Here is a 57,671-nt window from a genome sequence, read left to right as displayed (position 1 = left end):
TTTATATTTATTACCTGCGCTTGCGGTCACATTGCTACTTGTAGGGCATGGAATGTGGTCAGCGGTAGCTCAAAGTTTTCAAACAATAGATGGGGAATGGACTATTGCAACATACACGGAACTTTTTAGTAATCATGCTTTTTTTCATTCCCTTAAATTAACGTTTCGAGTTGCTGTCCTGTCCACTTTACTATCGTTAGTGATAGGATTAATAATGACTAGAATGTTATATGAGTTATTTAAAGATTCATCACTGAAGCTACTTGTATGGATACCGATGTTAATTCCGCATTTTGTTGCAGGTTATTTAGTATTTTTGTTTTTCTCGCAAAGTGGACTGTTCTCTTCTCTACTTTATCAAATGGGAGCATTAGAGAGTCGAGGTGATTTTCCAGTTCTTGTTCAAGAGAAATTTGGGTTGGGGATCATTTTAACATATGTCTGGAAGGAAGTTCCTTTTGTAATTCTCATGCTGTTGCCTGTTTATTATGAGATCGATCATCGCTATTCTGAAGTCGTTCGAACGCTAGGTGGAAGTAAGTGGGATGTTTTTAAAACAGTTGAACTACCCTGGATACTGCCGATTCTCATCGAAACAGCAGTAATTTTATTAGCATTTGTCGCTTCTGCGTTTGAAATCCCATATTTATTAGGTGTCACACGACCAGAAATGTTACCAGTTAGAGCATACGAATGGTTTTATGATGGGGATTGGAGCAAGCGACCACTTGCATTTTCTGCTATGCTCCTTCCAGGTGTGCTCGCCCTTCTTCTTGCGACCTTTTCAATCGGAGCTGTGCAAAAACATAGGCTTAGAATGATAAAGGGGAGAAACAGATGAGGTTATTTTTGAAGCGTTTAGGGAAAAGAGAGTTAGCAACTAGTTTCGTGTTTGTTTTGTTTATTATTTTATTCATCCTACCTTTTGTAACAATAGGAATGAAAAGCGTCTCCGAAGGGTGGGGGTGGCCTGCGTTATTTCCAAACGAACTAAGTTTGGATGCGTGGCGTAGCATAATGAAAGATCCTTCATTAATCGAATCAATTGTTACAACGTTCAAGATTGCTCTTCTAGTTGTAATATTAAATATTTTGCTCGCAATACCAGCGGCCAGGGCTCTTTCTCACTATACGTTTAAAGGAAAATCCATTATTGAGGGACTATTGCTATCCCCTATTTTAATACCTGGCATTTTACTCGCAATGGGGCTTCAATTTACGATGATACAATTTGGCTTAGCAGATAAGATGATAGGGGTTGTCATTGTTCATTTGATTCCTACGCTACCTTATGCCATTCGTGTCATGAGGGCAGGCTATGAGAGAATGGGAAGTAGTCTAAATGAGCAGGCTGCTGTACTAGGAGCCGGTCCGTTGACGCGCTTTTTGACAGTAGCCCTACCTTTATTACTTCCAAGTATTCGAAGCTTAATGTTATTAACTTTTGTTATATCTCTAGGACAGTATGCGCTTACAGCTATTATTGGGGGAGGTACAGTGATCACTCTCCCATTATTATATTACCCCTATTTTTCAAGTTCGAATGAAGCAGTTATTGCAGGATTTTCAATACTTTTTGCTTTGCTTCCCCTTCTATTTATTGGCCTGGTGGAAGTTATGTTGAGGCTGGTTATTCGAGCTGTTAATCGCGTTTGAAAGGAAGATTGTTTTGAACCAGCTATTGCAATGCAGAAACCTTCATAAGAAATTTTCAAATACATCCATCTTGCAGAACCTTTCGTTTCATTTAGAAGAAGGTGAGCATTTTACAGTAGTAGGACCATCAGGATGCGGTAAGAGTACACTCCTCAGGTGTATTGCTGGTTTGGAAGCACTAAATGAAGGAGACATTTACTTAAGAGAAAAATCAATTGTAAGGCTGAAACCAGAAGATCGTTCAGTCGTTTTGATGTTTCAGGATTCATTATTATTTCCTCATTTAACAGTACTAGAAAACGTAACTTATGGTTTGAAAAGAAAAAAAGTATCAAAAAACGAACGCGTGAGGCAAGCTGAACAAATGTTAAATAAAGTAAAACTATCTAAATGGAAAGATACCTTTCCTCATGAATTATCAGGTGGTCAAAAGCAGAGAGTATCACTTGCAAGAGCGCTTGTGCTGAAACCAGATCTTCTTTTATTAGATGAGCCGTTTAGCTCGCTTGATGCTGCACTACGAGAATCACTTCGTAGTGAGGTGAAGGATTTATTAAGAGAAGAAGGGATTACTTCCCTGTTTATTACTCACGACCGTGACGAAGCTATCGAAATGGGTGATAGGCTTGCTGTTATGTATGAGGGGAGATTCACCCAAATCGGTCATCCTTATGATGTTGTCACGAATCCTTCATCTATGGAGAGCGCTAAAATTATTGGAGAAGGATTAGCTCTAGAAGAAGGCTTTATTCCGCTTAGTAAATTAAAGGCCATTTCTGTGCAAGATAATGAAAGTAACCAGGATTGTATCTTTGTTTCAGGAAAGGTAAGCGCGGTTACAGTAAAAAACAACATAGAATGCTATCGTATATCCTGGGAACAGGGAAGTATTCTTGTCATGTCAGACAGTCGTTTAGTTGCGGGCCAAGAAGTTCTATTAAGTGCTAAGAGGGAAGATATGAAAGAATATTCCAAAGATCAATGGGGTCTTGCCCGATGACTGTTAAAACACTTCTAAAAGGATTATCGTTGACGGCACTTATCATTGTTATTTACTTACTTAATCAATATGTATTTGATTTTAGACCCTCTCACATTCGTGGTTGGATTTCATCATTCGGCTTTTATGCCCCGCTCATTTTCTTGCTTATTTGTATTGGCAGACCCTTTGTGCTTTTTCCCACATCGATCATTTCGATCAGTGGTGGCTTAGTATTTGGGCCTCTACTTGGTACAGTTCTAGCCGTGGTAGGTGGTTCAACAGGAGCTCTTCTTTTCTTTTCATTAGCAAGAAAATTAGGAATGAACATCCTACCAAAATCATGGAAGCGGAGGGGAGAAAACCTTGAGAAACGATTATCAGAAAAGGGTTTTCTTTATGTACTCTTGTTACGTCTCGTTCCTTTTCTTCATTTTGATTTAGTTAGCTATGTTTGTGGGGTTTCTAATGTGAATCGGAGGAAATACTATTTAGCAACGCTGCTGGGGATGTTACCAGGTGCCATTGCATTGAATTTTCTGGGGGCAAGTTTTTTATCAAATAATTTATCGTCGGTCATTATTGCTGCTGCCGTATTACTACTATTACTTATCGTAAGTCTATATATTCGCAGAAAAGCATTCGGACCTTCTGTTGAAGAAGAACTGAAATAAGGACGGTGCTGTCGTGCTTGACACTCATGCAAGGAAATATGTTCAGCCTCTAATGGATCGCACCTCAGAATCGCTGCTTCGATTAGGTCTTACGGCTAATCAAGTAACGGTTGTTTCATTCATTATTGGCATTTCATCGGGGATATTTATTTATTTTGATTATTACGTTTGGGCGGTTATCGTTTTATGGGCTTCTGGTTTTCTTGATGCTGTTGATGGAACAATGGCACGTAAAACAAAGCCATCTGCTTTTGGCACCGTATTAGATGTGAGTTTTGATCGTGTTGTGGAAATTAGTGTCATATTGGGGCTTGCTTTTCGGTTTCCTGAAGCAATGTGGGCCCTGTTATTATTAAGTACTTCCATCATTTTTGCCATGACGATCTTCCTTACAGTAGGTGCTGTGTCAGAGAAAAAAGGCATCAAATCATTCTATTATCAAGCGGGAGCTGCGGAGAGAACAGAAGGTTTTCTTCTCTTTACAGCAATGATTTTGTTTCACAACTTTTTAGTTATCTTGACACTAGCGTTTGTAGCAATTGAACTATTCACTGCTTTTCAAAGACTAGCAGAAGCCAAAAGGATATTAGGATAGAGGAGATGGGACGAATGATAGAATATGATCTAATTGTAATAGGCGGGGGTTCTGGTGGACTGACTGCTGCATCTGGTGCAGCCAATATGGGAGCCAATGTGGCCTTAATCGATGATCAGCCAGGTTTAGGTGGTGACTGTCTTCATTATGGGTGTGTCCCATCAAAGGCTTTTATTACAGCTGCTAAAGAAGTTCATGCTGTCTACAAGGGGGCAAAAGAATTTGGCCTTACGGTGAGCGGCGAAGTGCTCTTTAGTCGTGCTATAGATCGCGTGAAAGAAGCGATTAGTGAAATTCAAGAAATTGATAGTGATGAGCGCTTTGAGAAATTAGGGGTAGATATTTATCGAGGCAAAGGTTCATTTAAAGATAGTCATACAGTCCACATTGATGGCAAGAACCCAATCAAAGGGAAACGTATTGTAATTTCCACAGGATCAAGCCCGAAAGTTCCCCCAATTGACGGAGTGGAACATGTTTCTTATATTACGAATGAATCAATTTTCAATTTAGACCATTTGCCCGAAAGCATCGTTTTTATAGGTGGCGGTCCTGTTGGACTTGAGCTTGCTCAATCTCTCTCAAGATTCGGCTCAAATGTAACTATATTAGAAACCTCTGAAACCATTTTGAAAAAAGAAGATCATGATATTATTCCAATTGCTACGAAGGAATTGGAGAAAGAACTTTCATTTATTTTTAAAGCAGAAGTAAAAGAGATTAAAGAGGAAAACGGTTATAAAGTTGTGGCGTATATAGAGAATGGCGAAGAGAAAACTATCCAATCAGAAATGATTATGTTTTCAACGGGTAGAAAGCCTAATACAGATAAATTGAATTTAGAAGCGGCCTTAGTAGATGAGGACAATGGATTTATTACAGTTAATGCATCATTACAATCTAGCCAATCCCACATCTATGCAATTGGTGACGTAAATGGTGCCTTTCCTTTTACACATGGAGCTGGTATGGAAGGGAAACTTATTGTACAAAACGCGGTGTTTGGATTGAAGAGAAAAGTAAACTATGAGAACGTTCCATGGGTTACGTATATAGATCCTGAGGTCTTTCATCTTGGAATGACTGAGAAAGAAGCGAAAGAGAAACATGGCGATCAAATTCGCGTTTTCAAGGTTGGTATGGAAGATGTCGATCGATTTATAGCTGAGCGCAAAAAAAATGGACTTTTAAAGGTCATTACAGACATGAAAGGGCATATTCTAGGTGCTCATGCTGTTGGTGAAGATGCTGGAAGCTGGATGCAAGAAATTGTTTTTGCGAAAGAACATGGTCATAAAATCGGAGACATTTCTACAGTTATTCACCCATACCCAACGAAAGGGGCTATCCTAAATCAAGCCGCTGATTTATTCTGGAGAGAAAAATTATTTGATGGTTGGCTTCCCAAGGTGTCAGAAAAATACATTAAATGGGTGCGATAAAGAATTAAAGGAGGAGAAGGTTGAAGAAACTGTTGTTAATTGGAGCGGGACATGCTCACCTTCACATAATGAAGAAACTTCAGGAAGAAAAAGGAGAGCATGAGGTGACACTCATTTCTCCATCGGAGTATCAATATTATTCTGGAATGTTCTCAGGCTATCTTGAAGGGCTATATAACAAAGAAGATATGCGAATACATATTCCAACATTAGCAAAAGCGGCAGGCATTCATTTTACGGAGGGTGCAGCGTTATCTATAGATGCTAAAGCAAAAGTTGTGTTAACGGAAAAGGGTGACATTCTCTCATATGATGTTCTTTCCGTAGATATCGGTTCATTAACAGCCGGAATTGACGTACCTGGCGCTAGAAAGCATGCTCTCCGCATAAAACCTAATTATCGTTTCGAGGAAGTCGCGAAGGCAATGCAGTCGGCAGAAACCCCTGTCGTTGTAGGGGGCGGCGCAGCGGGTGTTGAAATGGCTTTAGCTCTCACTGCAAAAAGAAAACTTGAGGATAAAAAACCGGTGGCATTAATTTCTCATTCACCATTGTTAGAAAATACTTCTGCTAAAGCGCAGGAAAAAATCAAGCAAATTATGCAAGATAAAAGCTTGCCACTTTATTTGCAAGAAAAAGTGGCAAATATAACATCAAGTCAGATTATCACAACAACTGGTAATCAAATTGCTTATGATGAAGTGCTATGGTTAACTGGACCAAAAGCTCCAGGTATATTTCGAACTTCTCAATTACCAGTTGATGAAGCGGGTTATTTACTTGTAGAAGATACACTACAAGTGAAGGAGTATCCGGCCATTTTTGCGGCAGGAGATTGTGCTTCTATCCGCCAGTATCCAGATCTACCTAAGGCCGGTGTAGTAGCCGTGCGACAATCAGAGATCCTCTGGGCGAACATAAAGGGGTTTCTGAAAGAGGCGAATGGTCGGCGTTTCCAACCTAAAAATACTTACTTATCGATTCTTTCTACTGGTCAGAAACAGGGATTACTGTTATATGGGAGAATAGTACTTCATCATCCACTCTCTTGGAAATTAAAAAATAGAATAGATCAAAAGTTTATGACCACATACAAGACGCATGTTTGAGTAACGCCCCACTTAGAGGTGTATTACAATAGGCCTTTAAGGGGTTCTCTTCATAAAAAAACTCTCTTTCTTTAAGAAAGAGAGTTTTTTTTGAAAAAGGATGTTAATGAACGTTGCTGATTTTTGGCTCATGTACGCTCTCTGATTAAATTGCACTCGAATGAGCCAAAAATCGAGAATCAAAAGTAGAAGCTAATATAGATTGTTGATAAAAAATATTGGTGTAATCTTCATTAATTCATACAAAAAGACCGCGACTTTATGAGTGGACATGTGAAAACCCTGTCGGATATTTGTGCTGAAAAGAGAGGGGTTGACAGAACGATTGCTAGCGAAATATGACAAATTAGAGTGACTTCTAAATTTTTTTGGCATGTCGATAAAGGACTATTTGAACAAACTCCTCCTTTATGCTGACATCAAAAAGATATAAAAGCGAATTTTAGGGACTTTGTCATAAGTGTATTACTTGAGTAAGAGTCGCTGCTTCTATAGTCCTTAACCGCTAAAGGCTATTAAAAAACGATATCACTCATCAAAATACTTCATAAGTAGGACAATCATCATTATTTTATATTAAAAGTACTTTGAGAGAATCGAATCATTTTCTGAAAATTTTGTCATTTTCGTTTGGGTTGTGACAAATCCTGGTATAGCATATTAAGTGAACCCGGCAATACAAAAGGAGGGCAGAGTGTAAACACAAAACTAATAATTAGGGAGGAAGAAATTTGAGAAAACGAAGCAAACGTAAAATCGTAGCTCTTTTTGCTTGTTTTATTCTCCTCATCACGAGCTTCATACAACCAGCGATGCAAGCGAACGCGAAAAGTGATTCTTCTGTATCCATGAATGATGAAGTGAAACGCGTTGATCAGAAGGTATCGAAAGCATTCGAGAAGAACGAAAAAGTAACGTTCTTGATTAAATTTGCAGAACAAGCTGATACGACAAAAGCCGCGAAAGAAGCTGAAGAAAAGGCTAAGAAAAACAACTTAACTTCCTTTCAAGCTGAAATCACTAAGCGATCAGCTGTTGTTAATGCATTAAGAGCTACGTCTATTGAAACACAACACTCTGTGTCCACATACTTAGAACAACAAGAGAAAAAAGGTAATGCAGAAGACATAAAATCATTTTACATCGTAAACGGTATGGCAGTAACAGCAACAAAAAAAGTGATGAACCAACTAGCATCATTTCCTGAAGTGGATAAAATACTTCCTAACGAGATCAGGCAGATTCAGCCAATTCCAGATAAAACGAAAACTAAGGCTAAAACGACTTCAGATACAAACTCAATTGAGTGGAATATTGATCGAGTAGGTGCTCCTGAAGTATGGGATATGGGAATTGATGGGGCAGGGACGGTGATCGCTAACATTGATACCGGTGTTCAATGGGATCATCCCGCTCTTATGGAACAGTATCGAGGATATAGTTCTGAAGGAGTAGATCATGAATTTAACTGGTTTGACGCTGTAAGCGGAGAAGCCGCCCCATATGATGATCTCGCACATGGGACCCATACAATGGGAACAATGGTTGGCGCTGAACCGGATGGTTCGAACGAGATTGGTGTCGCTCCTGGGGCAAAATGGATAGCGGTAAAAGCTTTTAGCGAAGACGGTGGAACAGATATCGATCTTCTTGAAGCAGGAGAATGGATTATTGCTCCTAAGGATGCAGAAGGCAATCCACACCCTGAGAAGGCTCCTGATGTGGTAAACAATTCTTGGGGAGGCGGACCTGGGCTTGACGAATGGTATCGCCCAATGGTTCAAAATTGGCGAAATGCAGATATATTCCCAGAATTTTCCGCTGGTAATACAACACTATTTAATCCCGGAGGACCGGAGTCAATCGCAACACCAGCAAATTATCCTGAGTCATTTGCTACAGGAGCTACAGATATCAATAATGCTCTTGGGAGTTTCTCTCTACAGGGACCATCCCCATATGATGAAATAAAACCTGACGTTTCAGCTCCTGGAGTTAATATCCGTTCTGCGGTACCAGGGAGTAGCTATGAAGGAGGGTGGAATGGTACGTCGATGGCTGGACCACACGTATCAGCGATTGCTGCTCTCCTTCGTCAAGCAGATCCATCGTTGACGGTTGATGATATAGAAGACATCTTTTTAAACACCGTCACACCACTTACAGACGATGAATTCCCAGATTCTCCGAATAATGGTTACGGTTATGGATTAGTGAATGCATTTGATGCCGTTTCTTCTGTTATGAGTGGGCTCGGTACATTAGAAGGTGATGTGATGAAAGAAGGAAGCGATGAAGAAGAGCCCACATATCAACACGATGCTCCTGCAGAGGCCTATGCTCAGATGGACCTTCCTCTTACCGTCACAGCGACAGATAATGCGAGCGTAACAAGTGTAGAGCTTGAATATGCTCATAACGGAGGGTGGACGTCAACTGAAGCAACAAGAGTTGATGGGAACTATCTTTCTGGATCCTATCAAGCTATTATTCCAGGTGACGCCGTCAGTGAACCTTCCGTTAGTTACAGGTTTAAAATCGAAGACTATGGCGGGCATGTTGTCACAACGGACGAATATCAGGTAGAAATTATCCCTGGTATCTCAACAGGTTACGAAACGGACTTTGAATCAGAGCCAGCTGGATGGATGAGCTGGGGAGAAAATAATTCATGGGAGTGGGGGACGCCAACGGTTGGTCCTGAAGCTTACTCTGGAGAAAAGGTTTATGGAACCAATCTTGATGGAGCATATGACAACAGTGCTAACATGACGCTGATGATGCCTCCTATCGATTTACCAGAAGGTGAAGCTTATCTTCAATTCAATCAATGGTATGAACTTGAAAGAAACTATGATTATGGTCATCTCTTCGTTTCAACCGATCAGGAAAATTGGGAAGCTCTTGCGGAGTATAATAATCTTTCTAATGAATGGGTGAGTGAAGAGGTTGATCTATCTGCCTATGAAAATCAGCGGATTTATTTAGCTTTTCACGTCGAGACGGATGGCAGCGTGATGAAGCAGGGCTGGTATATTGACGATGTAAGTTTATCAGCAGAGCCGATGGAAGTCGCCGCTAAGAAAGAGAGCGCGAAAGTTTCTATTCAGCCTGATGGAAAATCTGCTAGTGCCAAAGCGAAAGAAAAAGTCAATCCTGACAAGTTAAAACCTACACCGCTTGTTGTAAATCCAGTTCAAGAGAAATCATCACCGACGCCTCAAGCTCTTCCGCTTCAAGCAGAAGTTTCTATTCTTGAGACAGGGCGCTCTGCAACAACGAACTTGGAAGATGGTAGCTATTCCATGACTCATGCAGCAGGGGACTACACAGCTATTGCAGAAGCATATGGATACCAGTCAGAGACTCAGGAAGTGACGATCGTAGATGATGAAGTGACAGAAGCTGACTTCACATTAGAAGCGATACAAGAGGGAGAAATTGAAGGAACAGTCACGAATAGTGAAACAAGAGAGCCAATCCAAGATGCAACTGTTTTATTAGTAGAAGATGCTGCTATAGCACCTGTTCATACTGATGAAGAAGGACATTATTCAGTAACAGGTTATGAAGGGGAGTATACGTTAAAAGTTCTTGCGGCCGGTTATTATAGCGAAACATTTAACGTCACTGTGGAAGCGAACGAGACCGTTGTACAGAATGCTGATCTTTCCCCATTCATCGGATATGAAGGGGAAATCGGGTATGACGATGGTACTGCTGAGAACGCAAGAGCGTTCTATGATGCTGGGAACGGTTGGGCTGTGAAAATGTCGCTAGCAGAAGGTCAAGAACGTGCGCTTGTGACTGGAGGGTTATTTAGATTCTGGAATACGGAATGGCCAAATCCAGGCGGCACAAATTTCAAAGTCGAAATTCATGATGCATCAGGCCCGGATGGAGCACCAGGTAAGAAACTCGCTGGTCCAATTGACGCGACTGCTCTTCGAAATGGCGAATGGACGATGGTTGATCTGTCTGATCAAGGAGTAATCGTAGAAGGTGATTTTTATCTCACTTATATTCAAGCGGATGCCAATCCAAATGCTCCGGGTCTTGCAACAGATGAAGACGGGGAATATGTCGACCGAAGCTTTCAATATGTTAGCGGCGCATGGTCAAAAGCTCCTGAAGAAGAAGGGAACTATATGATCCGTGCAGTCGTTGATTATGAATTAACAGCACCAATGATTACATCTCCAAAAGACGGTTCGTATACAAACAAGAATAGCATTGAAGTTGACGGTGAAACGGCACCAATGACAGACGTTCATGTTATGAAAAATGGCGACGAAGAAGCTGTCACAACTTCTAATGAAGAAGGTAATTTTACAACAGAAATCCAATTGAGCGAGGGTGAAAATCAGTTAACAGCTCGTGCATCGACTGATCGTGGAATGACGGGAGAATCTGATGCTGTTATGGTCACTCTAGATCAAACGAAACCGGAATTAACGATCACATCTCCTAAAGATGACTGGAAAACAAATAAAGGATCAGTAACAGTTAAAGGTGACGTTCATGATGAAAACCTTGCTTGGGTAAAGGTTAACGGAACGAAAGCGAAAGTAGAAGATGGTGCATTTTCACATCGGATGCTGCTCGAGCAAGGTGAGAACATTATAAAAGTAGTGGCGAAAGACAAAGCAGGAAATAAAACGAAAAAGTCGATCAAAGTTTATTCCCAGCAAGAAGAATTGGTCATTAATCAATTAAAGCCAGATCAAAATAAAGATCTTCAGGCGGGAGAATCAGTGAAAATTGAATTCGATAGCGCTCCAGGAATAAAGGCTACTTTCTCAATTCGTATGCCGCTAGTGAATCCAACAATGATGCCTTCAAGTATGACTGAATTTCCAATGATGGAAGTATCAGAAGGGCATTATGTCGGTTACTGGACAGCTACTTCGAATGTGGTGGCTGAAGGTGCTGAGATCGAAGTGAAAGTGAAAGATTCTTTTGGCAACGAGACACGAAAAACAGCGGAAGGATTACTAAATATCAATACGAAAGAATAGTTTAAACCATCGAAAAAGCAGGCAGTCTAAAATAGACAGCCTGCTTTTTTGATTTGTCTGGTATTGTATCAAATTTCATCTTAAGCAATGTATAAGCATATGATCGGCGGTGGTTTTTCTTATTATTTCTGATAAAATAAAATTCAAATTAATTGTCAAATGTGGATTTGCAAATTCAAATGTGCAAAGATATTGTAAAGACGTTTATAATGGAGAAGAAGCAAATTGCTGAAAAGGAAATGATGATATGGCTTTACGATATGCTCTTCTTGGATTACTCACAAAGAAACCATCAACCGGATATGAGCTAACACAACAATTTAGAGAAACGATGATCCATTTTTGGTCTGCGCATCATACACAAATTTATCGTGAACTTGGAAAGATGGAGAAAGAGAAGCTAGTAAGCTTTGAAATTGTTCCGCAGTTAGATCTTCCAGATAAAAAGATCTATTCTATTGAAGATAAAGGGTACCGTCTTCTCATTGAATGGCTTGCTCATCATACTGTAGACCCACCAAAAATGAAAAACGAACAATTGATGCGTGTTTCTTTATTTCATCTTATTCCAAAAGAAGAAGCGATCCAATTCCTAAAAGAGAGTAAAGAGCATCACCAAATGGTGCTTGATCATATGAACAGCTGGAAAGAAGAAAATGCAGTTGATCATAGAATAGAGAAAGATCGTCTGGGGGAATACCTTACGCTTGAATACGGTAGGCGTCAGATGAAAACCTGGATTGAGTGGTGTGACTGGGCTATTGAGTTTATAGACGTTATTATAGAAGATAGTGGAGAGGAGAGATAACATGAGAGTGACTTTCACAGATCAAGCGATCGAGAAATTAGAACGTGATTCTGAGGGTTATATGAAGTTACATTATGACATCGAAGATTGCGGGTGTGTAGTGAACGGTGTTACGCAATTAGTAAATGATTTCGCTCAGGGTGATTTTAATATGACGCTTGAGTCAAATTTCAGACCTGTATTGATTCAGAAACAATATAAAGTGTTTTTTGATAAAGAAATGAAAATTGATTTTCTTCCGAAACACCAGTGTTTTATGCTTAAAAGTGATAGTGAAATCATTAACCCGAGAATGCGATATATAAACAAAGGATAACGATTAGGGGGATTTACTAGAGTGACGTTTTTGATGTATTTTGTTATTTTTTTCGTAGTATTTATGGTCGTAAAGGGAGTTTTAAATTTATTTAAAGGTCAAAAGATGGATCGAATTACGGTTATCGGTGGACTAGTTCTAGCTCTAATCTATAGTATTATTTTAACTATAGTAAAAGGATAAAATAAGCACACGTCTGTGTGCTTATTTTATTTAGTTTACTATAATATTTATATGTCTATTTTATGGAAGCTTCCTTTTCTTTATTATATAACGTTCGATAAGGTGTTAGGATGGATCTTGATAGGTGAGGCTCAATCTCATCAATAGCTCTCATTAGTTTTTCAAGATCAATACCTGTTTTGATACCCATTCTCTCCAACATATAGACAACACTTTCTGTTGCAACGTTGCCTGTCGCTCCTTTGGCGAAAGGGCAGCCGCCAAGTCCGCCAGCTGACGTATCAAATCTTGAAATTCCAGCTTGGAGACATGCATAGATGTTAGCAAGTGCCATACCCCTTGTATCGTGGAAATGAGCTGTTAACAATGTTGACGGTAATTCTTTTACAAGTTGGCTAAAAAGGTTGTGTGATTCATCAGGAGTGGCCATTCCAATAGTATCTGCTACGCTCAATTCATCTACGCCTGCAACAACAAATTGCCGGCAAACGTCAACTGCATCATTTACTTTTATTTTTCCTTCATATGGACAATAGAAAGCAGTAGAAATGCATGCACGAACGAAATAACCTTCTGCTTTTAATTCTTTGACTAAAGGAATTAGCTCATTGAATAGATCCTTTGTCTCTTTATTGCTATTCTTTTGATTAAAGGAGTTACTTACACCAGCAAAAAGTGCGATCGCTTTCACGTTCGTTTCTTTAATTCTCTCGACCCCTTTACGGTTAGGGGCTAAGACGAAGTTTCTTGTATCGTCAAGGCAAGTACTTACTATTTCACTAGCATCTTTCATTTGGGGAACCCATTTAGGTGATACGAATGAGGTAATCTCCATTTCTTTCATTCCGGCTGTTTTTAAGGCTTTGATGAAACGGATTTTATCATTTGTTTTGATCTGATTTAGTTCATTTTGAAGGCCATCTCTTGGACCAACTTCAATGATTGTTGCATGTTGTGGTAGCAAAACATTCATCACCTTTCTTTGTAAGCGCTATCTTTAATTAAAACAAAGGATTGGAAGTCTTGCAAGATAATCGTTTGAATAATGGAAATTCTCGCTTGGAGGAAGGAGTTTTTTGAATTAAGTAAGAATTATGTAGAAGAGAGTCATAGATACATAAGGAGGAAATCGAAATGAGTCGAGATGTTGTAATTGTAAGCGCTATCAGAACGCCGGTAGGTTCATTTAATGGTTCACTAAAATCTATCTCTGCTACAGAACTTGGGGCGATGGTCATTAAAGGAGCGGTCGAAAAGGCTGGCTTATCGATAGATCAGGTGGAAGAAGTCATTATGGGAAACGTTCTTCAAGCGGGTCTTGGACAAAATCCTGCTCGTCAGGCAGCTATCAAAGCGGGAATTCCGGTTTCAACTCCAGCGATGACAATAAATAAAGTATGTGGTTCAGGATTGAAAACAGTTCATCTTGGAGCTCAATCTATTATGCTTGGCGATCAAGATATTGTCGTCGCCGGTGGGATGGAGAACATGAGTCAGGCCCCTTATTTATTAAACGGAGCGCGAGAAGGCTTGCGAATGGGTGACCAAAAGATGGTGGATACCATGATTCAAGATGGATTATGGTGCGCATTTAACGATTATCATATGGGTGTTACTGCTGAGAACCTGTGCGATCATTATCAGCTAACAAGAGAAGAAATGGATGAATTTGCTGCATGGAGTCAACAAAAAGCACAGGCTGCAATTGAAGAGGGGCGTTTTAAAGAAGAGATTCTCCCGGTTTCTATTCCGCAGCGAAAAGGTGATCCTCTTTTATTTGATACCGATGAATACGTTAAACCAGGAACGACGGCTAATAAACTTGCCAAGTTACGCCCAGCTTTTAAGAAAAACGGTGGGGTTACAGCAGGAAACGCTTCTGGTATTAACGATGGCGCAGCCGCTGTTGTTTTAATGAGTAAAGAAAAGGCTGATGAACTTGGAATAGAATACCTTGCTGTTATTCGCTCGAATGCAAGTGGAGGTGTAGATCCAAGCGTTATGGGGTTAGGTCCTGTTCCTGCTACGAAGAAAGCACTTGAACGTGCTGGACTTTCAATGAATCAAATGAATCTAGTGGAAGCAAATGAGGCTTTTGCTGCTCAATCTCTTGCCGTTGGAAGAGACCTTGATTTTAATGAAGAAATCTTGAACGTGAACGGTGGGGCGATCGCTCTTGGTCATCCGATTGGCGCAAGTGGTACTCGAATCTTAGTAACCCTACTACATGAAATGAAACGTAGAAATGAGCGGTTTGGTCTGGCTACGCTTTGCATTGGTGGAGGACAGGGCGTAGCAACAATCGTTGAACGAACTTAAAAAAGATATGGAGGTTTAAATAAATGAAGCCAGTACTTGATACGTTTGAAGAAGCCGTACAAGACATTAAAGATGGAGCAACGATTCTAGTTGGTGGGTTTGGCCTTGTCGGTATACCAGAAAATTTAATACTTGCATTAAAAGAGAAAGGAACAAAGGACTTAACAGTCATATCGAACAACTGTGGAGTTGATGACTGGGGCCTGGGATTGCTCCTAAAAAACAGACAAATAAAAAAAATGGTAGGTTCCTATGTTGGAGAAAATAAAGAATTTGAAAGACAGGTGTTATCCGGTGAATTAGAAGTTGAGCTCATTCCTCAAGGAACGCTAGCAGAGAGAATAAGGGCAGGCGGTGCCGGCATTCCAGCGTTCTATACTCCAGCTGGCGTGGGAACACCGATAGCGGAAGGGAAAGAAGTCAGAGTATTCAATGGTAAAGAGTACTTGCTTGAAGAAGCCATTCAGGCAGATTTCTCATTTGTTCGTGCGTGGAAAGGGGACATAATGGGGAACTTGGTCTATAACAAAACGGCACGTAATTTTAATCCTATGATTGCTGCAGCAGGTAAAGTGACCATAGCTGAGGTAGAGGAATTAGTAGGTGTAGGAGAGTTATCCCCTGATCAAATTCATACTCCAAGCATTTATATTCAAAAGGTTATTGTGGGTGAGCAGGAAAAGAAGATTGAGCGATTAACAACGCGATAGGAGGATCATAATGGTGAAAGTAGATAAAGCAGCAGTTCGTGAAAAGATTGCAAGACGTGCTGAAAAAGAAATTCTGGATGGTTATTATGTGAATCTAGGAATTGGAATGCCTACGATGGTAGCTAACTATATACCAGAAGGCAAAAAAATAGTGCTTCAATCGGAAAATGGCCTTCTTGGAATCGGACCTTATCCAACTGAAGGTGAAGTTGATCCTGATCTTATTAACGCCGGGAAAGAAACAGTTACAGCGATGCAAGGAGCATCCTATTTTGATAGTGCAGAGTCTTTTGCGATGATTCGTGGAGGACATATTGATGTTGCGATACTAGGCGGAATGGAAGTCTCAAAAGATGGTGACCTCGCTAATTGGATGATACCTGGAAAGATGATTAAAGGTATGGGTGGGGCCATGGATCTTGTGCATGGAGCGAAAAGGATTGTTGTCATTATGGATCACGTGAACAAAAACGGAGATCCGAAAATTTTAAATGCTTGTACCCTCCCCCTAACAGGTCAAGGCGTTGTTAATCGAATCATTACGGATCGGGCTGTTTTTGACATAACCGATGAAGGGCTTGTGTTAAAAGAAGTTGCCATTGGCTATAGCATTGAGCAGATTCAAGCTTCAACAGAACCGGACATTATTATTAGCAATCCAATATTAGATGCCTTTTAATTTATGAAAATAGAAGGAAAGAGCGCAGTCAGTAGACTGCGCTCTTTTTTTAATTACCGATGCTTATCGTACACATTCATTTTTGAAACGTCACGTATTTTCTGAACTTCATCAGGTGTTAAGTCTGGAGCATTTTGTGCTGTAATATTTGCGAGAAGTTGTTCACTGCGACTAGCTCCAGGAATTACTGTAGCTACAGCGGGATGAGCAAGAGCATATTTTAGTGACGTTTGAGTTAAATTGCGCTTATCCCCTTTTATTTCAGAAAGTTGCTTAACAGTTTCAAGAACGTCGAATTTAGAATGGTCGAGAAATCCGTCTTCTTTTACTTTTTCCTCATATCGATCAGTTAACATGCCTTTAGCAAGCGGTCCTCTAGCAATGACACTGATGTTGTTTTCATGCAAATAATCTAGAATTTCTTCTTCGGGTCTACGATCAAGAATGCTGTATTGCATCATAACTGATGCGATAGAAGATTTTTTTACAAACTCTCGGATGACATTTGGGCGTATACTTGAAATACCATATTCGATAATTAATCCTTCTTGTTTTAATTCTTCAAAAGCTTCAATGGTTTCATCGAATGGATCCTCGATTGTACCACCGTGAAGCTGAAAGAGATCAATGTGATCTGTTTTCAATCGTTTTAAGCTAGCTTTTAGTGCTGATTTAATATGTTTTTTTGATGGATCCCAGTACCAGCCTTCTTTTCCTTCTTCCCAGTGGTTCCCTGCTTTCGTAGCAAGTACGACTGAATTCCGTCGATCACGTAGGGCTTCTCCTACTATTTCTTCATTTAGACCGAAGTCATACAAATCAGCTGTATCAATAAATGTAACACCGTTATCAATAGCCTTATGAATAAGCGAAATACCTTTCTCTCGATCAGTGCCAAGTGACATAGTACCTAATCCAATTTCGCTAACGTTCAGTTTTGAGCTTCCGAGTTGATTGGTTTTCATTGCATTCCATACCTCCCATTTTTAACCTGTATTAAGTGTATCGTGATAGGAGGATTCATGCCAATCATATGCTGATTTCGATGTCTTGTTACCTGATAACACACCTGCTATAGTAAACATAATGGGAGGCGGTATAATGGCAACAGAAGCGCTTTTAATTATTGATATGAGCAATGATTTTGTTCATGATGAGGGAGGACTTACTTCTGGCAAGAAGGGACAAGAGATTGTTCCTAGTATTATTTCACTTGCCACAACGTTTATTGAGGAAGGCAAGGAAGTTGTGATTTGTATGGATGAGCATGAAGAAGAGGATGATCACTTTAATATCTGGCCCGTACATAATGTAAGAGGAACGTGGGGACAGAAGTTATATGGTGAATTACAGCAGTGGTATGAATCCAATAAGGAGCTTCCGAATGTCACGTTTGTTCCCAAGCCAGAATATGATGCATTTTATGGAACGAATCTGGAAGAAATACTTAAATCACGTCGTGTGGAAACTGTTCATCTTGCAGGAGTATGTACAGATATTTGCGATTTTCTAACTGCTTATGGTGCTTATGCAAGAGGATTTAGAACAGTTGCGCATTCATCCTGTATGGCAACGTTTACCGAGCATCATAACGTATTCCTTGAGCAAATGAATAATATTTTCAAAACGGAGATTCGTTAAACAAGAAACGCTGCCATTAATGGCAGCGTTTCTTGTTGTTTTCTTATTGTATTAACCTTAGGTGTGCTTTAGTTCGAACAGCAGGAGCCTGAATCCATTCTTCAATCGTTTCATAATGATTCATATAATGTCTAATCATTAATTGAATCTGCTTTGGTTTTCCTACCATTGTGACACCGTTTGGCTGAATATAGACTTTCATAAACAGAACCTCCTAAATAGTTCGATACATTAATGGTTTTAGTCTTTTCCCTATTATCTGTCTCATGTGATAGACTTTATGTATCGATTTGAATTTTTAGAACCAGGAGATGATGAACGAATGGACCATTTATATGAAAAGACCTTGCATTCAGAAACGATTTACGAAGGTCGAATTATAGACTTACGGGTGGAAGATGTTGAGTTACCAAATGGGAAACAAAGTAAGCGTGAATTAATTGATCATCCTGGTGCTGTTGCGGTTATTGCAGAGACGCCCGATCATAAAATTTTAGCCGTAAGACAATATCGTAAAGCCCTTGATAAAGCTATCGTGGAAATCCCAGCTGGGAAACTTGAACCAGGGGAGAAACCTGAAATTACAGCAGTTCGTGAATTAGAAGAAGAGACAGGATATACGTGTGACTCACTTGAAAAAGTGATCTCATTTTACACATCACCTGGTTTCGCAAATGAACTTGTTCATTTATACGTAGCAAAGGGATTAGAGAAAAAAGGAGAACAATCGGCTGATGAAGATGAGTTTCTTGATGTTCTTCATTTAACAATAGAAGAAATGGAAAAGATGATAGAAAGCCAGGAAATTCATGATGCTAAAACCGCTTATGCTCTCATGTATTTACAATTGAAATTGAAGTGATCCCATGAAACCATATTATGCAGATTTTCATATTCATATCGGGAGAACTAGAACGAACAAACCTGTTAAGATAACTGGTTCAAAAACGTTAACATTATCTCATATCCTTAATGAAGCTAGTGCAAGAAAAGGGCTTGATATGGTTGGCGTGATCGATTGTCACGTTCCTGAAGTTATGAAAGAGATAGAAGATTATTTGGAGAAGGGTGAATGTTATGAATTGAGTGAGGGTGGAATTCGGTTTGAATCTCTCACTCTCATTTTAGGTACAGAAATCGAAATCTATGATGAGAATTGTCAGGGTCCTATTCATGTACTAGTTTATTTGCCTGATTTAACAAAAATGAAACATTTTTCAGATTGGCTAAGAGCTAGAATGACAAATATTACTCTAAGTTCTCAACGCATATATGAAAGAGCGGAGGTCATTCAAGAAAAGGCAAAAGAGCTTGATGGTTTATTTATACCTGCCCATATATTCACACCATTTAAGAGCCTATTTGGAAAGGGAGTCCATCAGTCAATAAGCGAAGTTTTTGACCTAAACAATATTGATGGAATTGAATTAGGTCTTTCTTCTAACACACAGATGGCAGACCAAATTGAAGAACTTCATCGTTACCCATTTTTGACGAATTCAGACGCACATTCCACACAAAAAATAGCTCGAGAATATCAATGCTTATATTTAAAACAACCCACATTTCTTGAGTGGAAAAAGGCATTACAAGGCAAATATGACCGAAAAATTGCAGCGAATTTTGGATTGGACCCCAAATTAGGTAAATATTATGAGGCGATATGCTCTAAATGTAATTCTCCAGTTAGTCAGTTGGTTTGCGATTCATGCGGAAGTAAGAAGATTGTAAAAGGGGTGGCGAATCGAATTCAAGAATTGAGTTCAGCGTCGAAGTGCCCTGTTCGTCCCCCATATGTACATCACGTTCCTCTAGACTTTCTACCAGGGGTTGGGCCAAAAACTTTCGAGCGTCTATTAGATTCTTTTAGTACGGAGATGAATATTCTTCACCGGGTGACTGAGAGTGATCTGACCGGCGTTGTAGGAGAGTCACTCGCTCATATGATCGTCCTTTCAAGGAGTGGGCAGCTTACGTTAGAACAAGGTGGGGGTGGAACATACGGTAAAGTTGTAAACCAAAAGAGATAATCTATCGATCAGTCATACGTTCAAAATCCATTTCATAGACTTTACCAAAGGTCGTATGAAGGAGGAAATCGTATGAATCGTAGCCGACATCTGAAGCAAATGATATCAACTCATCTATCAGATCATTTATCTCTCTACACATTTATTGCCGTATTGTTCCTCATGGGCATTGTATTCGGAGCCGTTATAGTCAATAGTCTAAGCTTCACTCAAAAAGAAGATCTTGCTGTATACTTGGGGCGTTTTTTTGGACAGGTATCAGATGGACAGTTCGCAACATCATCTGAAATGTTTCATCAAAGCTTAACTCATTATGCCAAATATATTGGTTTGATGTGGCTTCTAGGACTTACGATAATTGGTCTTCCAATTGTACTAATTATGCTCTTTCTAAAAGGGATAGTTGTTGGTTTTACAGTAGGTTTTCTTGTGAATCAAATGAGCTGGAAAGGCTTCTTATTGGCATTTGTTTCAGTCTTTCCACAGAATATTATAGCTGTGCCCGCGATGGTAATCGTTGCAACGGCTTCTCTAACTTTTTCGATTCGACTGATGAGGCAATTATTTATGAAACGCAGAATAGAACCGATTCTTCCTCCATTCTTAAGGTTTTCAGGGCTAGTTATATGTGCGCTAAGTTTTCTCTGTCTAGCAGCATGGTTTGAAGCTTATTTATCACCAGGATTGATAAAGGCCGTAGTGGAAATGAAGTAAATTATATTCATTATCAAATTAAAATCATTACAACATTAGGTTGATAATGATTTTAATTTGACACCGATTTCCCTACTGCTTATAATGAAAATGGCATCGATCGAGGGAGGGAAATGGGACATGGAAAGCAGAATCGATCGAATTAAGAAACATCTTCATTCTCAAAGCTATAAGTTAACACCCCAGCGAGAAGCAACCGTGCGTGTACTTCTTGAGAACGAAGAAGACCATTTAAGCGCTGAAGATGTGTATCTTTTAGTAAAAGAAAAATCTCCTGAAATTGGATTAGCAACTGTATATCGAACGCTTGAGTTATTAGCTGAATTGAAAATCGTTGATAAAATTAATTTTGGTGACGGTGTTTCAAGGTTTGACCTCAGGCAAGAAGGCGCTGCTCATTTTCACCATCACTTGGTTTGTATTGAGTGTGGCGCAGTAGATGAAATACAAGATGATTTACTTGGTGATGTAGAAAAGGTAGTTGAGAATGATTGGAACTTTAAAATTAAAGATCATCGCCTTACATTTCATGGGATCTGTCACCGTTGTCAAGGACAGGAAGATAAAGAACAGCCGGAGCAAGCCGTTAATCATTCATAATTGTAATAGAAGACATTTAAGAACCTGTATCTCCTAACGATGTATAAAATTCTCTATCCCTGGCATATCTTTTACTAGAGATGGAGGTGCGTTAGTTTGAGAAGGGGTTTATTGCTTGTTTTAGATACAATGAAAGTTTTCTTACTGTTCACAGGTTGTACATTACTGTTTTACTTTGGCATTCTCTGGGTAAATCAAGAGTACCAGAATTATCATCGGTATGATGTGCCACAAGGAAAAGCAGTGAAAGTCGTTCAAATGGAATCGGGTATTCAACACACTTTCCTTGAAAGGCTCAATTTGTTTTACCAGACAGGTGAATAAGGAGCGTTTACAATGGAAGATCAGGTACAGGATTTTTTGCACTATTTGATAGTTGAGCGGAGCCTGTCCAAAAATACTCTCGATGCATACAGGCGAGATCTCGCTCAATATCTAAAACATATAAAAGAAAATGAGAACATTTCCACTTTGGATGAAGTGCGACGTGTGCATATTGTTAATTATCTCTATACGCTAAGAGACAGTGGAAAAGCATCTACTACAATTGCTCGAAACATTGCTTCTATTCGTGCCTTTCATCAATTTTTACTTAGAGAAAAGGCAGTGGATCAAGATCCCTCTGTACATATTGAAACACCAAAAACAGAGCGGAAACTACCTAAGATTTTGTCAACAACTGAAGTAGAGCAACTGCTAGAGGCACCTGATTATTCGACTCCTTTTGGTAAACGCGATCGCGCAATGCTAGAAGTATTGTATGCAACAGGTTTACGTGTGAGTGAACTCATTGATTTGAAAATGGAAGATGTTCATTTAACTATGGGTTTCATTCGAACGATTGGTAAGGGGAATAAAGAACGAATTGTGCCTCTAGGTAAGATGGCAAGAGATGCCTTAACCATTTATTTGGATGAAGGTAGAGGGCAATTAATGAAAAAGAATAAAAACGAAATGCTTTTCTTGAATCATCGTGGTGAAAGCCTATCGAGACAAGGTTTCTGGAAAATTCTTAAAAAGCTTGCATTGAAAGCTAACATTGTAAAACCTCTTACTCCACATACACTTAGACATTCATTTGCAACCCATTTACTTGAAAATGGAGCGGACCTTAGAGCAGTACAGGAGCTACTCGGACATGCAGATATTTCAACAACACAGATCTATACACATGTAACTAAAGCGAGATTGAAGGATATTTATTCAACTTACCATCCAAGGGCCTAATAGGAGGCTTTCTCCAGAAAGAGATCTGGTCATTGGCCAGATTTTTTCTTTTTTCTGCTTTCGTAAACGCATTCATGCGTGAGTTTTTTTGTTTTTGAGGGGAATAGTAACAATAGATAGACATTGAATGAGGAGGATCATAATGACAAAACGATTTAAGAGAGTATTTTTGGTTGTAATGGACTCGGTGGGCATTGGTGAGGCTCCGGATGCTGATCAATTTGACGACCTGGGCGCAGATACTCTAGGTCATATCGCAGATCATATGAATGGTTTGAAGATGCCGAATATGGAGAAGCTGGGTCTTGGCAACATTCGCGAACTTAATGGGATTAGTAAAGCAGTTAAACCAATGGCTCATTATACAAAAATGATGGAAGCTTCGAATGGGAAAGACACGATGACTGGACATTGGGAAATTATGGGCCTTCATATAGAGCAGCCTTTTAGAACCTTCCCTAATGGATTTCCTGACGATCTCATCTCCGAGCTTGAAAGTAGAACAGGAAGAAAAATCATTGGAAATAAACCTGCTTCAGGGACAGAAATTCTTGTAGAACTTGGTGAGGAGCATATGAAAACCGGCGCACTTATTGTCTATACTTCTGCAGATTCTGTTCTTCAAATTGCAGCCCATGAAGATGTTGTTCCATTGGATGAGCTTTATCACATTTGTGAGATTGCAAGAGAAATGACAAAAGCAGAAGAATATATGGTTGGTCGAGTAATTGCAAGACCTTTTGAAGGTAAAGCTGGTAATTTTAAACGTACTTCTAATCGTCACGATTATGCGCTAAAACCTTTTGGTCATACAGTTATGAATGAATTAAAGGATAATGAGAAAGACGTTATTGCAATCGGAAAGATTTCAGATATTTATGACGAAGAAGGTGTAACAAAGTCTCTTCGTACGAAATCAAATATGGACGGCATGGATAAGTTGCTTGAAACTCAACAAATGCAATTTGAAGGAATCAGCTTCCTAAACCTCGTCGACTTTGATGCATTATATGGGCATAGAAGAGACCCGCAAGGTTATGGTGAAGCGCTAGAAGAGTATGACGAGAGATTAACAGAAGTTCTCGATCGAATGGAAGAAGATGATTTGTTATTGATCACAGCTGATCATGGGAATGATCCAATTCACCATGGAACAGATCATACACGTGAATATGTTCCATTACTTGCCTACCATAAAGGGATAAAAGAAGCAGTAGATCTCGGTATTCGTGACACATTTGCTGATATTGGAGCAACAATTGCGGATAATTTTGATGTAACGTTACCAAAACACGGGACAAGCTTTCTTAAAAAGCTTTAAGAATCAAGAGGAGGAACGAAAATGACAATTAAACAAGAAATTCAAGATGCATCATCCTATATACAAAGTCAAGTTGGAAAGTTTCGTCCAGAAATCGGGCTGATCTTAGGTTCTGGTCTTGGTGTACTGGCTGAAGAAATTGAAAACCCAATTCAAATCCCCTATAGTGACATTCCGAATTTTCCCGTCTCAACAGTAGAAGGGCACGCTGGACAATTTGTATTCGGAACGTTAAATGGAAAAGCAGTAGCAGCCATGCAGGGGCGTTTTCACTTTTATGAAGGTTATTCAATGGATAAAGTAACATTCCCCGTTCGAGTGATGAAAGAACTTGGGATTCTAAAAGTCATTGTAACGAATGCTGCAGGTGGTATAAATGAAGAGTTCCAACCTGGAGATTTAATGGTTATTGCTGATCACATTAATAACTTTGGAACAAATCCATTAATTGGACCAAATAGCAATGAGTTTGGACCACGTTTCCCGGATATGTCTACCGCTTATTCAATGGATCTTCAACATTTAGCACAAGATACGGCAACAGAACTTGGAATGAAACTACAATCTGGAGTATATGTCGGAAATACCGGACCAACTTATGAAACCCCAGCAGAGGTTCGCATGCTGCGTACATTGGGTGGCGATGCAGTAGGTATGTCAACTGTACCAGAAGTTATCATTGCAAGACATGCGGGCATGGATGTACTTGGTATATCTTGTATTTCAAATATGGCTGCCGGAATTCTGGATCAACCACTTCACCATGACGAAGTGATTGAAACAACAGAGAAGGTAAAGGCAAACTTCCTTCTTTTGGTTAAAACAATTGTAAGTAAAATGGGTTAATGTAGAAGGGAGAGCTATTCGAATGAGAATGGTTGATGTTATTCAAAAAAAACGTAATGGAAATGAATTAACAAAAGAAGAAATTAATTTCTTTATTGAAGGATATACAAAGGGGGACATCCCTGATTATCAGGCGTCAGCTTTAATGATGGCGATTTATTTTAATGGGATGAAGTCAAATGAAACGGCTATGCTTACCCAAGCAATGGTAGAGTCTGGAGAAACAATCGATCTATCTGCTATAAAGGGTCGTAAAGTGGACAAGCATTCAACTGGAGGAGTAGGTGATAAGACAACCTTTATCGTTGGTCCATTGGTTGCTTCTGTAGGTGTACCAGTTGCAAAAATGTCTGGTCGAGGTTTAGGTCATACCGGTGGAACTTTAGATAAGCTGGAGTCCATTAAAGGTTTCCACATTGAGATGACCAAAGAAGAATTTGTAAATAATGTGAACACACATAAACTTTCTGTAGCTGGTCAGACAGGGAACCTCGCTCCTGCAGATAAAAAATTATACGCGCTTCGTGATGTAACAGCTACTGTGGATTCCATTCCGCTGATCGCCGGATCAATCATGAGTAAAAAGCTTGCTTCTGGAGCAGATGGTATTGTTCTTGATGTCAAAACCGGATCCGGTGCTTTCATGAAGAAGCTTGAAGACTCAGAAGCTCTTGCTAAAGAAATGGTTAACATCGGAAACAACCTTGGACGAAACACTGTGGCAGTTATTAGTGATATGAGTCAGCCGCTTGGTTTTGAAGTAGGAAATGCAAATGAAGTTCGAGAAGCTTGTCAGGTTCTTCAAGGAGAAAATATCGAGGATCTACGCCTACTTTCTCTAGAACTTGCTTCACATATGACAGTGATAGCTGGTGCTTTCGATGACTTTGAGACGGCGTATAAAACACTTGAAGAGAATCTTCAAAATGGAAAAGCGTTTGAATCATTTAGAACGCTCGTTCAAGCTCAAGGTGGGGATGTATCCGTCATTGATGATCTTTCTAAACTTCCACAGGCAAAGCATGATATTGAAGTTTCGGCACAGCAAGATGGGTATGTAACAGAAATTGATGCTGAATCTGTTGGTGTTGCTGCTATGTATCTTGGTGCAGGAAGAGCGACAAAAGACGATCAAATTAATCACGGCGTTGGGATTACTCTGAAGAAAAAAGTCGGCGATAAAGTGGAGAAAGGCGAAGCGCTAGTTGTTCTTCACAGTGATGAAGAAGACGTTCAGAACTCAATCGATAAAATTAATGAAGCGTACACTCTTTCTAAACAAGCTGCTGAAAAGCCACAGCTGATTTATAAGGTTATTAACTAATTAATATAAGGTAGTATCTTGAGAAGTCTCTTTTGGGGGGCTTCTTTTTTTGTGTTTAGCTAAGTTAGCTTATCCTGTTGGTTCTCGATTTTTAGTTTATTCGAGTGACATCATCATCTCAGAGCGTAATTAAGGCAATAATCTACTATTTCATTAACATGCTATAAATCCGTGAAAAGATTTAAGGAGAGTGAATGCGATTATCAATAGAGGATATAGAATTCGTATATTTTTCCAAGATGTTGGAAATCCTTGTAATACTAAGAATGGAGGGATCACCAATGAAAGTTGTTGCAACAGCGCTCGCCTTCTTGCTGGGAGTAACTCTTATTGTTCCTTCTTTTGCGCATGCAGAAGAAGCAAAGCTAAAAATCGCAGAGAATTCTTCTTCCGCTATTTTGATTGAGCGAGATACAGGTGAAGTATTGTTTGAAAAAGATAGTGATAAAAAGCTTCCTCCTGCAAGTATGACTAAAATCATGACAATGATCTTAATTATGGAAGCGATTGAAAGTGGAAAAGTAAGCCTCGATCAGAAAATTAGAGCAAGTGAATATGCTGCTTCGATGGGTGGTTCGCAGATTTTTCTTGAGGCAGGGGAAGAAATGACAGTTAACGATATGTTAAAAGGTATCGCGATTGCTTCCGGTAATGATGCTTCGGTAGCAATGGCTGAAGCGATCGCTGGTTCGGAAGAAGAATTTGTTAATTCGATGAATGCAAAGGCAAAATCAATGGGGCTTCAAAACACTCATTTTGTAAACCCTACTGGATTACCTGCGGAGGGTCATTATTCCACTGCAAATGATATGGCCCTTATGGCTAAAGAGCTTCTTAAATATGAATTGATTACAAAATATACTGGATTATACGAAGACTACCTAAGGCAGGATACAGATAAGAAATTTTGGCTCGTTAACACTAATAAGCTTGTTAAATTTTATCCTGGTGTAGATGGATTGAAGACAGGATTTACAAGTGAAGCAAAGTATTGTCTTACGGCAACGGCGAAAAGAGATGACATGCGAGTGGTGGCTGTTGTAATGGGGGCTCCATCTCCAAAAGTACGTAATGCGGATATTACAAAACTGTTTGATTATGCATTTTCTCAATATAAAACACATAAATTATTTGATCGAAACAACATCGTGAAAGAAGTGAAGGTAAATAAAGGAGATCAACCTACCATGTCTGTTGTAACATCTGAGCGAGTTTCCGTTCTTCTTAAGAAAGGGCAAGAAAACGGTGAAATTACAACAAGCATCAAAGTCAATAAGAATATAGAAACACCTGTTAAGAAAGGGGAAGAGGTAGGTGAGTTGTCTGTGAAAATAGATGGTCACGTGACAGCTACTTCTCCTGTTATTGCAGACAAAGACATTCAAAAAGCTTCCTGGTGGCAGCTGATGAAACGGACAGCTGCGCAGTTCGCCAAAGCACCTACTCAAACTGTCAAGTGATCACCTCTTTCATCGAAATCTCACTAGTTTTGTCATGAAGAAGGAATTAACCCTGTAAAGAGAGAAAAAACTCACAAGCAAACATGAGGAGGAATGTGACGTGAGTCTTTCGATCAATCTTGAAGTGCGCCATCCCGTTCTTTTGATTCGTCTTGATGGAGAGTTGGATCATCATACATCAGAAGAACTAAGAGACAGGGTAGATTCGATTATTGAAGAGCGTAAAATTGAACATATTGTGCTAAGTCTAGACGGTCTTTCATTCATGGATAGTTCAGGTCTCGGTGTTATTCTAGGGCGGTACAATAAAGTGAAGAGTTTTGGAGGAGAAATGGTCGTATGTTCAATCTCTCCACCTGTTAAGAGATTGTTTGAAATGTCAGGTCTCTTTAAAATTGTGAGGCTTGAGGCTGATGAGCAGCATGCCCTCGCTACTTTGGGGGTGGCATAATGAGAAATCGTATGGATATCGAGTTCTCTGCGCTCAGTCAAAATGAATCATTTGCTCGTGTGACTGTAGCAGCTTTTATTGCGCAGCTCGACCCTACTGTTGATGAACTTACTGAAATCAAGACAGTTGTATCAGAAGCTGTTACAAATGCCATTATTCATGGTTATGAGCAAAATTCTGAAGAGAAGGTTTACATTTCAGTCGAGTTAAATGACGACACGGTCAATTTAACAATTCGTGACCACGGAATCGGAATTCTTGACCTTGAGGAAGCAAGACAACCTTTGTTTACAACAAAGCCTGAATTAGAGCGATCAGGGATGGGCTTTACAATTATGGAGAATTTTATGGATGAGGTCAAAGTGGAGTCTGCAAGTGGCCAGGGTACGACCATTCACTTAATGAAGTATCTATCAAAAAATAAAGCGCTATGTAATTAAGGGGACCTGCATATGGACGTGGAGGTTAGAAAAGGGAAGCAGTCGCAACTGAAGCCTGATGAAGTGAAGGAATTGATTAAACAAAGCCAGAATGGGGACCAGGGAGCAAGAGACCTTATTGTTCAAAAGAATATGCGTCTCGTTTGGTCCGTTGTGCAACGATTTCTAAATCGAGGGTATGAAGCGGATGACCTGTTCCAGATCGGTTGTATTGGTTTGTTAAAATCCGTGGATAAGTTCGATCTAAGTTACGATGTGAAATTCTCCACCTATGCGGTACCAATGATTATTGGGGAAATTCAGCGCTTCATTAGAGATGATGGAACAGTGAAAGTGAGTCGATCCCTTAAAGAAACTGGAAATAAAGTTAGGAAAGCGAAGGATGAGTTATCGAAAACGCTCGGCAGAACGCCTACAATTAATGAAATTGCAGAACGAATAGAAGTTACGCCGGAAGAAGTTGTAATGGCACAAGAAGCTGTAAGGGCACCAACTTCTATTCATGAAACGGTTTATGAAAATGATGGAGATCCCATTACTTTACTCGACCAAATTGCCGATCATACAGATAGTGCTTGGTTTGATAAATTAGCCCTTAAGGAAGCATTGCAGTATCTTGATAATCGTGAGAGATTAATCGTTTATTTAAGGTATTATAAAGATCAAACTCAGTCTGAAGTGGCAGAAAGACTTGGGATTTCTCAAGTTCAAGTATCGAGACTGGAAAAGAAAATATTAAAACAAATTAAAGAACAGATGAGCAAATAGCTCATTCTGTTCTTTTTTTGTGTGCAATGGCTTTTTTTACCTGAATAAAAATCGAGCTATCACTAAGATTAATAAATGGACGATATAAAAAGGTCCCACACTTCTAGGGAATTAATGGTACTTAGGTTGCTAAAGAATGAGAGTCATTTAGTAGAAACATACTATAACCAATATGCCCCTTGAATAAGGAGGTGGAGGATCATGGATAGTCAGATAATATATCTTCGACTTAGGCAAAAAAAGAAAGTGCCGCCTAATAAGAAGCTATTGATTGGTGATATTGCTCAGCTCATAGGAGAAGATTCTTGCTGTAGTAAGGTGGAGAATATCCACATTTACCATGTAACGAAAGAAGATAAGAACTTAGTCGTAATTGATGTTATGAAAGTCATTATGTCAATCCATAGCGAAATGGAAAATATTGAGATTCAAGTGGTTGGTCCTACACAAACAATTGTAGAAGTTCAATATCCAAAGAAGAAATTAGCACCCGTTTATTTTGTTCTTATCTGGTTTTTATTATTTATTGGTGCGGCCCTCGCAATTATGAATTTTCATGAAGACGTCAGTATGAGAGAGGTTCATCAGCAAATATATAAAATTGTGACTGGAATCGACAATCCCAAACCACTGCTTCTACAAGTACCATACTCATTTGGACTTGGAATTGGGATGGTCCTTTTCTTTAATCATCTTTTCAAAAAGCGGTTTAATGAAGAACCGAGCCCACTTGAAGTGGAAATGTTTAATTATCAACAGGACCTTGATCAATACGTCATCGTTCATGAGAACGAAGAAAACGGAAATTCGAAGCCATGAATGTTCAATTTGTCTTAGTGATGTTAATCGGATTTGCTGAAGGGATTGCGGTTGGGGCTGGATTTGTTGCATTTCTTTCAGTTCTTGGCATTATCCCTAGACTCACTCAATTGTCCAAAACGTTACACCTCATTCGTTTTTATGAATGGGGGATCATTGTAGGTGCTGTAGTGGCAAGTTGGTTATCGTTAAGAAATCCAACTCTTGGCCTGCCCAAATTTGTAGTGATCCCAATTGGACTTGGTGCAGGTATATTTATTGGGATGTTAGCAGCAGCATTAACAGAAGTACTTAATGTCTTGCCAATATTAACGAAACGGATTGGGTTTATAGATAGAATTTTGGTTTTACTAATGGCTATAGTACTTGGTAAAGTATTCGGATCATTGTTTCATTGGACAATTTTTGTGGATGGAGGGATCAAGTAATGAAAAAATCATTAAACGATAAGGAAAAGTATAGTCAGAACATTAAAGAGTATCAGCCAAAGCCGCCGTATTTTTTCAACTGTATAAAGGCGTTTGTTGTAGGTGGATTTATTTGTATGTTCGGGCAAGGTGTTCAGAATTTCTATATCAATGTTTTTGATTTTTCTAAAGAAAATGCTGGAAACCCGACTGTTGCCACTCTCATTTTGATCGCAGCTATATTAACGGCTTTCGGTTGGTATGACAAGCTTGGTCAATTTGCGGGGGCAGGTTCAGCTGTACCAGTTACAGGTTTCGCTAATTCGATTACAAGTGCTGCTCTCGAGCATAAAAGCGAAGGGATTGTACTTGGCATAGCAACCAATATGTTTAAACTTGCTGGATCAGTCATAGTGTTTGGCGTCGTTGCGGCTTACATTGTAGGAATGGTCAGAATGATTTTTAAAGCCCTGGTATAAGGAGAGAACCTGTATGAAATCAGGAAAGCAAACATGGAGTTTTTCAAATGTATATTTACAATCAGTAGGTACAGCAACAGGCCCAAAGGAAGCAGAAGGTCCATTTGGGAATTCGTTTGATGTGACCTATAATAACCTTCATTGTGATCAGGCAAACTGGGAGCTTGCTGAAAGAAAATTATTAGAAGATGCAGTAATGAGTTGTTTGAAGAAAAAAGAATTAGCTCCTGATCAAGTTGATGTTTTTGTAGCAGGTGATCTATTAAATCAAATCGTAAGCGCAACTTATACAGCAAGGTCTAATCATATTCCTTTTCTAGGTGTTTTTGGAGCATGCTCCACATCGATGGAATCCCTAGCCATTGCTTCTTCTCTAGTTGATGGTGGTTTTGCAGAGAGGGTTATTGCTGGAGTTAGTAGCCATAATGCAACTGCTGAAAGACAGTTCCGATATCCAACAGAATATGGAGGTCAGAAACCCGGTACTGCGACATCAACTGTAACTGGTGCTGGAGCTGCCTTAGTTAGTCAGGAGTTATCGGACATTCAAATCTCTGCGGCAACGATTGGAAGAGTAGTTGACTGGGGAATCAAAGATCCGTTTGATATGGGGAGTGCGATGGCGCCAGCGGCAGCAGATACATTGGCCACACATTTTGAGGACCTGAATGTAAAGCCTTCAGATTATGACTTAATTGTTACTGGAGATTTATCTGCAGTTGGTTCTCCGATTGTTCGTGATTTATTGCTTGAGAAAGGGTTTGACATTACTAATAATCATAATGATTGTGGGTTAATGATCTATCGTCCAGACCAGAAAGAAGTATTCGCAGGTGGAAGTGGCTGTGCCTGTTCGGCGGTTGTTACGTATGGTCATCTCATAGAGCTTCTAAAACAAGGAAAGTATTCAAAAATTCTTGTTACAGCTACAGGATGCTTGCATAGCCCCGTTATGGTGCAGCAGAAAGAAAGTATGCCTGCTATCGCTCATGCAGTGGTTTTTGAGCGAGTTGGAGGTGAGGAATAGTGGAATACTTCATTGCTTTTGCAGTAGGAGGAGCCATTTGTGTTGTAGGTCAGTTATTGCTCGATATTTTTAGATTAACACCAGCTCATGTCATGTCATCTTTTGTTGTGGCTGGAGCGATTCTTGATGGTTTTGGTATATACGATCGACTGATTGAATTCGCAGGAGCTGGTGCGACAGTGCCAATTACGAGCTTCGGACATTCCTTGCTACATGGGGCGATGCAGCAAGGAGAGGAACATGGATTTATAGGCATTGCAATGGGGATATTTCAGTTAACTTCAGCTGGAATTTCATCAGCTATTGTTTTCGGATTTATCATAGCCATTATATTCAAACCAAAGGGGTGAATGAATTGAACAAGCGGCGGGTTATTTTCGTTACTGATGGAGATCTTTACGCGCAAAAAGCAATTGAAAAAGTGGCTTCGGATATTGGCGGGAGATGCATTAGCCAATCAGCAGGAAATCCTACCCCGCTTGCTGGTTATGAAATTATTTCCCTAATTAAAGAAGCTCCACACGATCCAATCTTTGTAATGTTTGATGATAGTGGTTTTCCGGGTGAAGGTTATGGAGAACTAGCGATGCAGGCTGTGGCTGAGGATGAAGATGTTGAACTACTTGGTGCGATTGCAGTTGCCTCGAGAACACACTTCTCTGAATGGACGAGAGTAGATGTTTCCATTGATAGGGATGGTGAATTAACACATTTCGGTGTTGATAAGAATGGATTTGCTGATATGGAAGCTGGGAGAATAGATGGGGATACTGTATCTATTTTAGATAAACTGAATGTCCCTATTATTATAGGTGTCGGTGATATAGGTAAAATGTCTGGACTTGATGATCCGGAGGTTGGGTCGCCTATAACATTGAAAGCCGTTCAAATTCTGCTTGAAAGGAGCGGTTTCTATGACAACAAAAATGAATAACAAACAAGAAATATTTAAAAAATTAAAAGAAAATGAAGAATTCTTGAAAAAATCAATTGGCATTGGGGAAAGTTTTGACGTAGGTGTACGTAAACTCAAGATTTTGAATAAAGAAATACAATTCTATTATTGTACTGGATTATGTGATACATCAATCATTGTTGAGATCATGCGTGAATTGATGGAATTAGATGATCATCATCGCTTGACCGTTAAATTCGAGCAAGTTATCCATAATCATTTGCCCCATCAGCAAGTAACAAAAGTAGAGACGTTCGATGAGGTCGTCGATCAAGTTCTTTCTGGACTGATCGCTGTATTTATGGAAGGCGAAGAGATTGCTTACATTATTGATGTTCGAAAGTATCCAGGTAGAACGCCTCAGGAGCCAGACACTGAGAAAGTGATTAGAGGTTCTAGAGACGGTTTCACAGAAAATATTATTGAGAATACTGCACTTACTAGAAGGCGTATTAGAGATGGTCGTTTGCGTAATGAAATATTTCAAATCGGAGAGCGTTCTAAAACGGATGTGTGTATCACTTATATTCAGGATGTAGCTAACCCAAACTTAGTAGAAATCATTAAGAAAAAACTAAAAGAAATTAATATTGATGGTATTCCTATGGCTGATAAAACTGTCGAAGAGTTTTTAGTGCATCAGGCGGGAAATCCTTTTCCACTTGTACGATATACGGAAAGGCCAGATGTAGCCGCATCCCATTTGTTAGAAGGGCATGTCTTAATTATCGTTGATACTTCTCCGAGTGTTATTATTACACCAACAACCTTTTTCCACCATGTTCAACATGCAGAAGAATACAGGGAAGCTCCATTACCTGGTGCATTCTTGAGATGGGTCCGCTTTGGAGGAATGCTAGCAGCGCTATTGTTACTTCCCCTGTGGTTATTGGCGGTATATGAACCAGGGTTGTTGCCTAAATCGATTGATTTTATTGGGCCAAATGATGAAACGAATGTACCGATATTTATTCAAATCATTCTTGCAGAAATTGGGATCGAAACGCTGAGAATGGCCGCCATTCATACGCCTACCCCGCTTTCTACAGCGATGGGTTTAATTGCAGCTGTATTAATTGGTCAAATTGCTATCGATGTAGGATTATTTGTGCCAGAAGTTATTCTGTATGTTTCTATTGCGGCTATAGGTTCTTACGCAACGCCCAGTTATGAGTTATCAATAGCGAACAAACTAGTTAGATTATTACTACTTTTCCTTGTCTTTTTCTTCAGAGTTCCAGGATATATAATAGGCGTGACAGCTATTATTCTCTTCCTAGTCGCCTTAAAGCCATTAAATACACCTTATTTATGGCCATTCATTCCTTTTAATGCAAAAGCGTTTATTCAAGTGCTAATTCGCGTTTCTGTTCCTTTGACAAAACTGCGTCCAAGTATTACAGAGCCCCAGAATGAAACGAAGCAGCCGGACAAACCACTTGCCGAATCTTAAAAAGTATGATAATTTATTTCTTAATCGAATAGACCTCATTGAACGTAATGGGGATAGAGGCGCAAAACGAATGAGTAAGATATCTGAGCATAGAATGGAATGCGAAGACGATATCAGAAAGGTCAATTTGCCGAAGTGAGAAAGGACCCATTCTTTTCTTGCTGGGCTGCTGCTGAATAAGTTGCAGACTGTCACTGGAGGATGGATTTCTTTCAGTGGTGAGCTAATCCAACTCGTGAGGATACGGAGAAAAACAGCCTATCTATAAAGTTGGCTGTTTTTCTTATTGTGTGGAGGGAGCTCGCATTTATATAAGCGAGAGGGGAGAAATGATTGTGAATTTATACAGTACATCTGCAATTTCAGAAGAGGGGCATCTAACAGTTGGAGGGATCGATACGGTCCAATTAGGAAAAAAATTTGGCACTGCGTTATATGTTTATGACGTGGCCATGATTCGAGATAAAGCAAGGGCGTTTCGAAGTGCCTTTGAACGTGAAAATGTAAACTATCAAGTAGCTTATGCTAGTAAGGCCTTTTCATGTATGGCAATGATCCAACTTGCAGAAGAAGAAGGATTAAGTTTAGATGTTGTATCCGGTGGAGAGCTTTATACTGCTTTGAAGGCGGGTTTTCCCGTGGAGCGCATTCATTTTCATGGAAATAACAAAAGTGAATCTGAAATTAGAATGGCGCTTGATGCAGAAATAGGTTGCTTCGTTGTTGATAATTTTTACGAATTATCTCTACTTGAGCAAATTGCAGAAGAAAAAAATGTGAAAGCTAATGTGCTGCTGCGTATAACACCAGGTATTGAAGCACATACGCATGATTATATTTTAACAGGCCAAGAAGATTCCAAATTTGGTTTTGATTTACAGAGTGGTCAGGTAGAACGCGCGATATTGGATGTAACAAAAATGAGTGCTATTCATCTTCTTGGACTTCATTGTCATATAGGCTCACAAATTTTTGAAACAAATGGCTTTGTAATGGCGATTGAAAAGATCTATAGCTATCTTACAACATGGTACGATGCCTATGGTTTTGAGCCTGAAGTCCTTAACCTTGGTGGAGGATTTGGAATCCGATATACGAGCGAAGATCACCCACTACCAGTAGGGAACTACATTGAAGCTATGATTGAAACAATCAGAAATCAGGTAACAGGGCAAATGAACATGCCTGAGATCTGGATTGAACCTGGGCGTTCACTAGTAGGAGAAGCTGGACTAACGTTATATACGGTTGGTTCACACAAAAATGTTCCAGAGTTGAGACATTACCTCGCTGTAGATGGAGGGATGACGGATAATTTACGCCCTGCTCTCTATCAGGCAAAATATGAAGCCACAATAGCAAATCGAATGAATGAAGCAAAAGATCACCTATACTCTGTAGCAGGAAAGTGCTGTGAATCAGGTGATATGTTAATTTGGGATTGCCAGTTACAGCGAGCGATTGCTGGCGATACAATGGCTGTTTTTTCAACGGGGGCATATGGTTATTCCATGGCAAATAACTACAATAGATTACCAAGACCGGCTGTAGTTTTTGTTGAAAATGGTGAGGCAAACCTTGTTGTTGAGAGAGAGTCATACGAGGATTTAGTTCGACATGATTTGCCATTAAAACAAGCGATTATATCAAAATAATAGTTGAAAAGCATAAATGATATGGAACAGCTTCAGTCTGTGCTATAATGAAAGAGCTTTTAAGAAAATTGTTAGTGCAGGAGGATTTATTTATGAAAAAAGGAACAATTGCATTTGAAAATGGAGAAGTTATTGAAATTGAATTTTATCCAGAAGCAGCACCTAACACTGTTGCTAACTTTGAGAAACTTGCAAATGAAGGTTTCTACAACGGTGTGAACTTCCACCGCGTAATCCCAGGTTTTGTTGCTCAAGGCGGAGATCCTACAGGTTCTGGAATGGGTGGACCAGGATATACAATTGACTGTGAAACAGAAGGTAACCCTCATAAACACGTAGCAGGCTCATTGTCTATGGCACATGCTGGTAAAAACACGGGCGGCAGTCAGTTTTTCCTAGTTCATGAACCTCAGCCTCACCTAGACGGCGTTCATACCGTTTTTGGTCAAGTAACAGAAGGAATGGATACGGTTCTTCGCGTTAAACAGGGTGACGTAATGAAAGAAGTAAAAGTCTGGGACGAAGAATAGATCAGACTCTTAAAAACTTAATACTTTCCTTCGGGGTCGGGTGAAAATCCCAACCGGCGGTGATGACTAGCTTATGCTAGCTAAGTCCGTGACCCGGTTGCGTAAGCAAACGGTGGATCTGGTGAGAAACCAGAACCGACAGTATAGTCTGGATGGGAGAAGGAATAAAAGTGACCAATTTCCTTTTGAATCATAGATTCAAAAGGCTTATTTGGCATATACTTTTGCCTCCCAGCACAGCTGTGTTTTGGGAGGCTTTTTTTGTTCTCCTTCTCAACCAATAATGGAGAGTGGAACAGGAGTAAATACGATGAATCATACGGATTTTATGAAAACAGCGATCGATATGGCTAGAAGTACGTTAGGTCAAACGCGTCCGAATCCCTCCGTAGGAGCCGTCATTGTTAATAGTGGGCGTATCGTGGGGATGGGAGCTCATTTAAGGGCTGGAGAAGGCCATGCCGAAATTCAAGCACTCAAGATGGCGGGCAATCAAGCAAGTGGGAGTACTGCCTATGTGACACTGGAGCCATGTAGTCATCATGGAAAGACGCCTCCTTGTGCTGATGCTTTAATTCAAGCGGGAGTCAAAGAGGTATTTATTGCAAGTCAAGATCCGAATCCCCTGGTCGCAGGAAATGGTGTAACTAAACTAAAGAAAGCAGGCATAGCTGTCCATATTGGGCTTATGGAAGAAGAAGCCTTACAGCTAAACCGGATGTTTTTCCATTACATTACACAGAAAAGACCATTTGTAACGTTGAAAGCTGCTACAACGCTTGATGGCAAAATAGCAACTCATTCAGGTGATAGTAAATGGATTACGGGGGAAGACTCGAGAAAAGATGTTCATGCCTTCCGTCATCAACATGATGCCATTCTTGTAGGTATTGGAACGGTCCTCTCTGATGACCCATCACTAACGACTCGTTACGGTGAAGGCCTATCGCCGATTAGAATCGTGTTAGATCGTCAATTGAAGATGCCTTCTGACGCTAAAGTAATAAGTGATGAGAATGCAGAAACATGGATCATTACAACAAAACGAGCTGCGCTAAAAAATAAGCGAACCTTCCCAAAACATGTCCAAATCATCGATGTCATAGATCCACTGCTCCCAATAGATAAAGTTCTTGACCTTTTAGGGGAACGAGAAATTACATCAGTATTTGTTGAAGGTGGTTCAGAAATACACGGTAGCTTTCTTGAATCACGATCTTTTCAACAAGTTATTACATACATTGCGCCGAAGCTTATTGGTGGGAGTCAATCTCCTACGGCTTTCGGGGGTACAGGTTTTCAAACGATGAATGAAGCGATCGATTTACAAGTGGATAGCGTAGAACAAATTGGAAATGATATTCGAATTATTTCATCAAGGAGGCTTTCTTAATGTTTACAGGTATTGTAGAAGAAATTGGAAGAGTTGAAAGTGTTCAACAATCAGGAGAATCCATTGCAATGCAAATTGCGGCGTCGACTATTTTAAAAGACGTTCATTTAGGAGATAGCATTTCGATAAACGGCGTGTGCTTAACTGTTACGACGTATACAGACTCTTCTTTTACCGTAGATATTATGCCTGAAACATTTCGTGCAAGCAGTCTTCGACAGCTAGGACCAAACTCATCGGTGAATCTGGAGAGAGCTATGTCTGCAAATGGACGCTTTGGTGGTCATTTTGTTTCTGGACATGTTGATGGTGTGGGGAAAATTACTCGTGTAGAACAAATTGATAATGCTGTTTATTATGACATCTCGATTCCGCGAAACCTTTTAATTTACTTTGTTGAAAAAGGCTCAGTTTCTGTTGATGGTACTAGTCTTACGGTCTTTGGAATAGGGGAGCACTCTCTTACTATATCTCTTATCCCCCATACGGTTGAGGAGACGGTGCTTGGGAGAAAAAGAGTAGGAGATACAGTGAATATAGAATGCGATATGCTTGGTAAATACATTATGAAGTACTTGGAGCAAAGAAGCGGTTCAAAACCCGAACCTACTGCTTCACTTGGGAGTCAGTTTTTTGAAGATCATGGATTTAAATAATGGTACTATCAGGAGGGTCATCGTATATGTTCCATACAATAGAAGAAGCGATTTATGATTTAATGCAAGGCAAGGTGGTGATCGTTTGTGATGATGAAGACAGGGAGAATGAAGGGGATTTTATCGCTTTAGCCGATAAAGTCACACCAGAAACAATCAATTTCATGATTACAAAAGGAAGAGGCCTTGTTTGCACGCCGATTACGGAAGAGCGTGCAAATGAACTGAAGTTGAGCCCAATGGTAGATCATAACACAGATTCTCATGGTACAGCGTTTACAGTGAGTGTCGACCACAAAAGTACAACTACAGGAATTTCGGCAGCTGAAAGAGCATCTACAATTCAATACTTAATTAACACGGATGCTAAACCTTCAGACTTTAATCGACCAGGTCATATTTTTCCATTGATTGCTAAGGATGGAGGGGTCTTAAGAAGAGCAGGTCATACGGAGGCGGCGGTCGATTTGGCACGACTCTCTGGCTCTGCCCCAGCTGGTGTTATTTGTGAAATTATGAAAGAAGACGGTGAAATGGCGCGCGTTCCTGATCTAAAGAAAATTGCTGAAGAGTATGATTTGAAAATGATTACGATTAAAGATTTGATTCAATATCGTAATCGTAAAGATGTTCTTGTTCGAAAAGAAGTAGAAATAGAACTTCCGACTGAGTTTGGTTCTTTTAGAGCGGTAGGGTATTCGAATATTCTTGATCAGAAAGAGCACGTAGCTTTGATTAAGGGAGAAATTTTACCAGATCAACCAACTCTTGTGCGAGTTCACTCTGAATGTTTAACTGGTGATGTGTTTGGATCTTTTCGATGTGACTGTGGTCCACAACTACATGCTGCATTGGCACAAATTGAAGAAGAAGGTCATGGCGTGCTTTTGTATATGCGCCAGGAAGGAAGAGGTATCGGGCTCCTTAATAAAATGAAAGCTTATAAACTGCAAGAACAGGGCTACGACACAGTTGAAGCGAATGAGAAACTTGGATTTAAGCCTGATTTAAGGGATTATGGAATAGGGGCACAGATTTTGAGAGACCTTGGTGTTTCTAAAATGAACCTTCTGACAAACAATCCACGTAAAATAGCTGGGTTAACAGGTTATGGTCTTGAAGTAGCATCTAGGGTACCTCTTCAGATGGCTTCTCGAAAAGAGAATGAAAAGTACCTAAAAACAAAACATAGTAAGCTAGGACACATGCTTCATTTCTAAAAATTCACGTATGAACATAGGAGGATATTAATAATGGGACAAACATTTGAAGGAAATTTGGTTGGATCTGGATTAAAAGTGGGTATAGTAGTAGGAAGATTTAATGAATTTATTACAAGTAAATTACTTGGAGGTGCTGAAGACGCATTGAAGCGTCATGGCTTGTCCGAAGAAAACATTGATGTAGCATGGGTTCCTGGAGCATTTGAAATTCCATTTGCCGCAAAGAAAATGGTTGAAACAGGAAAATATGATGCAATTGTTACGCTTGGTACGGTTATTCGCGGGGCTACACCACACTTTGATTATGTATGTGGAGAAGTTTCTAAAGGCGTAGCGAATTTAACGATGCAGACGGGTGTACCTGTTATTTTTGGAGTATTAACCACAAACACCATTGAACAAGCTGTTGAACGTGCAGGGACTAAGGCTGGTAACAAGGGCTGGGATGCTGCAACGGCAGCAATTGAAATGGCTAATTTATCAAAATCATTTGAAGGTTGATTATCAGTTCATTTTTGGCTATGATGAGTATGGTATGCGATGAAGGGCAAAAGAGTTTGGAGTCGTAAAGCCATGAAGAGAGAAAGAAAATGGTTGATTCTTAGGTCTGTGTGATCATTGTCATTATCATGCTAGCTGAGCTTGTTCGTCGAATCACTTTAACATTCTAATTGATTTTAGAATAAGTTATTAAACGGAAAGCCAAGAATTACTTTAATGAGGGATAATCATGCTAATTCGTTATAAGAAAGCTCATGAGAAAATAGCCATGGGGCTATTAAGCTTCATGCCGAATGAAAAAGATATTAAGAAACTGCAACAATCGATTAAAGACTATGAGGATATGGATTCTTTGCAGCTTTTTCTTTGGAAAGAAGAAGATATTATCGGATTGCTCGGGATTGAATGGGTAAACGACAACGAAGTAGAGCTAAAGGATATTAGTGTTAATCCTTCCCATCGCCATCAAGGAATTGGAAAACAAATGGTTGAAGCACTTCGAGAAATGCTAAGTGATGAAATATCTATTAAGGGAAATGAATATACAGGGACATTTTTTGAGAGGTGTCACTTGGAAGAAAATATGAAGTAAGATGCAAAGAAAAGGAACGGCTTAGCCGTTCCTTTTCTGTTGTTTTATTTCAAATTGTTGTTTTCTTTCTTCAATCACATCTGATCGATCACGTCTCGTATGACGATGGATGAGTTCTATATTCGAAAGATCGCTTTTACTACCATAAGTACATTCAAGTTCACGACATCTTTCTTCACAAGCCGTTTGAAGGGTGGAGCTTGTGAGAGGAATGTCAAATCCCTGGTAAGGAGAGTGAGTGTTGATGAGTTGTAACTCGTTTGATAGGTTTTTAGAAAGTTGATCAATATTTATCGCTAATTTATCGAGTTCTTCACTTTCGCTTTTGGAAATGCGTATGGCATTAGCAATCATTCTCTTTGCCCCTGTGAAATTACCGCGTCGATGGTGGTAGAGGCCAACAGCAATTTGGATAAGACCTACCCAATGAAGTTTACGACTTCCACGCGGATCCTCTTTCCAATGTTCTTCGAGGATTTCATGGCATTCAAAATAATCACGAAGTCCATGGAAATGAGCCAAATAATCAATATAGGCTTTTGAATACATGCTGATTCCTCCATTTCTTTTAGTAGTGTAGCACATGTGTGTTAAATGGATAAAGCGAGTGCTCTTGTGGATCAAAATAGCGATCAGTCGTCAGGGTGCTATCAAACTGTTAACGATCAATGGAAAACAATTTACGTTAAAAATGAACCTGATGGTTTTCTTGCATTGCTGTAAGCCCCTATTGTAAATGTGATATAATCGGAATACTAGATGGACTTGGATAAAGGAAGATGGAAAATGAAGCAATACAGTGTAAAGGTTGATGCATTTGAAGGTCCATTGGATCTTTTGCTCCACCTTATAAATAAGTACGAAGTGGATATTTATGATATTCCAGTCTCGCAAATTACAGATCAATACTTAACGTTTGTCCATACAATGCAAGAGTTAGAACTTGATGTGGCAAGTGAATATCTTGTTATGGCTGCGACGTTGCTTGCGATAAAAAGCAAAATGCTTCTTCCTCAAAAAGAAGAAGAAATTTTCGAACAGGACCCAGAGTTTGAAGATGATCCCCGTGATGAACTCGTTCAACGTCTTGTTGAGTATCGAAGGTTTAAAGAGGCTGCGAATGATTTAAAGGAAAAAGAAAGTAGTCGAAGCCTTATTTATGCTCGGCCCCCTGTAGATACTAGTGAATTTAGTCATGAGGATAGTCAAACCTCCATTGGCGACGTTACATTGTATGATATGCTTGCGGCATTTCAAAAAATGTCCAGACGTGTAAAAGAAAAGAAACCAAAGCGTACACGAATTCAAAGTGAAGATGTTCCAATTGAAGATCGAATGAATGCTATTCGGAACCAGCTACGAGGAAGTGGAAAGACGCGTTTTAGTGATCTTTTTAGTGAAGAGGATCGTGGGCATATGATTGTGACGTTTCTTGCAGTCCTTGAGTTAATGAAAACGAGAGATGTGGCTTGTGAACAAGATAAAAACTTTGGCGAAATTATGATTTTTGAACGAGAAGGGAAGGCATCTGTGTGACAAACGAAGAAATAAAAAGCATTATCGAAAGTCTTCTATTTGTAGTTGGTGATGAAGGGATCACAGTGAAAGATCTCTGTGAAACCATCTCATTGGAAGAAGACACCCTTCTAAGTGCAATAAGTGATTTGCAGGATGAATACAATGAAAAAGATCGCGGTTTTAAAATTAGTTTTATTGGTGGTGGCTATCAGCTCACTACAAATGCTAAAAATGCTCCCTATATCGAAAAACTAGTAGCGACACCAGGTAATCATACTTTATCGCAGGCAGCTCTAGAAACACTTGCGATCGTCGCCTACAAGCAACCAATAACAAGGGTAGAAATAGAAGAAATTCGCGGTGTTAAAACGGATAAGCCTTTACAAACTTTAATGAGTAAACTGCTCATTAAAGAAGCGGGCAGAGCCGAAAAAGCTGGAAGAGCGATTTTATATGGAACAACTAGAGAGTTTCTATTTCATTTTGGTTTAAGCTCAATTAAGGATCTCCCCCCTTTACCTGATGGGACAGAAGATAAGGAAGATGAGGAAGCAGACTTATTTTTTGAGAAGTTTCAGGAAATCTCTGAGTAGATGCTAAGTTCGATCATGATGAAGGAGGACAATCGATGAGGTTAACTCATGTTGCTTTCGAGGAGCTTCAAAAAGATCGTGCAAACTCACCTGAAGATTCATTCGTTCGTTCTACAATAACGTATGAGGAGAATGGAAAGGTAAAGCGATTTCATGTTTTATATCCTGGAGTTTTTGCAGAAACTGCTATTAAAGAATTTTGGGGTTATGAGACCCCCATTCACGAAGCAATCGCACTGAATCTCCTTTCGTCTTATCCGAATCGAAAACGTTTGTATATTAGTAGTGAAAATGAGTTCCTTGATCCGCTTAAGAAGGCGGATTTGCAAGAGCTTCTCACGATCATCCATGAGATAAAATCAACAGGTACGTATTTACATTCAAACAAAGAAAAGATGCCTCCATATTGAGGCATCTTTTTTATGCTTTGACTATGTTCGCTTATATTGATGTATCATTTTTGGCTCAAACGAGTGTATTTTCCAATATTTTCTATTTAATTACTGTTCTAGAATAAAAATGAAATAAACTTCGAACACTAATTGAAAAGAGTAGGATAGGAGCTCAGATCAATGATACTATCGATCGGAAAATCTTTACCCCCTCATTGTCTTCTGCAAACAGAAGCTGCGACTTTTGCTAAAAGGCAATTTGGTCCACATTTTAAAAATATAGATCGTCTGCTACCTGTTTTTCAAAGTGCTGAAATAGATAAAAGATATTTCGCTATGCCACTAGAATGGTATAGTAGTGGCCCAACATTTGAAGAAAAAAACGAAAAATACGTTTCTCTTTCAGTTGAATATGCTAAAGAAGCAGTATTGGACTGTCTGAACAATCCCTTTTACCTAAATGAAATGATTGATTGTAGAGATATCGATGCAATATTTTTTGTGTCAACAACAGGTATTTCTACACCGAGTATAGAGGCTAGAATCATGAATGTCCTACCATTCTCTCCCCATACAAAACGGATCCCAATCTGGGGACTTGGGTGTGCAGGTGGTGCTGCAGGTATAGCAAGAGCAAATGATTATTGTCTTGCCCATCCTGATCAAGCTGTTCTAGTAGTGAATGTTGAGCTATGTAGTCTTACTTTTCAGCATGGTGACTTTTCCAAAAGCAACCTTATTGGAACAGCACTTTTTGCTGATGGAATATCAGCTGTACTTTTGACAGGTGAGAGTTCATCTCTTCTTAGCCGTTCAACCTTGCCGAGCATTCCAGGCATCGTCGCCACATGCTCCACATTAATGAGAGATTCAGAAGATGTGATGGGATGGGAAGTTAGCAACGAAGGCTTGCACGTAGTGTTCTCTAAGTCTATTCCCGCGATTGTATCAAGTTGGCTTGAACCTAATGTTCTGGAATTCCTCACTATTCACGAGAAAACCACGCAAGAAATAGATTATTTTATTGCCCATCCTGGAGGAACAAAAGTGTTAACAGCATATGAAGAAGCTCTCGGATTCGATAAGTCGATGACTGCGGTATCGAGAAATGTATTAAAAGAATATGGAAATATGAGTTCAGTTACCGTTATTTACGTACTAGACCAGTTTTTGAGAAATGGGTGTAAACATGGAAATCTTGGATTAATGGCAGCTCTCGGACCTGGTTTTTGTTCAGAACTGCTGCTGCTAGAATGGAAAAAAGGAGCATAAAAAATGGAGCTAATATTTACTGGGGTTTTCTTCCTACTTGTGTTTCAAAGGTTATTTGAACTATATATAGCTAAAAAAAATGAAAAGTGGATGAAAGAGCAGGGAGCCAGAGAAGTTGGAAAAAATCATTATAAATACATTGTGCTTCTACACGTTTTTTTTCTTTTCGCAGTAGCGATTGAAGCGATTTTACGAGGTTTCACTCTCTCCTTCGTCTGGTCTGTTATGCTGTTTGTGTTTCTTTCGGCTCAATGCCTTCGAGTCTGGACAATTAGAAGTCTTGGCCGCTTTTGGAATACAAAAATAATCGTTCTACAAGGTGCAGAAGTTGTAAAAAGAGGTCCTTACCGATTTTTGAAACACCCAAACTACGTATTTGTCGCACTAGAAATTCTCTCTTTGCCACTTATTTTCTCCTCCTACTTCACTGCGATTGTTTTTACCGTTCTAAATGCAGTAATACTTCTGAAAGTTCGTATTCCCGCTGAAGAGAAAGCTTTAAAAGAGTCGACCAATTATCCCGTGATGTTTCCGAATGCCGGAAAGGAATGAAAGACATATACTGCGTCTCTTGCTCATAGACTTGTACAAATATAGAGCTTAAGGGACGTGGATGTCATGATGAAATCGCTTAAGACAAAAATTGGCGTCTTTATCTTAATTGCTGCTCTTCTGTTTCTCATGATCCCAAGAGGTGTAGTAGCAGAGGGAATAGGCGTCTCAGCAAGAAGTGCCATACTAATTGAACAAGAAACAGGAAGAGTTCTTTACGAAAAAGATGCCTATACACAAAGACGAATAGCGAGTATCACAAAAATTATGACTGCAATTATTGCGATTGAGTCAGGTAAAATGAATGAAACGGTAAAAATTAGTGGAAACGCTGCTGGGACAGAAGGTTCCTCTCTCTATTTAAAAGAAGGAGAGAAAATAACACTTGAAAATTTGGTATACGGTTTAATGCTTCGTTCTGGTAATGATGCTGCTGTGGCAATTGCTGAAGAAGTTGGAGGCAGTTTAGAAGGCTTTGTTACATTGATGAATCAGAAAGCAGAAGAAATTGGAATGTCTCACACAGTATTTATGAATCCTCATGGACTTGATGATCATGAGAATCATCTATCGACAGCTTATGACATGGCTATTCTAACACAGTATGCCATGGATAATGACACTTACCGTATTATTTCAAGTACTAAAGTACATAAGGCACCCAATGCGACAGAGGATTGGGATTATGTATGGCGTAATAAAAATAAGCTGTTAACTAGTTTATACTCTGATTCCACTGGTGGGAAAACGGGATACACAAAGCGAGCTAAGCGTACACTCGTTTCTACTGCTGAACGTGATGGTATGACTCTTATTGCTGTTACTTTAAATGCGCCTGATGATTGGAATGATCATATTTCGATGTTTAATTGGGGTTATAGTAACTATGAGCTGACTCTACTAGAGCCTAAAGGGATAATTAAAGATGTGAAGGATGAGCCTTACAAAGGCAATGTGAGATTGAATCGAGATCTTTCCTATCCTTTAACCTCAGAAGAAAGAGATCAAATTGACTCCACAATCCAACTTGTAGAACCTCCAGATGAAAGTAAATGGGATGAAATGGGGTCAACGGATGATCCTGTTGGGATGTATATCGTAAAATTAAATAACACGACAATTGTGAAAGCACCAATTACTTTTGACTCCGTTGAAAAAAAGGAAAAAGGATTATGGAGATTTTTTAAAGGGTTATTTTCATTAGATATCGGGCGTGAGCCGAATGGTTAATCTCATCTGGGCTGGCTTATTTCTCATTGGTATTCTATTTGCTCTAATTAATGGAACGATGGAAGAAGTCAATAAAGCAATATTTACTGGGGCTGAAGAAGCGGTAGCTGTTTGTATAGGGTTGTTAAGCGTTCTTATTTTCTGGCTGGGATTGATGAAGATTGCTCAGAGAGCAGGACTGTTAGACCTTTTGGGAAGGGGATTTAAACCGATAGCGCGGAAGCTGTTTCCGGAAGTTCCCCCTGGTCATCCTGCAATGGGATATATTCTCTCGAACATGATGGCGAATATGTTCGGCCTTGGAAATGCAGCTACGCCAATGGGGATAAAGGCAATGGAAGAGTTAAAAAAGCTCAATGATATGAAAGATAATGCAACAAGGTCAATGATTACCCTCCTAGCGCTCAATACATCAAGTTTAACTCTCATCCCAACTAGTGTTATAGCTATTCGGATGAAATATGGATCAGTTTCACCAACGGAAATCGTTGGTACAACAATTGCTGCTACAGCATGTTCAACAATTGGAGCGATCCTCATTGATCGCTTTTTCTATAGAAGAAGCAAAAGGGGAGGATCTCTGTGAATGCATCGATCTGGATTATCCCTTTATTAATCGGATTTATTCTTGCGTACGGAACGTGGAAAAGAGTACCAACTTATGAAACCTTTGTAGAAGGTGGTAAAGAAGGACTTTCTATTGCAGTTTCGATCGTTCCTTATTTGGTAGGCATGATGGTAGCCATTTCTGTTTTTCGAGCATCTGGTGCAATGGCCTTTCTTAGTGGATTATTAAGAGTACCACTAGAAGCGGTTGGGGTACCTACAGAAATCGTTCCTTTGGCTCTCATTCGCCCGATTTCTGGTACCGGTGCGCTTGCAATGACAACGGATATTATTAGCACATATGGGCCTGATTCCTTTATTGGGAGGCTAGCCTCTACCATGCAAGGAAGTACAGATACGACGCTTTATGTTATTACGGTTTACTTTGGAGCCATTGGTATCAAACGAATGGGAAATGCTCTTAAAGTTGGATTGTTAGCAGATTTAGTCGGGATGGCAGCAGCGATTATATTTGTCACTCTCGTATTTGGATAGAAGCCATCTTATTCGATGGCTTTTTTAATTGTAACGGAATGTTTGGAACATTCCTGTTTGAGCATAATAAATGATAGAATGAATCTGTGCTTGAGGTTTGACTGTGACAAGAGTATGATGTTTTAGTGAGGTGAATTTGATGGAACGTTTGCAAAAAGTAATTGCTCAAGCTGGAGTAACGTCCAGACGAAAAGCAGAAACATTGATTGAAGAAGGTAGAGTGAAAGTTAACGGCAAAGTCGTAACTGAACTCGGTACAAAGGTGTCTGAGCGCTGTAAAATTGAAGTGAACGGGATTCCGGTAGAACGTGAAGAGCCGGTTTATTTTTTGTTTTATAAACCAACAGGCGTCATTTCAACAGTAGAAGATGATAAAGGAAGAAAAGCCGTCACCGATTATTTCCATGAAATCGAAGAACGGGTTTTTCCTGTTGGACGACTTGATTACGATACGTCAGGTGTTTTGCTCTTAACGAATGATGGTGATTTTGCGAATAAGCTGATGCACCCAAGTTATCATGTAGACAAAGTGTACGTCGCTAAAGTGAAAGGCTTAATGAATAAAGAGACCATTCAAAAGCTTGAGCGAGGTGTGCAGCTAGAAGACGGAAAGACATCGAAAGCAAGAGCTAGAATTCTATCCGTTGACAAACAAAAAGGAAAATCAATTGTAGAATTGACCATTCATGAAGGTAAGAATCGCCAGGTACGCCGTATGTTCGAAACTTTAGGTTACCCTGTGCAAAAGTTAAAGAGAGAACGATATGGTTTTCTTGAGCTAACTGGAATGAATCCTGGAGATTATCGTGAGCTAAAACCTTACGAAGTGAAGCAGCTTCGTAACCAAGCTGTCACACAAAATTCAAAAAAACGATAAGGTGACCCCTTATCGACACGTTATAGTGAGAGTAGTATTGCTTTGTTTGATTGGAGTTGGTTGAATGAAAAAGAAAAACCGGCTGATCGTGCGGACTGTTATATTGACTATCGTCTTTATAGCAGTCGGCTATACGTTCTATACAAACTTTTTTGCAAATGAAAGCGGAATCGTACAGGCCGGAGATCAAGCGCCAAACTTTATTTTAACGGATTTAGACGGAAATGAAGTAGAGCTTGAGGACTACAGAGGGAAAGGCGTCTTTCTGAATTTTTGGGCAACCTATTGCGAGCCTTGTAAAGATGAGATGCCAGCGATGGACAAGAAGTATAAAGAATACAAAGAAAAAGGCGTCGAAATACTTGCAGTAAATGTTTCGGAACCTAAATTGACTGCCGAAAGCTTTGCTGATCGGTATAATCTTAGTTTTCCGGTGTTGCTCGATAAGAGCAATGATGTAACTAATCACTATGGAGTTGGGCCAATTCCAGTAACCTTTTTAATTGACAAGAATGGCAAGGTCGTTCAAAAAACGGAAGCCAGCCTTTCAGAGGAAGTAATTGATAGCTATATGCAGCAAATCCAACCGTAATGGGGTGTTCCAATGAGCAACAATAACATCACCTGTGAATGCGGACATGTGAACCCTTATGGAACTGAGATATGCGAAGTATGTGGTAAACCGCTTCAAGGTGATTTAGAATCTAAGAAACTGCTTAATATGAGATACGAGGGAAGTGCGCGAAGGTCACAAACGTACAAAACAACGATCATCGATAAGATCTGGAATTTCTTTTCATCTGTAAAGGTCGGAATCTGGATTATCGTCTTGTTGTTAGTAGCTTCAGCGATAGGCACTATTTTCCCTCAAGAAATGTACATACCACCGCTGTCAGACCCGACAGTTTATTACAAGGAACAATACGGCGTACTTGGTCAATTGTATTATGACCTGGGTTTTCATAACTTATACGGCTCATGGTGGTATATGTTATTAATTGCAGCATTGGGACTTTCGCTCATTGTAGCCAGTCTCGATCGGTTTGTCCCGCTGTATCGCTCATTAAAGAAGCAGCGAGTCATTCGCCATGAAAGTTTCATGAAGCGCCAGAAGTATTTTGGTAAGACGGAAATCAGCGATGATTCGCCTGACTTAAATGGCATTAAACGAGCATTAGAAAACAAAAGGTATAATGTTAAAGAAGAAAATGGTCATTTATTTGCTGAGAAAAATCGCTTCTCCAGATGGGGACCTTACGTAAATCATATTGGACTCATTCTATTCCTCATCGGCGGAATGCTCCGCTTTTTCCCTGGAATGTATGTCGATGAGGTGCTCTGGTTAAGAGAAGGGGAAACAGAGAAGATCAAAGGGACGGAAGAAGCCTATTATTTAAAAAGTGATGGTTTCATTCTAGAAACTTATGATAATGAAGATGAGAAATTTAAAGATGCGATTGAAGAGTCTGGACAAGCAGTCGTGGCAAAGAACTATCAAACGGATGCTATTTTATACAAGCAGGTTGGTGAAAGAGTAGCAGGGACGGATCCAGAACTTGAGAAAGTGAAAGAACATCCGATTCAAGTTAATAAACCGCTTAAGTTTGAAGGGTATGCCATTTACCAGGTAGATTATAAATTGAATGAACTTCAGAAGATGTCATTCACTATGGACAATAAAGAGTCCGGAGAGTCTATAGGTGACCTCACTATTGATCTTTATAATCCTGAGAAAGAATACAACCTTGAAAACGGCTACAGCGTTGAAGTAATGGACTACTTCCCGGATTTTGAATTTAATGATAAGGGTGAGCCAACAACTAAATCTAAAGTTCCGAATAATCCTGCATTTATACTTAATATGATTTCTCCAGAACATCCTGACGGAGAAGTAGCTTTTGTTGCGATTAAGCAGAACTTAGAGCCTCTTGGAGAAAATGATTACAAAATGTCGTTTCAAAATGTAGATACAAAAAATGTTTCCGGTTTAGTCGTAAGGAAAGACAATACATTATGGATTTTAGCGATCGGCGGCGCAATCTTCATGATTGGTGTTATTCAAGGGATGTATTGGAACCATCGAAGAATTTGGATTCGAAAAGGGGATGACGAAATGTGGTTATCCTGTCATACGAATAAAAACTGGTATGGTTTGAAACGAGAGCTAGAAAGCATTACAAAAGAGACTGGTCTGAATATGCCACTTGATCAGTCGGAAGAAAAGAAATAGATGTTTAGCACGAAAGGAGGCAAGATAAGATGGCTCAATTAAGCAGTAACTTGCTTTATGTTGCTTTCTTTATCTATTTTGCAGCAAGTATTGTATTCGCTATTTCTTTGTTTGGTAAGAAGTGGAGAAAGTCGGATGAAATGACCCATTCAAAAAAATGGGGAATGTGGGGGTTTGCTCTTTCCACAGTGGGTTTTCTTTTTCAGCTGAGCTATTTTGTTACAAGGTGGATTGCTGCAGGGCATGCACCAGTTAGTAACTTGTTTGAATTTACAACATTCTTTGGGATGGCGATGGTGTTCGCTTTCTTAATTATTTATCTGATATATAAGAGCAATGTTATCGGGGTATTTGCAATGCCTGTTGCAATTATTGTGATTGCTTATGCAAGTGTATTCCCATCAGATATTCAGCCACTTATTCCAGCTTTACAAAGTAACTGGCTCAAAATTCATGTTACAACAGCTGCTCTTGGTGAGGGGATTCTATCCATTAGTTTTGCAGCAGGACTTGTTTATTTAGTTAAAACAGTCAATCAATCTAAAGCGAGCAAATCAACTTTCTGGCTTGAGTTTGTCATGTACTCTCTCATTAGCACGATTGCATTTGTTGTCCTATCACTTGGATTTGAAGCTGCTGGGTATTCTTCCACTTATCAATTTGTTGATCAAAATGAGCAGCAGATAACAGTGGATTATACATTGCCAGCCATAGCAGGGCCGACAGACGGCCAATATGTTAGTGGAAACGAATTTGGACCTCTTTTTGAAGCACCCGGATGGATGAAAGGGGAAAAAGCTGCACATAAGTTAAATACGTTAATCTGGTCGATATTTGGTGGTCTGATCTTGTATGGTTTGGTCCGATTAATTTTAAGGAAACGAATTGGAGCTGCCATTCAACCAGCACTTAAAAATGTGAATGAAGAATTGGTAGATGAAATACAGTACCGTGCAGTAGCGATTGGTTTCCCAGTGTTTACATTAGGAGCACTTATTTTCGCCATGATCTGGGCGCAGGCCGCTTGGACACGCTTCTGGGGCTGGGATCCAAAAGAGGTTTGGGCTCTTGTTACATTCCTTTTTTATGCTGCATATCTTCACCTTCGCCTTTCAAGAGGATGGCAAGGTGAGAAATCAGCCTGGCTTGCTGTAGTAGGTTTTGTCATCATTATGCTCAACCTTGTTGTCGTCAACCTTGTTATTTCTGGACTTCATTCTTATGCATAACTTCGAAAACCTTCACGATTTGTGAAGGTTTTCTTATAAGGTGAGAGGTGAATGCGGTTTCTCATCACTGGTCTGGATTGCTATATGCATGGTAGAATAGAACACATGAGCTCATGTAGGAGGGAATCTTCTTGGAAAAAGATGCACGAATATTAGTAGTAGATGATGAAGAGCGTATTAGAAAGCTATTGCGCATGTATCTTGAGAGAGAGAATTATGAAATAGAAGAAGCTGAAAATGGAGAACAAGCCCTGGAAATGGCAATTGAGGATGATTTCGATCTTATTTTACTTGATTTAATGCTTCCGGGAATGGATGGTACAGAAGTTTGTCAGCAAATGCGTGAACAAAAAGCCACTCCTGTGATCATGCTTACAGCAAAAGGGGAAGAGGCTAATCGCGTACAGGGGTTTGAAGTAGGGGCTGATGACTATATTACAAAACCATTTAGTCCAAGAGAAGTCGTTCTTCGCGTTAAAGCACTGTTAAGAAGATCATCGACGACGAAATTTTTACAAACCGAAACCACAACTAAAAACGTAATTGTATTTCCGTATTTAACAATCGATCATGACGCTCATAGGGTGTTAGCGGAGGAACAAATTATTAATTTAACACCGAAAGAATATGAGCTATTGTATTATCTTGCAAAAGCTCCTGATAAAGTATTTTCGAGAGAAGAGCTGTTAAAAGATGTCTGGAATTATGAATTCTTTGGAGATCTCCGAACAGTTGATACGCACGTGAAGAGACTAAGAGAGAAGCTAAATAAAGTATCACCAAATGCTGCTGCAATGATTTCAACAGTATGGGGAGTGGGATATAAATTCGAGGCAGTTAAAGAATAATGATTTGGAGAAGCGTTGTTGGTAAGCTATGGCTTACAATCATCTTACTTGTAGCATTTGTGCTATCCATCTTAACAATTCTTTTACTTCAATTTTTTGAAGACTTTCATGTTGAAAAAGAAGCAGAGCAAATGGAACGACTCGCTAATAAAGTGGCTTCTGTTATTGAACGATATGATGATCGAGAGCAGGCGCTTGACACAGCCTGGGAAATCACAGACTTTTATCCTACTAGGGTTATGATCGTTGAAAATGACAGCCAGGGGGATAGTAGGTATTCGCCCAATGCCCATGGATTACCAGAGCTGTCATTGGATGTGTTTAAAAAAGATCCCATCTTAAAAGGGGTATTTACTGATCGAGAAACGGTTGTTAAAAAGGGAGATTTCGTTACAGATGAAGCGGCCGCATCACATAATGAACTTCTGATCGTCGGTGTCCCCATGGAACTTGATGGAGAAGATAACGGAGAGGTATTTCTATACCAATCCCTTGACGTTATAGCAAAGACAACGAGCCAGGCTCGAAATTTAATTTACATAGCTGCCGGGATTGCCATTGTTTTAACGACAATCTTTGCCTTCTTCTTATCTACTCGTATTACCGCTCCACTTCTAAAAATGAGAGAAGCAGCTACAGAGGTTGCAAAAGGGAAGTTCGATACGAAAGTTCCGATGGTGACCCATGATGAAATTGGCGAACTTTCTGTTGCGTTTAACCGTATGGGGCGCCAACTCAATAACTATGTTACAGCGTTGAATCAAGAGAAGGAACAGCTTTCTAGTATTTTAAGCAGTATGGCGGATGGCGTTATTACCTTTGATAAAACTGGAGCCATATTAAGCACGAATCCTCCTGCTGAACGGTTTTTGAAAGCCTGGTATTACGAGCAGGGAATGGAAGAAAAGCCTGGTAATGAAGTGCCTGAGGATATCAATGAATTGTTTAGTCTTGTTGTAACACTTGAGCGGGAACAGTTAACAGAAGTTGAACTACAGGGGCGGAGCTGGGTTGTTGTTATGACGCCACTTTATAACCAATCTGCTATTCGGGGAGCGGTGGCTGTCTTTAGGGATATGACAGAAGAACGTCGTTTGGATAAGCTAAGGAAGGATTTTATCGCGAATGTGTCTCATGAGCTTAGAACCCCAATTGCGATGCTCCAAGGATATAGTGAAGCGATCGTAGATGATATCGCAAGTAGTGACGAGGAAAAGAAAGAGGTCGCTCAAATCATTTACGATGAATCCTTGCGGATGGGAAGGCTAGTGAATGAACTTCTCGATTTAGCTAGAATGGAAGCCGGTCACAACGAATTGCATTATAGCAATATTCATTTGCAAGATTTTGGACAAAGAATAGTAAGGAAATTTTCCGGACTTGCTCGAGATCGACAAGTGGAATTAAATTTCCATGTCTCAAATGATGAGAGAATGTTAATGATTGATCCTGATAGAATTGAACAGGTATTAACGAATTTAATAGACAACGCTGTGAGACATACACCAGGAGGAGGGGAAGTAAGATTATTAATTACTTCCCTTGAGAAAGGCGTTCAGTTCGACGTGAAAGATACTGGTTCTGGCATTCCTGAAGATGATCTTCCATTCGTGTTTGAGCGTTTCTACAAAGCCGACAAAGCTCGTACAAGAGGAAGGTCAGGAACGGGTCTAGGGCTTGCCATTGCTCGTAACATTGTGGAATCTCATCACGGCCACATTTCCGTCCACAGCAAGAGCGGAGAAGGAACAACGTTCTCTTTCTATATACCTGATAAAGTGAAAGAGTGACAGGCACTCCGTCGACATACTCAAGAGAGTTTCCGAATTAATCGGAAGCTCTTTGTTTGATTGGTGACATTTTATACCGAAGAAAAAGAGTAAGGAATAGGTATCCTTGTTTCCCGTTAATACGTTACAATAACAAGTGGAAGAGTCAAACTAGTTCGATAAAAGGAGCTGAAGCTGTGTATACTGACTATCACAATCACTTAGAAAAAGGTACATTAACCCTTGATTATTTATCTCAGTTTGTTGAAGAAGCAAAGCGCAAAAATGTAAGCCATTTTGGGATTTCCGAACATGCTTATCATTTTTATGAAACAGAAAATATTTTAAGCAATCCGTGGGTTAACGAAAGAAGATGGTACAACATGGATGACTACGTTAGTCTTTTTCAGGAAGCGGAAAAACAGGGGATGGACGTTAAGATGTCCATTGAAATGGATTATACCCCAGGTAAACATCAAGAAATGAAAGATTTTATTTCTAGCTATCGATTTGATTATGTCATTGGATCCATTCATTGGGTTGAAGACTTTGGGATTGATCTAGCAGAATATCGTCATCTTTGGGATGAACGTGATATTAATACGGTTTACCGCAAATATTTTGATCAAGTTGTCACACTGGCAGAATCAAATTTGTTTGATATCGTAGGTCATCTCGATCTTGTAAAGATATTTAAATACAAACCAGAAAGCCGTGATTTTCTACTTGAACAATATGACCGAGCGACAAATGCTTTATCTCATTCCAAAACATGCGTCGAAATTAGTACAGCGGGATTGCGTAAGCCAGTAGGTGAATTGTATCCTGATCCTGAACTTCTTAAAATGTGTTATGAAAAAGATATTCCAATTGTCCTCTCATCAGATGCGCACGTTCCGGGAGACGTTGGTGCAGACTATGATAAGGCGGTTGAGCTTGCTAAATCAGTTGGGTATTCTAAATTAATGACGTTCGAAAAAGGAGAGCGCAAGTCAATATCGTTATAAATATAGGTGATTGAAGATAAGTTGTTGCTCAAATGAGCGCACAAATCAGCGGAATATAAATGCAACAAAAAAAGAACGGGAGCTAACTGCTCCCGTTCTTTTTTAGATGAATTAAACGCCGCCGATTTGTTCTACTTTCACGATATCTTGCACTTCTTCGAGAGTTTCTTCAATATTTTTTGGTAATGCATTATCAAAAGATAACATCATAATCGCTTCCCCACCTGCTGTCTTTCTTCCAACTTGCATGGTGGCGATGTTAATCTTATGTTCCCCTAGAACCTTTCCTACGTTTCCAATGACACCAGGACGGTCATTGTGCTGAATATAAAGCAGGTGACCTTGAGGATGAAAATCAATATCAAATCCATTTAACTGAGTAATGCGATCTCCATATTCTTTAATATATGTTCCTTGAAGTGAGAAGGCCTCTTTATCCCCTTTTACAGTTACAGAAATAAGATTTGAGTATCCCTGTGTTTCAGAACTATGTTTCTCACCATAAGTAATCCCTCTTTCTCTAGCGATAGAAGGGGCGTTTACTTCATTAACGGTAGTGTCCAGTCTTGATTTAAGGAAGGACGCCATTAAATTCCTTGTCAAGATTGCTGTATCTAATTCAGTTAGCTTTCCGGCATAAGTGACTTCTACGAGATTCACTGCTGATTTCATACATTGTGAGAGTATACTTCCCATCTTACGAGTTAGTTCGTAATATGGTTTGATTTTTTCGTATTCTTCTTTTGAAAAACCAGGGAGGTTGATCGCATTTCGAATTGGTTTCTCTTTCAGGAAGTGTAGTACTTCGTCTGCTACCTGAGCAGCAACATTGAGTTGTGCTTCTTTTGTAGAAGCCCCAAGGTGTGGAGTTGCAATAACTTGATCAAAGCTTAAGAGAGGGTGGTCAGCCTCTGGTGGTTCTGCCACAAACACATCAAGTGCTACGCCACCAATGTGACCTGATTCGAGGTAAGGAATGAGTGATTCTTCATCAATAATTCCTCCACGAGCACAGTTAATTAAGAAAACACCTTTTTTAGTTTTTGCTAGCGTTTCTTTATTTAAGAGTCCACGTGTTTTATCAGTTAAAGGAGTATGAACAGTGATAATATCTGCCGTTTGAAGCAGCTGATCCAAATCAACGGACTCCACATCGAGTTTTTCCGCTCGATCATTTGTTAGGAATGGATCAAATACGACGACATCCATACCAAACGCTCTAGAGCGTCTAGAAAGTTCTGTACCGATACGTCCCATTCCTACAATGCCAAGGGTTTTTCCACTTAACTCTGTTCCGACATACTGTTTTCTCATCCATTGTCCTTTTTTCAATGACGACGTTCCCTGAGGAATATTTCGAACGAGTGAAGCCATCATTGCAAAAGTATGTTCTGTTGTTGAGATAGTGTTGCCGTCAGGTGCATTAACTACAATGACGCCTCGTTTCGTTGCGGCATCAATATCGATGTTATCAACACCGACCCCTGCTCTTGCAACAATTTTAAGCGAAGGCATTTGATCGAGCACTTCTGCTGTTACTTTTGTCGCGCTTCTTACAAGCAAGGCTTCATAGCGATCTAGACGATCATTGAAGTCATTTAATGATCCAATGTCACATGTTATCGTGCTTTCATTCAAAAGCGGCTGTAAGCCATCTTCCTTAATACCATCAGTTACTAAAACGTAAGCCAACTTCTCCACTCCCTTTGTCTCTCTCTTCTCATTTTTTAGAAAACTTAATAACTTACTTTTTATCATGAAAGCACTAAAGTGTCAATTTCATTAGGAACATTTTTAGAGAAAAAGATGCGAAAATAAAAAACCCCCGGTATTAAAACCAGGGATTCCATTCTTTATTATTCGAATTTTGTAGCGTCTCCGTCAAATGACTCATCAGCAATCTTAATAGAATCAGTAGGACAGCCTTCAAATGCATCCATCATATCTTCATGAAGTACATCTGGAATTTCAACGATACCTTCGTTGTCATCGAGGGTTACAAATGCGATACCTTCGTCGTCGTAATCATAAATATCAGGTGCAGCAGCGCCGC

64 protein-coding genes and 2 riboswitches (2 of these 66 cut by a window edge) are annotated in these 57,671 nt (G+C 39.6%); of the genes, 58 read left to right on the top strand and 6 right to left on the bottom strand.

The window, feature by feature from the left end; all coding sequences use genetic code 11:
- The 11 genes from ABVF21_RS16660 to ABVF21_RS16610 all read left to right on the top strand — a co-directional run.
- Nucleotides 1–841: the 3' portion of an ABC transporter permease gene (locus ABVF21_RS16660; RefSeq protein ID WP_303530843.1), read on the top strand. 44 nt of this gene lie to the left of the window's left edge; the window shows 841 of its 885 coding nt (coding positions 45–885); its start codon lies beyond the left edge, outside the window; the stop codon is at nt 839–841.
- Nucleotides 838–1,656, top strand: a complete 819-nt coding sequence (locus ABVF21_RS16655; RefSeq protein ID WP_371018621.1) for an ABC transporter permease — start codon at nt 838–840, stop codon at nt 1,654–1,656. Before ABVF21_RS16660 ends, ABVF21_RS16655 begins: the two co-directional genes overlap by 4 nt.
- A gap of 13 nt (nt 1,657–1,669) precedes the next feature.
- Complete coding sequence (locus ABVF21_RS16650) at nt 1,670–2,656, top strand: ABC transporter ATP-binding protein (protein WP_303530845.1); 987 nt, start codon at nt 1,670–1,672, stop codon at nt 2,654–2,656.
- Complete coding sequence (locus tag ABVF21_RS16645; protein ID WP_303530846.1) at nt 2,653–3,309, top strand: TVP38/TMEM64 family protein; 657 nt, start codon at nt 2,653–2,655, stop codon at nt 3,307–3,309. Before ABVF21_RS16650 ends, ABVF21_RS16645 begins: the two co-directional genes overlap by 4 nt.
- 13 nt (nt 3,310–3,322) lie before the next feature.
- On the top strand, nt 3,323–3,904 hold the full coding sequence (locus ABVF21_RS16640) for a CDP-alcohol phosphatidyltransferase family protein (RefSeq protein WP_303530847.1): 582 nt from the start codon (nt 3,323–3,325) through the stop codon (nt 3,902–3,904).
- A 14-nt stretch (nt 3,905–3,918) separates the two neighbouring features.
- Nucleotides 3,919–5,346 (top strand): dihydrolipoyl dehydrogenase family protein, encoded by a 1,428-nt coding sequence (locus ABVF21_RS16635; protein WP_303530848.1) that lies wholly within the window; start codon nt 3,919–3,921, stop codon nt 5,344–5,346.
- Between the two features lie 20 nt (nt 5,347–5,366).
- The gene (locus ABVF21_RS16630) at nt 5,367–6,455 is read left to right on the top strand and encodes an FAD-dependent oxidoreductase (RefSeq protein ID WP_303530849.1); all 1,089 of its coding nucleotides are present in this window, start codon (nt 5,367–5,369) and stop codon (nt 6,453–6,455) included.
- A gap of 731 nt (nt 6,456–7,186) precedes the next feature.
- Complete coding sequence (locus tag ABVF21_RS16625) at nt 7,187–11,473, top strand: S8 family serine peptidase (protein WP_371018620.1); 4,287 nt, start codon at nt 7,187–7,189, stop codon at nt 11,471–11,473.
- A 247-nt stretch (nt 11,474–11,720) separates the two neighbouring features.
- On the top strand, nt 11,721–12,281 hold the full coding sequence (locus ABVF21_RS16620; RefSeq protein WP_194222013.1) for a PadR family transcriptional regulator: 561 nt from the start codon (nt 11,721–11,723) through the stop codon (nt 12,279–12,281).
- Between the two features lies 1 nt (nt 12,282).
- Entirely contained in the window at nt 12,283–12,597 is a 315-nt protein-coding gene (locus ABVF21_RS16615) for an iron-sulfur cluster biosynthesis family protein (protein ID WP_371018619.1), read from the top strand.
- Nucleotides 12,598–12,618: 21 nt separating this feature from the next.
- Nucleotides 12,619–12,780: a hypothetical protein gene (locus ABVF21_RS16610; protein WP_159782922.1), complete on the top strand. Its 162-nt coding sequence runs from the start codon at nt 12,619–12,621 to the stop codon at nt 12,778–12,780.
- Between the two features lie 55 nt (nt 12,781–12,835).
- On the opposite strand, the gene ABVF21_RS16605 is transcribed toward ABVF21_RS16610, so the two are convergent.
- Nucleotides 12,836–13,753, bottom strand: a complete 918-nt coding sequence (locus ABVF21_RS16605) for a hydroxymethylglutaryl-CoA lyase (protein WP_303530852.1) — start codon at nt 13,751–13,753, stop codon at nt 12,836–12,838.
- A gap of 161 nt (nt 13,754–13,914) precedes the next feature.
- Here ABVF21_RS16605 and ABVF21_RS16600 point away from each other — a divergent pair, with 161 nt between their 5' ends.
- Genes ABVF21_RS16600 through ABVF21_RS16590 form a run of 3 tightly spaced genes read left to right on the top strand, consistent with a single transcriptional unit; the run spans nt 13,915 to nt 16,488 of the window.
- A complete protein-coding gene (locus ABVF21_RS16600; protein ID WP_303530855.1) occupies nt 13,915–15,099 on the top strand; it encodes an acetyl-CoA C-acetyltransferase in 1,185 nt (394 codons plus the stop codon).
- Nucleotides 15,100–15,122: 23 nt separating this feature from the next.
- A complete protein-coding gene (locus ABVF21_RS16595) occupies nt 15,123–15,809 on the top strand; it encodes a CoA transferase subunit A (protein WP_371018618.1) in 687 nt (228 codons plus the stop codon).
- A 10-nt stretch (nt 15,810–15,819) separates the two neighbouring features.
- Nucleotides 15,820–16,488: a CoA transferase subunit B gene (locus ABVF21_RS16590; protein WP_303530859.1), complete on the top strand. Its 669-nt coding sequence runs from the start codon at nt 15,820–15,822 to the stop codon at nt 16,486–16,488.
- A gap of 53 nt (nt 16,489–16,541) precedes the next feature.
- Here the strand turns inward: ABVF21_RS16590 and ABVF21_RS16585 are convergent, their stop codons facing one another.
- A complete protein-coding gene (locus ABVF21_RS16585; protein ID WP_303530860.1) occupies nt 16,542–17,453 on the bottom strand; it encodes an aldo/keto reductase in 912 nt (303 codons plus the stop codon).
- Between the two features lie 136 nt (nt 17,454–17,589).
- Between ABVF21_RS16585 and ABVF21_RS16580 the strand changes: the two genes are divergently transcribed.
- On the top strand, nt 17,590–18,129 hold the full coding sequence (locus tag ABVF21_RS16580) for a cysteine hydrolase family protein (RefSeq protein ID WP_303530861.1): 540 nt from the start codon (nt 17,590–17,592) through the stop codon (nt 18,127–18,129).
- A 43-nt stretch (nt 18,130–18,172) separates the two neighbouring features.
- Here the strand turns inward: ABVF21_RS16580 and mciZ are convergent, their stop codons facing one another.
- Nucleotides 18,173–18,331: a Z-ring formation inhibitor MciZ gene (gene mciZ, locus ABVF21_RS16575; protein WP_194222006.1), complete on the bottom strand. Its 159-nt coding sequence runs from the start codon at nt 18,329–18,331 to the stop codon at nt 18,173–18,175.
- 120 nt (nt 18,332–18,451) lie between these two features.
- Here mciZ and ABVF21_RS16570 point away from each other — a divergent pair, with 120 nt between their 5' ends.
- The 27 genes from ABVF21_RS16570 to ABVF21_RS16440 all read left to right on the top strand — a co-directional run bounded on the left by ABVF21_RS16570 (nt 18,452) and on the right by ABVF21_RS16440 (nt 41,000).
- On the top strand, nt 18,452–18,991 hold the full coding sequence (locus tag ABVF21_RS16570) for an NUDIX hydrolase (protein WP_371018617.1): 540 nt from the start codon (nt 18,452–18,454) through the stop codon (nt 18,989–18,991).
- Between the two features lie 4 nt (nt 18,992–18,995).
- Complete coding sequence (locus ABVF21_RS16565; RefSeq protein ID WP_371018616.1) at nt 18,996–20,159, top strand: endonuclease Q family protein; 1,164 nt, start codon at nt 18,996–18,998, stop codon at nt 20,157–20,159.
- A 72-nt stretch (nt 20,160–20,231) separates the two neighbouring features.
- Nucleotides 20,232–20,873: a stage II sporulation protein M gene (gene spoIIM, locus ABVF21_RS16560; RefSeq protein ID WP_303530864.1), complete on the top strand. Its 642-nt coding sequence runs from the start codon at nt 20,232–20,234 to the stop codon at nt 20,871–20,873.
- Between the two features lie 120 nt (nt 20,874–20,993).
- Entirely contained in the window at nt 20,994–21,473 is a 480-nt protein-coding gene (locus tag ABVF21_RS16555; protein ID WP_194222003.1) for a Fur family transcriptional regulator, read from the top strand.
- A gap of 96 nt (nt 21,474–21,569) precedes the next feature.
- Nucleotides 21,570–21,797, top strand: coding sequence for a YqzK family protein (locus tag ABVF21_RS16550; protein ID WP_371018615.1), 228 nt, complete (start codon nt 21,570–21,572; stop codon nt 21,795–21,797).
- Nucleotides 21,798–21,809: 12 nt separating this feature from the next.
- A complete protein-coding gene (xerD, locus tag ABVF21_RS16545; RefSeq protein WP_194222002.1) occupies nt 21,810–22,700 on the top strand; it encodes a site-specific tyrosine recombinase XerD in 891 nt (296 codons plus the stop codon).
- Nucleotides 22,701–22,842: 142 nt separating this feature from the next.
- A complete protein-coding gene (deoB, locus tag ABVF21_RS16540; RefSeq protein WP_371018614.1) occupies nt 22,843–24,021 on the top strand; it encodes a phosphopentomutase in 1,179 nt (392 codons plus the stop codon).
- 21 nt (nt 24,022–24,042) lie between these two features.
- Entirely contained in the window at nt 24,043–24,867 is an 825-nt protein-coding gene (locus tag ABVF21_RS16535; RefSeq protein ID WP_371018612.1) for a purine-nucleoside phosphorylase, read from the top strand.
- 22 nt (nt 24,868–24,889) lie between these two features.
- The gene (locus ABVF21_RS16530) at nt 24,890–26,191 is read left to right on the top strand and encodes a pyrimidine-nucleoside phosphorylase (RefSeq protein WP_371018611.1); all 1,302 of its coding nucleotides are present in this window, start codon (nt 24,890–24,892) and stop codon (nt 26,189–26,191) included.
- A 281-nt stretch (nt 26,192–26,472) separates the two neighbouring features.
- Nucleotides 26,473–27,651: a D-alanyl-D-alanine carboxypeptidase family protein gene (locus tag ABVF21_RS16525; protein WP_371018610.1), complete on the top strand. Its 1,179-nt coding sequence runs from the start codon at nt 26,473–26,475 to the stop codon at nt 27,649–27,651.
- A gap of 100 nt (nt 27,652–27,751) precedes the next feature.
- Entirely contained in the window at nt 27,752–28,102 is a 351-nt protein-coding gene (gene spoIIAA, locus ABVF21_RS16520) for an anti-sigma F factor antagonist (protein ID WP_194221997.1), read from the top strand.
- Nucleotides 28,102–28,542, top strand: coding sequence for an anti-sigma F factor (spoIIAB, locus tag ABVF21_RS16515; protein ID WP_194221996.1), 441 nt, complete (start codon nt 28,102–28,104; stop codon nt 28,540–28,542). Before spoIIAA ends, spoIIAB begins: the two co-directional genes overlap by 1 nt.
- A 12-nt stretch (nt 28,543–28,554) precedes the next feature.
- Complete coding sequence (sigF, locus tag ABVF21_RS16510; RefSeq protein ID WP_283154038.1) at nt 28,555–29,310, top strand: RNA polymerase sporulation sigma factor SigF; 756 nt, start codon at nt 28,555–28,557, stop codon at nt 29,308–29,310.
- A gap of 201 nt (nt 29,311–29,511) precedes the next feature.
- The gene (locus ABVF21_RS16505; protein ID WP_194221994.1) at nt 29,512–30,129 is read left to right on the top strand and encodes a stage V sporulation protein AA; all 618 of its coding nucleotides are present in this window, start codon (nt 29,512–29,514) and stop codon (nt 30,127–30,129) included.
- A complete protein-coding gene (locus tag ABVF21_RS16500) occupies nt 30,126–30,557 on the top strand; it encodes a stage V sporulation protein AB (RefSeq protein ID WP_303530880.1) in 432 nt (143 codons plus the stop codon). Before ABVF21_RS16505 ends, ABVF21_RS16500 begins: the two co-directional genes overlap by 4 nt.
- Nucleotides 30,557–31,015: a stage V sporulation protein AC gene (spoVAC, locus tag ABVF21_RS16495; RefSeq protein ID WP_303530882.1), complete on the top strand. Its 459-nt coding sequence runs from the start codon at nt 30,557–30,559 to the stop codon at nt 31,013–31,015. Before ABVF21_RS16500 ends, spoVAC begins: the two co-directional genes overlap by 1 nt.
- 13 nt (nt 31,016–31,028) lie before the next feature.
- Nucleotides 31,029–32,042: a stage V sporulation protein AD gene (spoVAD, locus tag ABVF21_RS16490; protein ID WP_303530884.1), complete on the top strand. Its 1,014-nt coding sequence runs from the start codon at nt 31,029–31,031 to the stop codon at nt 32,040–32,042.
- Entirely contained in the window at nt 32,042–32,392 is a 351-nt protein-coding gene (spoVAE, locus tag ABVF21_RS16485) for a stage V sporulation protein AE (protein ID WP_194221990.1), read from the top strand. The genes spoVAD and spoVAE overlap by 1 nt, the downstream gene beginning before the upstream one ends.
- A gap of 5 nt (nt 32,393–32,397) precedes the next feature.
- The gene (locus ABVF21_RS16480; protein WP_303530886.1) at nt 32,398–32,976 is read left to right on the top strand and encodes a stage V sporulation protein AE; all 579 of its coding nucleotides are present in this window, start codon (nt 32,398–32,400) and stop codon (nt 32,974–32,976) included.
- On the top strand, nt 32,957–34,450 hold the full coding sequence (locus tag ABVF21_RS16475; protein WP_303530888.1) for a spore germination protein: 1,494 nt from the start codon (nt 32,957–32,959) through the stop codon (nt 34,448–34,450). Before ABVF21_RS16480 ends, ABVF21_RS16475 begins: the two co-directional genes overlap by 20 nt.
- Nucleotides 34,451–34,496: 46 nt before the next feature.
- A riboswitch (Lysine riboswitch) is annotated at nt 34,497–34,684 on the top strand.
- A gap of 101 nt (nt 34,685–34,785) precedes the next feature.
- The gene (gene lysA, locus ABVF21_RS16470; RefSeq protein WP_303530890.1) at nt 34,786–36,105 is read left to right on the top strand and encodes a diaminopimelate decarboxylase; all 1,320 of its coding nucleotides are present in this window, start codon (nt 34,786–34,788) and stop codon (nt 36,103–36,105) included.
- A 92-nt stretch (nt 36,106–36,197) separates the two neighbouring features.
- A complete protein-coding gene (locus ABVF21_RS16465) occupies nt 36,198–36,635 on the top strand; it encodes a peptidylprolyl isomerase (RefSeq protein ID WP_194221986.1) in 438 nt (145 codons plus the stop codon).
- 22 nt (nt 36,636–36,657) lie between these two features.
- Nucleotides 36,658–36,803, top strand: a riboswitch (FMN riboswitch).
- A gap of 142 nt (nt 36,804–36,945) precedes the next feature.
- Nucleotides 36,946–38,028, top strand: coding sequence for a bifunctional diaminohydroxyphosphoribosylaminopyrimidine deaminase/5-amino-6-(5-phosphoribosylamino)uracil reductase RibD (gene ribD, locus ABVF21_RS16460; RefSeq protein WP_303530892.1), 1,083 nt, complete (start codon nt 36,946–36,948; stop codon nt 38,026–38,028).
- Nucleotides 38,028–38,684, top strand: a complete 657-nt coding sequence (ribE, locus tag ABVF21_RS16455) for a riboflavin synthase (RefSeq protein ID WP_303530893.1) — start codon at nt 38,028–38,030, stop codon at nt 38,682–38,684. The genes ribD and ribE overlap by 1 nt, the downstream gene beginning before the upstream one ends.
- Nucleotides 38,685–38,710: 26 nt before the next feature.
- Nucleotides 38,711–39,904 (top strand): bifunctional 3,4-dihydroxy-2-butanone-4-phosphate synthase/GTP cyclohydrolase II, encoded by a 1,194-nt coding sequence (locus ABVF21_RS16450; protein ID WP_371018608.1) that lies wholly within the window; start codon nt 38,711–38,713, stop codon nt 39,902–39,904.
- Between the two features lie 33 nt (nt 39,905–39,937).
- Nucleotides 39,938–40,408, top strand: coding sequence for a 6,7-dimethyl-8-ribityllumazine synthase (gene ribH / locus ABVF21_RS16445; RefSeq protein ID WP_194221982.1), 471 nt, complete (start codon nt 39,938–39,940; stop codon nt 40,406–40,408).
- Between the two features lie 229 nt (nt 40,409–40,637).
- The gene (locus ABVF21_RS16440; RefSeq protein ID WP_194221981.1) at nt 40,638–41,000 is read left to right on the top strand and encodes a GNAT family N-acetyltransferase; all 363 of its coding nucleotides are present in this window, start codon (nt 40,638–40,640) and stop codon (nt 40,998–41,000) included.
- 21 nt (nt 41,001–41,021) lie between these two features.
- Here ABVF21_RS16440 and ABVF21_RS16435 read toward each other — a convergent pair whose 3' ends face one another.
- Entirely contained in the window at nt 41,022–41,549 is a 528-nt protein-coding gene (locus ABVF21_RS16435; protein WP_226613871.1) for a DUF309 domain-containing protein, read from the bottom strand.
- A gap of 45 nt (nt 41,550–41,594) precedes the next feature.
- Between ABVF21_RS16435 and ABVF21_RS16430 the strand changes: the two genes are divergently transcribed.
- The 16 genes from ABVF21_RS16430 to ABVF21_RS16355 all read left to right on the top strand — a co-directional run bounded on the left by ABVF21_RS16430 (nt 41,595) and on the right by ABVF21_RS16355 (nt 55,618).
- Complete coding sequence (locus tag ABVF21_RS16430; RefSeq protein ID WP_303530900.1) at nt 41,595–41,723, top strand: hypothetical protein; 129 nt, start codon at nt 41,595–41,597, stop codon at nt 41,721–41,723.
- Between the two features lie 63 nt (nt 41,724–41,786).
- Nucleotides 41,787–42,536 carry a segregation/condensation protein A gene (locus ABVF21_RS16425; RefSeq protein ID WP_303530902.1) on the top strand — a complete coding sequence of 250 codons (750 nt, stop codon included), beginning with the start codon at nt 41,787–41,789 and terminating at the stop codon, nt 42,534–42,536.
- On the top strand, nt 42,533–43,111 hold the full coding sequence (gene scpB / locus ABVF21_RS16420; RefSeq protein ID WP_194221978.1) for an SMC-Scp complex subunit ScpB: 579 nt from the start codon (nt 42,533–42,535) through the stop codon (nt 43,109–43,111). Before ABVF21_RS16425 ends, scpB begins: the two co-directional genes overlap by 4 nt.
- A gap of 35 nt (nt 43,112–43,146) precedes the next feature.
- Complete coding sequence (locus ABVF21_RS16415; protein WP_303530905.1) at nt 43,147–43,521, top strand: hypothetical protein; 375 nt, start codon at nt 43,147–43,149, stop codon at nt 43,519–43,521.
- Nucleotides 43,522–43,683: 162 nt separating this feature from the next.
- Complete coding sequence (locus ABVF21_RS16410) at nt 43,684–44,775, top strand: type III polyketide synthase (RefSeq protein ID WP_303530907.1); 1,092 nt, start codon at nt 43,684–43,686, stop codon at nt 44,773–44,775.
- A gap of 3 nt (nt 44,776–44,778) precedes the next feature.
- Nucleotides 44,779–45,327: an isoprenylcysteine carboxyl methyltransferase family protein gene (locus tag ABVF21_RS16405; RefSeq protein WP_371018607.1), complete on the top strand. Its 549-nt coding sequence runs from the start codon at nt 44,779–44,781 to the stop codon at nt 45,325–45,327.
- A 69-nt stretch (nt 45,328–45,396) separates the two neighbouring features.
- The gene (locus ABVF21_RS16400; protein WP_371018651.1) at nt 45,397–46,557 is read left to right on the top strand and encodes a D-alanyl-D-alanine carboxypeptidase family protein; all 1,161 of its coding nucleotides are present in this window, start codon (nt 45,397–45,399) and stop codon (nt 46,555–46,557) included.
- Nucleotides 46,550–47,143, top strand: a complete 594-nt coding sequence (locus ABVF21_RS16395; protein WP_371018606.1) for a nucleoside recognition domain-containing protein — start codon at nt 46,550–46,552, stop codon at nt 47,141–47,143. Before ABVF21_RS16400 ends, ABVF21_RS16395 begins: the two co-directional genes overlap by 8 nt.
- Nucleotides 47,140–47,658: a spore maturation protein gene (locus ABVF21_RS16390; protein WP_371018605.1), complete on the top strand. Its 519-nt coding sequence runs from the start codon at nt 47,140–47,142 to the stop codon at nt 47,656–47,658. The genes ABVF21_RS16395 and ABVF21_RS16390 overlap by 4 nt, the downstream gene beginning before the upstream one ends.
- Nucleotides 47,659–47,797: 139 nt before the next feature.
- Nucleotides 47,798–48,535 carry a pseudouridine synthase gene (locus ABVF21_RS16385; RefSeq protein ID WP_194221972.1) on the top strand — a complete coding sequence of 246 codons (738 nt, stop codon included), beginning with the start codon at nt 47,798–47,800 and terminating at the stop codon, nt 48,533–48,535.
- Nucleotides 48,536–48,599: 64 nt separating this feature from the next.
- Entirely contained in the window at nt 48,600–49,127 is a 528-nt protein-coding gene (gene resA, locus ABVF21_RS16380; protein ID WP_303530913.1) for a thiol-disulfide oxidoreductase ResA, read from the top strand.
- 12 nt (nt 49,128–49,139) lie between these two features.
- A complete protein-coding gene (resB, locus tag ABVF21_RS16375; RefSeq protein ID WP_303530914.1) occupies nt 49,140–50,765 on the top strand; it encodes a cytochrome c biogenesis protein ResB in 1,626 nt (541 codons plus the stop codon).
- A 29-nt stretch (nt 50,766–50,794) separates the two neighbouring features.
- Nucleotides 50,795–51,994, top strand: coding sequence for a c-type cytochrome biogenesis protein CcsB (gene ccsB / locus ABVF21_RS16370; RefSeq protein WP_303530915.1), 1,200 nt, complete (start codon nt 50,795–50,797; stop codon nt 51,992–51,994).
- Nucleotides 51,995–52,125: 131 nt separating this feature from the next.
- On the top strand, nt 52,126–52,842 hold the full coding sequence (locus ABVF21_RS16365) for a response regulator transcription factor (RefSeq protein WP_194221968.1): 717 nt from the start codon (nt 52,126–52,128) through the stop codon (nt 52,840–52,842).
- The gene (locus tag ABVF21_RS16360) at nt 52,842–54,632 is read left to right on the top strand and encodes an ATP-binding protein (RefSeq protein WP_303530916.1); all 1,791 of its coding nucleotides are present in this window, start codon (nt 52,842–52,844) and stop codon (nt 54,630–54,632) included. Before ABVF21_RS16365 ends, ABVF21_RS16360 begins: the two co-directional genes overlap by 1 nt.
- Nucleotides 54,633–54,808: 176 nt before the next feature.
- Nucleotides 54,809–55,618, top strand: a complete 810-nt coding sequence (locus ABVF21_RS16355; protein ID WP_303530918.1) for a histidinol-phosphatase — start codon at nt 54,809–54,811, stop codon at nt 55,616–55,618.
- Nucleotides 55,619–55,729: 111 nt separating this feature from the next.
- On the opposite strand, the gene serA is transcribed toward ABVF21_RS16355, so the two are convergent.
- A complete protein-coding gene (gene serA / locus ABVF21_RS16350; protein ID WP_303530920.1) occupies nt 55,730–57,310 on the bottom strand; it encodes a phosphoglycerate dehydrogenase in 1,581 nt (526 codons plus the stop codon).
- Nucleotides 57,311–57,474: 164 nt separating this feature from the next.
- Nucleotides 57,475–57,671, bottom strand: the 3' portion of a protein-coding gene (locus ABVF21_RS16345; RefSeq protein WP_194221965.1) for a ferredoxin. The gene runs 52 nt beyond the window's last position; the window shows 197 of its 249 coding nt (coding positions 53–249); its start codon lies off the right edge, out of view; its stop codon occupies nt 57,475–57,477.

The organism is Pseudalkalibacillus sp. JSM 102089 (assembly GCF_041366475.1).
In the GTDB taxonomy this organism is placed as follows: domain Bacteria; phylum Bacillota; class Bacilli; order Bacillales; family Guptibacillaceae; genus Guptibacillus; species Guptibacillus hwajinpoensis_B.
Note: the sequence above shows the minus strand (reverse complement) of the source record. Positions and strands in the feature narration are given on the sequence as shown.

What these genes read in the sequence shown, in the direction of transcription:
- ABVF21_RS16395 (WP_371018606.1), top strand. Translation starts at nt 46,550, where the DNA reads ATGGTTAATCTCATCTGGGCTGGCTTATTTCTCATTGGTATTCTATTT.
- ABVF21_RS16505 (WP_194221994.1), top strand. Translation starts at nt 29,512, where the DNA reads ATGGATAGTCAGATAATATATCTTCGACTTAGGCAAAAAAAGAAAGTG.
- ABVF21_RS16360 (WP_303530916.1), top strand. Translation starts at nt 52,842, where the DNA reads ATGATTTGGAGAAGCGTTGTTGGTAAGCTATGGCTTACAATCATCTTA.
- ABVF21_RS16410 (WP_303530907.1), top strand. Translation starts at nt 43,684, where the DNA reads ATGATACTATCGATCGGAAAATCTTTACCCCCTCATTGTCTTCTGCAA.
- ribE (WP_303530893.1), top strand. Translation starts at nt 38,028, where the DNA reads ATGTTTACAGGTATTGTAGAAGAAATTGGAAGAGTTGAAAGTGTTCAA.
- ABVF21_RS16600 (WP_303530855.1), top strand. Translation starts at nt 13,915, where the DNA reads ATGAGTCGAGATGTTGTAATTGTAAGCGCTATCAGAACGCCGGTAGGT.
- ABVF21_RS16635 (WP_303530848.1), top strand. Translation starts at nt 3,919, where the DNA reads ATGATAGAATATGATCTAATTGTAATAGGCGGGGGTTCTGGTGGACTG.
- ABVF21_RS16525 (WP_371018610.1), top strand. Translation starts at nt 26,473, where the DNA reads ATGAAAGTTGTTGCAACAGCGCTCGCCTTCTTGCTGGGAGTAACTCTT.
- ABVF21_RS16565 (WP_371018616.1), top strand. Translation starts at nt 18,996, where the DNA reads ATGAAACCATATTATGCAGATTTTCATATTCATATCGGGAGAACTAGA.
- deoB (WP_371018614.1), top strand. Translation starts at nt 22,843, where the DNA reads ATGACAAAACGATTTAAGAGAGTATTTTTGGTTGTAATGGACTCGGTG.
- ccsB (WP_303530915.1), top strand. Translation starts at nt 50,795, where the DNA reads ATGGCTCAATTAAGCAGTAACTTGCTTTATGTTGCTTTCTTTATCTAT.
- spoVAD (WP_303530884.1), top strand. Translation starts at nt 31,029, where the DNA reads ATGAAATCAGGAAAGCAAACATGGAGTTTTTCAAATGTATATTTACAA.
- ABVF21_RS16605 (WP_303530852.1), bottom strand. Translation starts at nt 13,753, where the DNA reads ATGAATGTTTTGCTACCACAACATGCAACAATCATTGAAGTTGGTCCA.
- ABVF21_RS16645 (WP_303530846.1), top strand. Translation starts at nt 2,653, where the DNA reads ATGACTGTTAAAACACTTCTAAAAGGATTATCGTTGACGGCACTTATC.
- ABVF21_RS16435 (WP_226613871.1), bottom strand. Translation starts at nt 41,549, where the DNA reads ATGTATTCAAAAGCCTATATTGATTATTTGGCTCATTTCCATGGACTT.
- ABVF21_RS16570 (WP_371018617.1), top strand. Translation starts at nt 18,452, where the DNA reads ATGGACCATTTATATGAAAAGACCTTGCATTCAGAAACGATTTACGAA.
- ABVF21_RS16500 (WP_303530880.1), top strand. Translation starts at nt 30,126, where the DNA reads ATGAATGTTCAATTTGTCTTAGTGATGTTAATCGGATTTGCTGAAGGG.
- ABVF21_RS16620 (WP_194222013.1), top strand. Translation starts at nt 11,721, where the DNA reads ATGGCTTTACGATATGCTCTTCTTGGATTACTCACAAAGAAACCATCA.
- ABVF21_RS16595 (WP_371018618.1), top strand. Translation starts at nt 15,123, where the DNA reads ATGAAGCCAGTACTTGATACGTTTGAAGAAGCCGTACAAGACATTAAA.
- sigF (WP_283154038.1), top strand. Translation starts at nt 28,555, where the DNA reads ATGGACGTGGAGGTTAGAAAAGGGAAGCAGTCGCAACTGAAGCCTGAT.
- ABVF21_RS16580 (WP_303530861.1), top strand. Translation starts at nt 17,590, where the DNA reads ATGGCAACAGAAGCGCTTTTAATTATTGATATGAGCAATGATTTTGTT.
- ABVF21_RS16385 (WP_194221972.1), top strand. Translation starts at nt 47,798, where the DNA reads ATGGAACGTTTGCAAAAAGTAATTGCTCAAGCTGGAGTAACGTCCAGA.
- ribH (WP_194221982.1), top strand. Translation starts at nt 39,938, where the DNA reads ATGGGACAAACATTTGAAGGAAATTTGGTTGGATCTGGATTAAAAGTG.
- xerD (WP_194222002.1), top strand. Translation starts at nt 21,810, where the DNA reads ATGGAAGATCAGGTACAGGATTTTTTGCACTATTTGATAGTTGAGCGG.
- ABVF21_RS16405 (WP_371018607.1), top strand. Translation starts at nt 44,779, where the DNA reads ATGGAGCTAATATTTACTGGGGTTTTCTTCCTACTTGTGTTTCAAAGG.
- spoIIM (WP_303530864.1), top strand. Translation starts at nt 20,232, where the DNA reads ATGAATCGTAGCCGACATCTGAAGCAAATGATATCAACTCATCTATCA.
- resB (WP_303530914.1), top strand. Translation starts at nt 49,140, where the DNA reads ATGAGCAACAATAACATCACCTGTGAATGCGGACATGTGAACCCTTAT.
- ABVF21_RS16590 (WP_303530859.1), top strand. Translation starts at nt 15,820, where the DNA reads ATGGTGAAAGTAGATAAAGCAGCAGTTCGTGAAAAGATTGCAAGACGT.
- resA (WP_303530913.1), top strand. Translation starts at nt 48,600, where the DNA reads ATGAAAAAGAAAAACCGGCTGATCGTGCGGACTGTTATATTGACTATC.
- ABVF21_RS16655 (WP_371018621.1), top strand. Translation starts at nt 838, where the DNA reads ATGAGGTTATTTTTGAAGCGTTTAGGGAAAAGAGAGTTAGCAACTAGT.
- spoVAC (WP_303530882.1), top strand. Translation starts at nt 30,557, where the DNA reads ATGAAAAAATCATTAAACGATAAGGAAAAGTATAGTCAGAACATTAAA.
- spoIIAB (WP_194221996.1), top strand. Translation starts at nt 28,102, where the DNA reads ATGAGAAATCGTATGGATATCGAGTTCTCTGCGCTCAGTCAAAATGAA.
- ABVF21_RS16615 (WP_371018619.1), top strand. Translation starts at nt 12,283, where the DNA reads ATGAGAGTGACTTTCACAGATCAAGCGATCGAGAAATTAGAACGTGAT.
- ribD (WP_303530892.1), top strand. Translation starts at nt 36,946, where the DNA reads ATGAATCATACGGATTTTATGAAAACAGCGATCGATATGGCTAGAAGT.
- ABVF21_RS16535 (WP_371018612.1), top strand. Translation starts at nt 24,043, where the DNA reads ATGACAATTAAACAAGAAATTCAAGATGCATCATCCTATATACAAAGT.
- mciZ (WP_194222006.1), bottom strand. Translation starts at nt 18,331, where the DNA reads ATGAAAGTCTATATTCAGCCAAACGGTGTCACAATGGTAGGAAAACCA.
- ABVF21_RS16415 (WP_303530905.1), top strand. Translation starts at nt 43,147, where the DNA reads ATGAGGTTAACTCATGTTGCTTTCGAGGAGCTTCAAAAAGATCGTGCA.
- ABVF21_RS16425 (WP_303530902.1), top strand. Translation starts at nt 41,787, where the DNA reads ATGAAGCAATACAGTGTAAAGGTTGATGCATTTGAAGGTCCATTGGAT.
- ABVF21_RS16430 (WP_303530900.1), top strand. Translation starts at nt 41,595, where the DNA reads ATGGATAAAGCGAGTGCTCTTGTGGATCAAAATAGCGATCAGTCGTCA.
- ABVF21_RS16465 (WP_194221986.1), top strand. Translation starts at nt 36,198, where the DNA reads ATGAAAAAAGGAACAATTGCATTTGAAAATGGAGAAGTTATTGAAATT.
- ABVF21_RS16555 (WP_194222003.1), top strand. Translation starts at nt 20,994, where the DNA reads ATGGAAAGCAGAATCGATCGAATTAAGAAACATCTTCATTCTCAAAGC.
- ABVF21_RS16440 (WP_194221981.1), top strand. Translation starts at nt 40,638, where the DNA reads ATGCTAATTCGTTATAAGAAAGCTCATGAGAAAATAGCCATGGGGCTA.
- ABVF21_RS16530 (WP_371018611.1), top strand. Translation starts at nt 24,890, where the DNA reads ATGAGAATGGTTGATGTTATTCAAAAAAAACGTAATGGAAATGAATTA.
- ABVF21_RS16475 (WP_303530888.1), top strand. Translation starts at nt 32,957, where the DNA reads ATGACAACAAAAATGAATAACAAACAAGAAATATTTAAAAAATTAAAA.
- ABVF21_RS16400 (WP_371018651.1), top strand. Translation starts at nt 45,397, where the DNA reads ATGAAATCGCTTAAGACAAAAATTGGCGTCTTTATCTTAATTGCTGCT.
- ABVF21_RS16585 (WP_303530860.1), bottom strand. Translation starts at nt 17,453, where the DNA reads ATGAAAACCAATCAACTCGGAAGCTCAAAACTGAACGTTAGCGAAATT.
- ABVF21_RS16450 (WP_371018608.1), top strand. Translation starts at nt 38,711, where the DNA reads ATGTTCCATACAATAGAAGAAGCGATTTATGATTTAATGCAAGGCAAG.